Source organism: uncultured Mucilaginibacter sp. (assembly GCF_937859865.1).
Taxonomy (GTDB): domain Bacteria; phylum Bacteroidota; class Bacteroidia; order Sphingobacteriales; family Sphingobacteriaceae; genus Mucilaginibacter_A.
Genome location: NZ_CALMAT010000118.1, coordinates 71,557 through 118,277, shown reverse-complemented (window position 1 = coordinate 118,277; position 46,721 = coordinate 71,557). Strand labels below are relative to the sequence as shown.

Genomic DNA, 46,721 nt, shown 5'->3' with positions numbered 1-46,721 from the left:
AAAGGAAAAGCCACCGAAACCGACGTTAAGTTTATGATCAACGATACGCGGATGCAGGTTTTTCTTCCGCAAAACTTAAATGCCAATGGCGGCCAGGTAAAGTTAAAAATCGAATACAGTTTTATCGAACCCAATTATGGCTCGGACAGAACAGGTTATCTCGATACCAAAAACGGAAAAATTTATACGATTGGACAATGGTATCCGCGGATGTATGTGTATGACGATGTTTCCGGCTGGAACATGTTGCCTTACACTGGCCCGGGCGAGTTTTATTTAGAATACGGCGATTTTGATATTAACATTACCGCGCCTGCAAATCATATCGTGGTTTCCTCCGGCGAGTTGCAAAACCCGCAGGAAGTTTACACGGCCGAGCAGTTAAAACGCTGGACAGCAGCAGCAAAAAGCGATAAAACGGTGATGATCCGCACGGCGGACGAAGTAACCAACAAAGCTTCGCGCCCAGCTGGAAAACAAACCTTGACCTGGCATTTTAAACTCAAAAATGCACGCGATGCTTCCTGGGCTTCTTCCGCAGCTTTTATAGTGGATGCGGCCAAAATGAACTTGCCAAGCGGCCGTAAAGCAATGTCTATTTCTGCTTATCCGGTAGAAAGCGTGGGCGATGATGCCTGGGGAAGGTCAACCGAATACACTAAAAAATCCATCGAGTTTAACTCGGCCAAATGGTACGAGTTTACTTATCCTTCGGCCACAACCGTTGCCGGTATTGTTGGTGGCATGGAATATCCGGGTATTGTTTTCTGCGGGTACAAAGCAAAAGGCCGTTCGCTTTGGGGCGTAAACGACCATGAGTTTGGCCACAATTGGTTCCCGATGATTGTTGGCTCAAACGAACGTTTGTACGGTTGGATGGACGAAGGTTTTAATACGTTTATCAACACACTTTCTACCGCTAACTTTAACAACGGCGAATACAAGCCAGCCAACCCACCAGATATGCACCGCATTGGCGCTATTTTTACAGCTCCTGCTTTAGAGCCGATTTTAAGCCCGGTTGATGGCGTAAAAGAAAGAAACAACGGGATTTTATTGTATTCTAAACCAAGTGCCGGTTTGGTTTTGCTGCGCGAACAGATTTTAGGCCCGGAACGTTTTGACCGCGCTTTTCAAACCTACATCAATCGCTGGGCTTTTAAACATCCGCAGCCTGATGATTTTTTCAGGACGATGGAAAATGTTTCGGGCGAAAGCTTAAATTGGTTTTGGCGGAGCTGGTTTCAGTATAACTGGCGTTTAGACCAGGCCGTGCGCGATGTAAAATATGTAGATAACGACCCGGCAAAAGGTGCATTGATTACGGTAGATAATTTAGAAAAAATGCCGATGCCAATGATTTTGGAAGTTAAAACCGAAAGCGGCAAAACCGACCGTATTAAATTGCCGGTTGAGATTTGGATGCGCAACACCACCTGGACTTTCCGCTATCCATCCACCGAAAAAATAGAATCGGTAACTTCTGACCCTGATAAAGTTTTGCCTGATTTTAACCCGGACAACAACGTTTGGAAAAAATAATCTTATCAATCCAAAAAATATACCGGTAAAAGAAGCATTGGGAAACCAGTGCTTTTTTTGATGCAGTTGATGCTTCTTTTACCGGCAAAAAATTTAACACAACTTTTAATAAAAATCTGGGTTACTTAAACATGAGCAGCCGCCTATTTTTAATCCTGTTTTTGGTGATCACCGGAAGCGTACAAGCCCAAACTATTTTGAAGGGAACAGTTTACGAAGGGAAATCTTCGCGAAAACTGTCGAATGTTTTTGTGCGCGACATCAATTCAAAAGAAGTTTCGCTGACCGATAATTCCGGCAACTTTAGCATTCGGACCGTAATCAACCATACGCTGATTTTTTCTTCGCCAGGTTATGTTTCTGATACCTTGTATTTGGTTGATCTGAACCCAAAACACATTGAACTTTCTTTCCGTAACATCACTTTAAATACGGTCAATGTTACTTCCACGCGTTCCTTTAACCCGCGCGAGGAATATCCGGATGTGTACGAAAAAAGCAAATTTGCCCTGTCGCCTTCGCGTATCTTTGGAAAAGAAGCCAAAAATGCACGTCGTTTAAAACATTATTTTGACCGCGAAACAGATGAACGGCAAATAGATTCCATTTTTAATGCAGCCTACGTAAGCAGTGTGGTGCCGCTAAAAGGCCAGGATTTGGAAAATTTTATGACGCTGTACCGCCCAACACTTGCCTTTTTGAAAAAAACACCTCGTTCTTCGCTTACTTTATACCTTAACGACTCGTATAAAAAGTTTATGGCCTTACCGCCCGAAAAGCGTGGCCTGCAAAAATTATCTGCCCAATAAAAATAACGGATAAGGTAACACGCTGTACGTCGTTATAGTGCGAAACACAAAATTTTATATGATAAAAGAAGCATTGCAAATTTTGATCCGGCCAGTTATTTTTTACTGTTTTATGTTGCTCTTTAATTTTGGCACGGCAAACCAGTCTTCGGCACAAATATTAACTACCGGCGTTGCTGTACAAGACAGGATTTTGGGCAAATGGTTGTCTGAAGAAAAAAACGTAATGGTGCAGGTTTATAAAAATGGCGATAAGTATGCGGCCAAGCTGGTTTGGTTTGATGATTCGGACGATAAAACCAAACCGATGAACACGAGACTGGATTACAAAAACCCGGATCCAACATTGCGGAACCGGAAACTAGTTGGAATGGAAGTGGTGGACAACTTATCGTACAACCCGCAAACCAATTCCTGGGAAAACGGCATGATCTATGATGCCAAAAACGGCCGCACCTGGAGTTCGGCAGCCAGCATCACCAACGAAGGCGTTTTGAAAGTTACCGGCTACTGGCATTTTAAATTCATTGGTAAAACCATGACTTTTAAAAGGGCATAAGCATAATGCTTCTTTTATCGGCATAAAATTGACATTCCATGATTAAAGCTTACCAGATGATAACAGGTGCCGATGGGCATTCGCATATTGTTATCGGCAATGTACCAGAACACTTTATTACAAAAGCTGTTTCTGTTCATTTTAAAGAAACCCCGGCCGGTACTTTTGATAGCTGGCACACAGCACCCACTACCCAATTCGTACTTACCTTAACCGGCACCTTAGAATTTACTGTTTTTAGCGGTGAAAAATTTGTGTTAAAAGCAGGCGAAGTTTTGATCGCGATGGACACCACCGGCAGCGGCCACACCTGGCAAATGCTGGGCGATGAACCCTGGAAACGTGCTTATGTGGTTTTTGAAGAAGGGGAAAATATTGGTTTTGTAGCAGATGTTTAAACTCCAATAAATTCCTTTTTTACGGATATTTTGATTGTTAGACCTGTATCAGATTTTAAGTCATAAAAAAAGCTGCCTCTAAATAAAAGGCAGCTTTTTATGCAAAAACGATTTGCTTTTATTTCGTTTTCTCTGGCGCCTTGCCAATCAAATCCATAAACTGGTCCAACTTTGGCGTAATGATAATTTGGGTGCGCCTGTTTTTAATTTTACCGGCTTCGGTGCTGTTGTCTGCAATTGGGTTGTATTCGCCACGGCCACCGGCAGTTAAGCGTTTTGGGTCAACATGATAAATGTTTTGTAAAGCTTGTACAACAGATGATGCCCTCAAGGTACTTAAATCCCAATTGTTACGGATATTCTTTGACGTAATTGGAACATTGTCGGTATTGCCTTCAATCAGCACATCGTAGTTGTTATAATCCATAATGATCTTAGCAATCTTACTTAGCGTTTCGCCTGATTTATCCGAAATTTCGTAACTGCCGGATTTGTACAACATGTTATCCGAAAGCGAAATGTAAACAACACCTTTTAACACCTGCACGTCAACATCTTTCATTTCCTGCTGACTTAAAGAGCGTGTTAAATTGTTGGTCAAAACCAAATTCAGCGAGTCGCTTTTGTTTTTAGTGTTGATTAATTGCTGAATATATTTGTTCGAACTGTTGATCTCATCAACCAGTTTTGAAACGTTTACGTTGCCCTGGCTGCTGGCGTTTAAGGCTTTGTTTAGCGCATCTTGTAATGATTTTGAATTGGCTCTTTCAGAAGCCAACTGCTCTTCCAAACTTGCAACCCGGTTGGTTAAAACGGCAACATTGCGTTCGCTTAATAAATATTTACCGTTCAGGTTGCGCGTGTTGCTGTCCAATTGATTATAACTGGTTTGCAATTGCTGGTACTTTTTGGTGCTGACACAGCTTTGGGCCAATACGGCAACCAAAAGCAGTGCCGGTATTGATCGTTTAAATTTCATGGGCTAATAATTTAAGTTTTTAAAATGGTGTTTCAACTTGCTAAACTACAAAAATGTTTTGTTGCACAGGATAGCTGCCATTTGTACGGTTGTTTATCAATAATTGTTAGTAGAATTATAGGTATCCCAATTAGCAAATGTTTTTTTAAGCTTGTTAAATACTTTCGCTTAAATTTAACCGGTAAAAGAAGTATGGCAAAGGCTTAGCCAGTTTGTTGATCAACCAAACTTTGTCCGGTTGGGCAAAGATCCAACAATACGCAATCTTTGCAATTCGGTTTAAAATGAAAGCAAACTTTTTGCCCATGCCGCATCATTACCTGGTGGTTATCATACATTTCCTGGGCGGTAAAATCTGGCGGCAACAGGTTTTCCAATACCCGGTTTGCTTTTGCTTCCCCAATTTTAGCATCAATAATACCCAAGCGTACGGCAACACGAAAATGGTGCGAATCAACTGGCAAAGCTTTCGCACGCAAATTACTGAAAGATAATACTGCAGCGCTGGTTTTCGGGCCGACGCCGGGCAGTTCTTCCAACCATTTCCGTGCAGCGGTAACGTCCATTTCAATTAAAAAATCTAAAGATAGCGTGCCGAGACGTTCGGTTATTAAACCCAAAATTTGTTGTAACCGTGGTGCCTTTTGCTCTGGCCAGGTGCAAGGTTTTATGGCTGTTTGTATCTCGTCTGTTGCTGCATCACGTACATTTTCCCAAGTGCCAAAGAGGTTGCGTAAATTAGAAAAGGCTAATCCCGAATCGCGGTTTTTAGTCCGGTGTGATAATAATGCTGAAACCAGTTCACTTAACGGATCCAGATCATGAAAGTATTTGATTTGGCTGCCATAAACTTCTGATAAGCGGCGGTGGATTTCTAATACAAATTCTTCTTTGTTGGGGATGATGGTTAGCATGAGGTTTAGCAAAAATTGTATGGTAAAAGAAGCATTCTGGAAAAAGGCTTCTTTTGTATAATCGCTAAATTAACAAGGTGATGCTCGATCCTGTTTTGAGTATTTGCCAACTCTTTTAACTTATACTTTAATTGGTTGTTGTAGCAGCGATGACGTATAAAAGACTTCAATAATTAAATATACTTCTTTTACCACCCAAAAATTCTTTTTCCGCCAACCGCTTGATTATCAAAAATAAACTCACTACTTTTGCAGTCCTTTTGATATAAGGAAAAAACTGTAAACATTTAAAAACAAAAATGCCTACTATTCAGCAATTAGTTAGAAAAGGTAGAGTAGCTATGGTTGACAAGAGTAAGTCGCCAGCGTTGGACAGTTGTCCACAGCGAAGAGGTGTGTGCACACGTGTGTATACCACTACCCCTAAAAAACCAAACTCAGCCATGCGTAAAGTTGCCCGTGTCCGTTTAACCAACGGCAAAGAGGTGAACGCATACATCCCCGGCGAAGGCCACAATTTACAGGAACACTCGATTGTATTGATTCGTGGTGGCCGGGTAAAAGATTTACCAGGTGTTCGTTATCACATCATCCGTGGTGCATTGGATACTTCAGGTGTTGCAGGTCGTAACCAGCGTCGTTCTAAATACGGAACAAAACGGCCTAAACCAGGACAACCGGCTGTAGCGGCAAAAGGTGCACCAGCTAAGAAAAAGAAATAATTCAAGGAGGATAGCAAGCAATGAGAAAGTCAAAACCAAAAAAGAGAATTATCCTTCCTGATCCAAAGTTCAATGATACTTTGGTTACCAGGTTTGTAAATAACATGATGTATGACGGTAAAAAATCTACCGCTTATACTATTTTTTATGATGCCGTTGAATTGGTAGAAAAACGCACAAGCGAAAGCGGTTTGGATACCTGGAAAAAAGCATTGAACAATGTAATGCCAGCTGTAGAAGTGAAATCGCGCCGTGTTGGTGGAGCCAACTTCCAGGTGCCTACAGAAGTTCGGCCGGAGCGTAAAATTGCTTTGGGCATGAAATGGCTGATTAGCTACTCTCGCCGTCGCGGAGAAAAAACCATGATGGAGAAATTAGCCGGCGAAATCATTTCGGCCGCAAAAGGCGAAGGCGCAGCCGTGAAAAAGAAAGAAGATACGCACAAAATGGCCGAAGCCAACAAAGCGTTCTCCCATTTCCGTTTCTAATTAAAGAAGATTACACAGATTATTAGAGGATTACACCGATTGTTTGATTTAGAATAATCGGTGTAATCATTTATAAAATCAGAGAAATCAAACAAAAAAATAATGTCAAGAGATCTTAAATATACAAGAAACATTGGTATTGCCGCCCACATTGATGCCGGTAAAACCACTACTACCGAGCGTATCCTGTACTACTCGGGCGTAAGCCACAAAATCGGAGAAGTGCATGAAGGTGCGGCAACGATGGACTGGATGGCACAAGAGCAGGAGCGTGGTATCACCATTACTTCGGCTGCTACTACGGTAGATTGGAAATACAGAGGACAAACTTATCATATCAATATTATTGATACACCAGGACACGTAGATTTTACGGTTGAAGTAAATCGTTCATTACGGGTATTAGATGGTTTGGTTTTCTTGTTTTCTGCTGTTGATGGTGTTGAGCCACAATCAGAAACCAACTGGAGATTAGCTAATAATTACAACGTTGCTCGTATCGGTTTCGTTAATAAAATGGACCGTTCTGGTGCAGACTTTTTAAAAGTTGTTAAACAGGTAAAAACAATGTTAGGCAGTAATGCTGTGCCATTGCAGTTACCAATTGGCGCTGAAGAAGGTTTTAAAGGAGTAATTGATTTAATCAACTTCCGCGGTATTGTTTGGAATGAGCATGATAAAGGGATGACCTTTACCGAAGTGCCTATTCCGGAAGATATGGTTGAAGAAGCAACTGAGTGGAGAGAAAAATTATTGGAATCAGTAGCTGACTATGATGAAAGCCTGATGGAGAAGTTTTTTGATGCCCCGGATACCATTACAGAACGCGAAGTTTTAGATGCTTTGCGTAAAGCTGTTTTAGATGCCAAAATTGTTCCGATGATTTGTGGTTCATCTTTCAAAAATAAAGGTGTACAAACCATGTTGGATTATGTGATGGAATTATTGCCATCGCCAATGGACGTAGAAGGTATTATCGGTACAAACCCAGACACTGGCGAAGAAGTAATGCGTAAACCGGATGTTAAAGAACCATTTGCGGCATTAGCGTTTAAAATTGCAACTGACCCATTTGTTGGTCGTTTGTGTTTTATACGTGTGTATTCTGGTAATTTAGAAGCTGGTTCTTATGTGCATAATATGCGTTCTGATAATAAAGAACGTATTTCCCGTATTTTCCAAATGCACGCAAACAAGCAAAACCCTATTCCTAATGTTGGAGCAGGAGATATTGCTGCGGTAGTTGGTTTTAAGGATATTAAAACTGGTGATACACTTTGTGATGAGAAATTTCCGATTATTCTGGAGTCTATGAATTTCCCTGAGCCGGTTATCGGTTTAGCTATCGAGCCTAAAACTCAAGCTGACGTAGATAAACTAGGTATGGCTTTAGGTAAATTGACTGAAGAAGATCCAACTTTCCGTGTAAATACAGATGAAGAAACCGGCCAAACTGTGATCTCAGGTATGGGCGAGCTTCACTTAGATATTATCATGGATCGTTTGAAACGTGAATTCAAAGTTGAAGTTAACCAGGGCGCGCCACAAGTTTCTTACAAAGAAGCAATTACCGGTACAACACAACACCGCGAAACTTACAAGAAACAAACGGGTGGTCGTGGTAAATTTGCTGATATTCAAATCATCATTTCTCCAAATGACGAAGACAAAACAGGTTTACAGTTTGTCAATGAAATTTCTGGTGGTTCTATCCCACGGGAATTTATTCCATCTATAGAAAAAGGTTTTGCTGCAGCAATGGCAAACGGTGTATTGGCCGGTTATCCATTACAAAACATGAAAGTTCGTTTAATTGACGGCTCTTTCCACGCAGTCGATTCGGATGCTTTATCTTTTGAGATTTGCGCACGTTCTGCTTACCGCGAAGCATTACCAAAATGTAAACCAGTATTGTTAGAGCCAATCATGAAGATTGAAATCCTGACTCCTGAAGAAAACATGGGCGATGTAATCGGTGATATGAACCGTCGTCGTGGCCAGCTTTTAGGTATGGATTCTCGTGCAGGTGCACAAGTAATCAAAGCTACTGTGCCATTGTCAGAAATGTTTGGTTACGTAACACAATTGCGTACCATCACTTCCGGCCGTGCAACTTCTACCATGGAGTTTGATCACTACGAACCAGCCCCACGTAACGTACAAGAAGAAGTAGTAGCCAAATCAAAAGGAAAAGCACACGCTTAAATTTAGGTGCTAAAAGAAGCATCGGTATAATTAAACTAATTGTATAACCGTAACTAATAGCTCTTACGGTTATACTTTACAAAAAAACAAAATGAGCCAAAGAATCAGAATCAAATTAAAATCTTACGATTACAATTTGGTAGATAAATCTGCCGAGAAAATCGTTAAAACTGTAAAGCCAACCGGCGCTGTAGTTAGCGGACCGCTTCCTTTACCAACTGAAAAAAGAATTTTTACCGTTTTGCGTTCACCGCACGTAAACAAAAAAGCAAGAGAGCAATTTCAATTGTGTTCTTACAAACGCTTGCTTGACATTTACAGCTCCAACTCAAAAACTGTAGATGCTTTGATGAAGTTAGAATTGCCAAGCGGCGTTGAAGTAGAAATCAAAGTGTAAGTACTTCTTTTATCCATAAATAAAAAAGATCGTTTTGAAAAAGAACGATCTTTTTTGTTTTAACACCAATTTTTACGTGATAAAAGAAGTATTTACTTTGTATCGTGATTTTGATATATTTGTTTAAATGGAAACTTACCTTGTACATCCAACAGCAGAACAAGAAAAAATCGTGTTGGATTTTTTCAAATCGTTAAATATTGCCTACGAAAAAAAGAAGATGTTTTACCTATCCATGTTTTAAAAGGAATTAAAAGAGGCCAGGAAGACATCAAAGCAGGTCGAACGGTTTCGTTGAAAGAATTCAAGAAAAGTTTATCTATTTCGAAATGAAGGAATATACAATTGTCTTTTCTCAGGAAGCAATTGTTTCTTTCGAAGCTCTTAAAAACAAATAAGAGGATAGGTTTGGACAAAGAGAAGTTCAAAAATTTGAAAAACGCGTTCTTAAAACCCTAACTTTAATTTCAAAGTTTTGAAGCCGTAATTAATAATTCTGATGTGCGTAAAGGCTTCGTACCCAAAAACTGTTCTTTGTTTTATCAGGTTAAAGAATCGTCAATAGAGGTTCTATTTTTCTGGGACAACCGGTAGGAATCATCTTTTTAACACCAATTTTTACCCGATAAAAGAAGCATCCCTAATATTCAGGGTTGCCGGTAATTTCTTCCAATTTATTTCTAACAGTCTGCAAATCGCGCGATAGTTTTTTCTCCTTGTCGTTGGCTTTGGTTTTGTAGCCTTTGTATTCTTCCTCCAGTTCGTTGTACAATTTAGTGCGGTAATGTGCTTCGCGCCTCGCACTGGCCGACAAGAAAATTACCGTTGCTGCGATTAAACCCAACGCAATCACCAAACCCCACATCATGGTGTTGTAAGTGGTTTTGGCAACAGGCATCCCCAAAAAACTGATGTTGTTTACCTGCGCATTGGTTTCATTCAAGCTTTGTTCTTTGCTGTTTACATCAGTTTGCAAAGCTGCCAGGGTTTTGGTTTGTGTTGCTAATTTGGTTTTAATAGCAGTTAAACTACTGTGTAAAGTACGTAAACTATCTTGCATACTTTTATAAAAAGCATCAATCATTGGATGCTGGTAACTGTAAGTTTTGCCCAAAATAAACTGATACTGTCCGCCTAAACTTTTATCCGGGCTAACTGCAATTGGCGCAGCAACAGTTGGCCGTGGTTGCGCAGTTTGACCGGTATTTACCGGATAAGTTTTTGTAGGATTGGTTTTTGGCGGAAGCGTTTTCCCTACAACCGGTTTTGCTGCCGTTGTTGCGCGAGGTTTCGTTTTTACAGAATCCTGCGCGTAACCAGTTGAAATTATAGTAGATAATAGAATTACCTGCAATAAACAGAATGCTGTTTTTAGGTGCATAAAAGAAGCTTTGGTTTGGGTAAACATTTTCAAATTAAACAATGCCATTATAACAAAAATATAGTATTCGATGCAAACGAATATGAACATCAGCATTAAAATAACTTAAACGTAATTAACTTAGCCGCATGGTTATTGGATTTATAGGTTTAGGCGATATGGGCAGGCTTTATGCAAAAGCTTTTGCGCAGCAAGGCTTGGAAGTTTGCGGAAGCGATTTGCCACACAATTTCGAACGTTTGTGCGAAGAACTGAACCCATACCAAATTGAAGTGCTTGCAGATGGAAGAGAAACCGCACAAAAAAGTGATTTGCTGATCTTTTCGGTTGAAGCAGAAAAAATCAAAGAAGTGGTGGCGCGTTACGCGCCTTATGCAAAACCAGGTGCAATTGTGGCCGGCCAAACTTCGGTAAAGCATCCGGAAATTGCTGCTTTTGAAGAGTTTTTGCCTTCCGATGCCCAAATCATTACCATTCACGCTTTGCATGGGCCAGGTTTTATGCCGAAGGGACAAAAGCTGGTCGTGATCCCACACCGCTGTGATCAAAAAGCATATCAAACGTTGGTAGATGTGCTGCTGCTTTTGGAAGTAAACTTGGTAGAAATGGAGGACTATCATCAGCATGATAAAATTGTTGCTGATACACAAGCTGTTACACATGTTGGTTTTGAAAGTATGGGAACAGCTTGTGCCACGGCAGGTTTTTATCCCTGGGAAAACGCAGCTTACATTGGCGGGATTGACAATGTAAAAATCCTAATTATGCTGCGAATTTTCAGTTACAAAGCGCACGTATATGCCGGTGCGGCCATTTTAAACCCTTACGCCAAGCAGCAGGTAAAGCAATATGCAGTTTCTGAATCCGAATTGTTTAAGCTGATGATTCAGGAAGATGAAAAGGAGTTGCGCCGACGATTGTACGAAGCACGGGATTTTGTTTTCCACGAAAGCCGGACACCCATTTTACTAGACGACAGCATTATGAAAGAATTTTCGTTGTCGGTCAATTCCCATCTTCGGAAACCCAACTCCCATTTAAGTTTGTTAAGCATGGTAGATGCTTGGAACAAGCTAAAGGTAAACCCTTACGATAATTTGATCTGCCAAACTCCGCCTTTCCGTTTGCGTTTAGGCATAGCCGAATATTTATTCAAAAACGAAGCATTGCTGGAAGAATCTATCGAAACGGCTTTGTACGATAAAAGCATCCGCGGCGATGACCTGGAGTTTCATTCTGCTGTCCGTGATTGGTCGGCTATAGTAAACTACAGCGATATGGATGGTTATAAGTTGCATTTCAACCATACCCAAAATTTTTTTAAAGACCGGTTGGAGCATGGCCGCCAGCAAAGTTCTGAATTGATAAAAAGATTAATGGGCGATTGATATTATTCCTTATTTTTGTACTTAAATAAGTACGTGTATGGATGTTTTAAATTTTACAGATTTCCGTCAGAATCTGGCCAAAAACTTAGATAAAGTAAATGATAATGCCGAAATCGTAATTGTATCGCGAAGCAAAGGGAAGAATGTGGTCGTGATGTCTTTAGAAGAATACAATTCGTTGTTAGAAACGATGCATTTAATTAAAAGTGAACCAAATAGAAAACGTTTGCAACAAGCTATTGATGAAATGAATAAAGGAGAATTTCAGCAGCACAAATTGATAGAAGATTGAAATGGAATTGGTTTGGCAAACACAATCGTGGGAAGATTATTTGTACTGGCAACAAACCGATAAAAAGGTACTGCAACGAATTAATGAACTGATAAAAGATACTTTACGAAATGCTTTTAAAGGAATAGGAAAACCTGAACCATTAAAAGGAAATTACAGTGGTTGCTGGAGCCGGCGGATTACCGGAGAACACCGGTTGATTTATCAGGTAAAGGAACACCGGTTGCATATATTGCAATGCCGTTATCATTATCAATAACAAAAGGTTGGGTTTTCTTAATAAAAGCTGTAAAATTTAAGCTGATGCTTCTTTTACCATGCAAAATTTGGTGTCCGTTTAACAGAAATTGAAATTTACAGTCACTAAATTTATACTGATAAAAGAAGCATTGAACTTATCTTAATTTCAGTAAAAATTAGCTTTAAAAGCAGTCAAAAAGATGAGCAATTAATTACTGCTTTTTTAAAAAAAATATTTTCCCGTAACTATTTGATAATTAATCAAACATTCCTATCTTTGCCGTCCCGAAAAGGGGAAGAATGTCTTGAACGAAGCCCTACTGCTTCGATGGACAGTTACAAATTAATTAAGAAAATGTCAGGAATTATTGGTAAAAAAGTAGGAATGACCAGCATTTTCGATGAAACAGGGAAAAATATTCCTTGTACCGTAATCGAAGCTGGCCCCTGTGTAGTTACACAGGTTAAGTCTGTAGAAACAGACGGATATGCTGCTGTTCAGTTGGCATATGACGAAAAGAAGGAAAAAAATACTTCCGGCCCGTTAAAAGGCCACTTTGCTAAGGCAGGAACCACGCCAAAGAAAAAATTGGTTGAATTTACAACTTTCCAAGATCAAAAATCATTAGGCGACACCGTTACTGTTGAGCTTTTTGCAGCCGGAGACTTTGTAGATGTTGTAGGAACATCCAAAGGTAAAGGTTTTCAAGGGGTTGTAAAGCGTCATGGTTTCGGTGGTGTAGGTATGGCAACACACGGCCAGCACAACCGTTTAAGGGCGCCTGGTTCTTTGGGTGCGTCTTCATGGCCGTCACGTGTATTTAAAGGCATGCGTATGGCCGGCCAAACCGGTAACAGCCGGGTAAAAGTTCAAAATCTGGAAGTATTAAAGGTTTATAACGAGCAGAATTTATTGGTGGTAAAAGGTTCTATACCTGGCGCTAAGGGTTCATTTGTAATTATCGACAAATAATGGAAGTAGTTGTATTAAATGTTTCAGGACAAGAAACTGGTGCCCGGGTGCAGCTTCCTGATTCGGTATTTGGCGTTGAACCTAACGATCATGCCATCTATTTAGATGTAAAACAATACTTGGCCAACCAACGCCAGGGAACACATAAATCTAAACAGCGTAACGAAATTGCTGGTTCTACCCGCAAATTGCACAAACAAAAAGGAACTGGCGGCGCCCGTGCCGGTAGTGTTAAGTCCCCTTTGTTTAATGGTGGTGGCCGTGTTTTTGGTCCGCAACCTCGTGATTACAGTTTTAAGCTGAATAAGAAATTGAAATCACTGGCCCGTAAATCAGCTTTGTCATACAAAGCACAAGACAACCACATCGTGGTGTTGGAAGATTTCAGCTTTGATTCAATCAAAACCAAAAACTACATCAATTTAGTAGCTGGTTTAAATTTTACCAATGAGAAAACCTTATTGGTTCTTCCGGCAGCAAATAACAACATTTATTTATCAAGCAGAAATATCAAAAAAGCAAAAGTAATCACGGCCGATCAGTTAAACACTTATGATGTGTTGAACGCAGGTAGGCTTTTGTTGACTGCAAGTTCTGTTAAAACTTTGGAGGAAGCATTAGCTAAGTAATATGGAAATCCTAAAGAAACCCTTGCTTACAGAAAAAGTAACCAAGTTAACAGAAAAGTTAAACCGTTATGCTTTCATTGTTGACCCTAAAGCCAATAAAATACAGATAAAAGGAGCAATTGAAGCTATGTATGGCGTTAATGTAGAGGCTGTAAATACCATGCGGTATGAAGGTAAATTGAAAAGTCGGAATACTAAAGCTGGTTCTGTTTCCGGCAGACCTTCAAAATACAAGAAAGCTGTTATTACCTTGAAAGACGGTGAAACAATTGATTTTTACAGTAATAATATCTAATTAAGAAAATGGCAGTTAAAAGATTTAAACCGGTTACCCCTGGTACCCGTTTCAGAGTTGGAGGCGATTTTTCGGATGTTACTACTAATGTTCCTGAAAAATCATTGGTTGTTTCTCACAAAAGATCAGGTGGTCGTAACCACGATGGTAAAATGACCATCAGAAATGTTGGTGGAGGACACAAAAAGTCTTATAGATTAATCGATTTCAAACGTAATAAATTTGATATTCCGGCTATAGTAGCTACTATCGAATACGATCCAAACAGATCGGCGCGCATTGTATTGTTGAATTATGTTGACGGTGAGAAAAGATATATGCTTGCACCGGAAGGCATCAAAGTTGGACAAACTGTTCTTTCAGGAGATGCGGTTCCGCCAGAAGTTGGCAATACTTTACCTTTAAAGAGTATCCCTTTAGGTTCTATCATCCATAATATTGAAATGAACCCTGGACAAGGTGGCATCATTGCAAGATCAGCCGGAACGTATGCACAATTATCTGCACGTGATGGTAAATATGCAATTATTAAATTACCTTCAGGAGAAACTAGGATGATTTTGGCTACTTGCTTAGCTACCATTGGAACGGTTTCCAATTCTGAAAAGGCAAACGAAGTATTGGGAAAAGCCGGCCGTAAACGTTGGTTAGGCCGCAGGCCAAGAGTTCGTGGTGTTGCCATGAACCCGGTGGATCACCCGATGGGTGGTGGTGAAGGCCGGGCTTCCGGTGGTCATCCGCGCTCTCGTAAAGGTTTATTGGCTAAAGGCTTTAAAACCCGTGATAAAAAGAAATCGTCTGATCGTTACATCATCGAAAGAAAGAAAAAATAATGGCACGTTCAATTAAAAAAGGACCTTATATTGATCATAATTTGGAAAGAAAAGTTCTTACCTTGAATGATTCAAACAAAAAATCAGTAGTTAAAACCTGGTCACGTCGTTCCATGATTTCTCCGGATTTCGTTGGTCACACGTTCGCAGTTCATAACGGTAATAAATTTATACCGGTTTATGTAACAGAAAATATGGTTGGACACAAGTTAGGGGAATTTTCTCCGACACGTACCTTCAGAGGTCACTCTGAAAAGAAAAAATAACCGGTAATGGAAGCAACAACAAAAATTAAAAAGTCTGTATTAGTCAGACAACGCAAAGAGCAAGAGAAAGCTCAACAAGGCGGAGCTTCTGCTGCTAAGTTACAAAACTGTCCAACCTCACCGCGTAAAATGCGTTTGGTAGTTGATCTGATTAGAGGAGAAAATGTGGAAAAAGCTTTGTACATTTTAAAATATACCAATAAGGAAGCAGCGATTAGAGTTGAGAAACTATTATTATCTGCTATTAAAAACTGGGAGTTAAAAAACGAAGGCAAACGTGTTGAGGAAAGTACTCTTTTTATAAAGGAAATTTCAGTGGGTGGCGGTCGCCAGTTAAAAAGGTTACGCCCGGCTCCGCAAGGCAGAGGTTACCGGATTAGAAAACGTTCTAACCATGTAACGTTAATAGTAGATTCAAAAAATGATAACATATAATTTGTAATGGGACAAAAAGCACATCCAATAGGCAACAGGTTAGGGATCATCAGAGGATGGGATTCTAACTGGTTCGGTGGCAATAATTACTCCGACAAATTAGTGGAAGATGAAAAAATCCGTAAATATCTTTCTGTACGTATTGCGAAAGGCGGCGTTGCCAAAGTAGTAATTGAACGTACTTTAAAACGGATCACAGTTACTATTCACACTGCCCGTCCGGGTATCGTAATTGGTAAAGGCGGACAGGAAGTTGACAAAATCAAAGAAGAGCTTAAAAAGCTGACTAAAAAGGACATTCAAATCAATATTTTTGAGATTAAACGTCCTGAGCTGGATGCACAATTAGTGGCAGAAGGTGTAGCCAAGCAATTAGAAGCACGTATCTCTTTCCGTCGGGCCATGAAAACGACCATTGCTTCTACCATGCGAATGGGAGCAGAAGGTATCAAAATTATGTGTTCCGGTCGTTTAGGTGGTGCTGAAATGGCACGTACCGAACAATATAAAGAAGGAAGAATCCCGTTGCACACTTTCCGTGCTGATATTGATTATGCACTGGCAGAAGCTTTAACTACTTATGGTAAAATAGGCGTCAAAGTTTGGATTTGCAAAGGCGAGGTTTACGGCAAACGTGATCTTTCTCCCAACATCGGTGCCAACACCAACACGAACAGCAAAGGCGGACGTCCGGAAGGTGCTGCTGCTTATGGTGACCGTGAGCGTGGTGGTGACAGAAGGAATGCAGGAGGCGGCGATCGCAGAAACAACAATAACAACGACAGAAGATCTGGCGGAGGAAACAGCAACGGCCCAAGAGGCGGTGGTAATAACTCCAATCAAAGAGGCGGCGCTGGTGCACCTGGCGCAAAAAGAAGATAATTATATTCAAAACGAAATAAGTTTTGTATCACAGTAAAAGTTTAAAGTAATGCTACAGCCCAAAAGAACGAAATTTAGGAAAATGCAAAAAGGCAGAATGAAAGGTGTTGCCACCCGTGGCGCCGAACTTTCATTCGGTTCATTCGGAATCAAGTCTTTGGAGCCTGCCTGGATCACCAGTCGTCAAATAGAATCTGCCCGTATCGCTGTTACCCGTTTTATGAAACGTGAAGGACAGGTTTGGATCCGGATTTTTCCTGATAAGCCCGTAACCAAAAAACCAGCCGAAGTGCGTATGGGTAAAGGTAAAGGTGCACCGGAGTATTGGGTGGCTGTTGTTAACCCCGGAAGGATCATTTTCGAAGCAGAAGGTGTATCCCTGGAAACAGCTAAAGAAGCCATGCGCCTTGCAGCCCAAAAATTACCGATACAAACCAAGTTTGTGGTAAGACGGGATTACGTAGAAGCAGAATAATTAGTTAACAAATCGAATCCTGAAAGCACAGGCTCTTCGAGCGAAATAAAAACAAGATGAAGAATTCAGAAATTTTAGAACTGTCAACAGAAGAACTTACTGCCCGCTTGGCAGAAGAAAGATCTACCCTGACTAAATTAAAATTTGCGCACACCGTTTCTGCTATTGAAAATCCTTCCCGTATTACAAAAATCAAGAAAGATATAGCTCGTTTAAATACTGAAATTACCAAACGCAAAGCGGTTCCAACTTCTGAAACAATTTAATCACTCGAATTAAAATGGAAAGAAATTTAAGAAAAACAAGAACAGGATTGGTGGTATCCAATAAGATGGATAAATCAATTGTGGTTTCAGTTGAGCGTAAGGTGAAACACCCGATTTATGGTAAGTTCGTAAAAAAAACGACAAAGTTCATGGCTCATGATGAAGCAAACACTTGCGGTATAGGAGATACAGTTACCATTATGGAAACCCGCCCTCTTAGCAAGAACAAGAATTGGAGATTAGTTCAAATTGTAGAAAAAGCTAAGTAATGGTACAGCAGGAATCAAGATTAAACGTCGCTGATAACAGCGGGGCCAAAGAGGTACTTGTAATTCGGGTATTAGGTGGCACGGGCAAAAGGTATGCTTCTTTAGGCGATAAAATTGTGGTAACTGTAAAAAGCGCTTTGCCATCTGGCAATGTGAAAAAAGGTACAGTTTCTAAAGCAGTTGTAGTGAGGACCAGTAAAGAAGTTAGAAGAAAAGACGGTTCTTATATTCGTTTCGATGATAATGCTGCTGTTCTTTTGAATAATCAGGATGAGCCAAGAGGTACCCGTATATTTGGTCCGGTGGCCAGGGAACTTCGGGAAAAACAATTTATGAAGATTGTATCATTAGCACCAGAAGTATTATAACATGGAAAAGAAGAGTAATTCTCAGATCAAATTTAAACTCCGTAAAGGTGATCTGGTAAAAGTAATAGCAGGTGATTCAAAAGGATCTCAGGGTAAAATAACTGAGGTAATATTGAGTGAAAGCAGGGCTTTGGTTGAAGGTGTAAATATGGTTACAAAACACACTAAACCAAATGCAGCTAACCCTAACGGAGGAATAGTTAAAAAAGAAGCACCTATCCATATTTCAAACTTAGCTTTAATTGATCCTAAAACTGGTAACACTACCCGTACAGGAAGAAAAAGAGACGAGCAGGGTAAATTGGTAAGGGTGTCTAAAAAATCTGGGGAGGAAATTAAATAATGGCTTACGTACCAAGATTAAAATCACAATATAAAGACGATATCCGCACTTCGTTAAAGGATAAATTCCAATACAAAAGCGTTATGCAGGTTCCGAAGCTGGAAAAAATTGCGATTAACCAAGGCGTTGGCGCTGCTACTACAGATAAGAAGTTGATTGACACTGCAATTGCAGAATTAACCACGATTACCGGTCAGCAAGCGGTTTCATCCAAATCAAAAAAGGATATCTCTAATTTTAAATTGCGTAAAGGTATGCCAGTTGGTGTACGTGTTACTTTACGTGATAATCACATGTATGAATTTTTAGATCGTTTAATTTCCGTAGCTTTACCACGTATCCGAGATTTTAAAGGAATTAACGATAAAGGTTTTGATGGAAAAGGTAATTACACTTTGGGTATTACCGAGCAAATTATCTTCCCTGAAATCAATATTGACAAAATCAATAAGATCATGGGTATGGATATTACCTTTGTTACTTCTGCAAAAAATGATGTGGAAGCGTTAGAACTTTTAAAATCATTTGGGTTACCATTTAAAAACCAAAATACCAACAACAATAATGGCTAAAGAAGGTGTAAAAGCACGGGATGTAAAACGTGCAAAGGCTGTTGCTAAATATGCTGAAAAAAGGGCTGCCTTAAAAGCTGCCGGGGATTATGTAGGTTTAGATAAACTTCCACGTAATGCTTCTCCGGTACGTCAGCACAACCGGGATAAGTTAACTGGCCGCCCGCGTGGTTATATGCGCCAGTTTGGTATTTCCAGGGTTTCTTTCCGGGAAATGGCCTTGGCCGGTAAAATTCCGGGGGTAAAAAAAGCAAGTTGGTAGTTAACAAAAGTTCTTTGGAACAGGGTTAGTTGACACCATGCTTCTTTTACCACATAAAATTTTGAATTGATAACAGGTCGGCAGGAAAGCCCTGACCGATACCACTATCAGAACTATAACAGTAAATGAATACAGACCCAATTGCAGATTATCTTACACGAGTAAGAAACGCGATCAAAGCAAACCACCGTGTTGTTGAGATCCCAGCATCAAATATCAAAAAAGAAATTACCAAAGTACTTTTTGATAAAGGCTACATTGCCAACTACAAATTTGATGATACCACTACACAAGGCATCATTAAAGTAGCTTTAAAATACAATCCCGTTACCAAAATCTCTGCGATCCGTAATTTGTCACGTATAAGCAGACCAGGGCTACGTAGATACGCAGGCGTAGAAAACATGCCGCGTGTATTAAATGGTTTAGGTATCGCGATATTGTCAACTTCTAAAGGCGTAATGACCGATAAAGAAGCAAAGCAGCAAAATATTGGTGGCGAAGTTTTATGTTACATTTATTAATCGGAGAAATTAAAAATGTCGAGAATAGGAAAAGCGCCCGTTGCATTACCAGGTAGTGTTACCGTTTCTGTATCACCAGATAATTTAGTTACCGTTAAAGGACCGAAGGGATCTTTAACCCAACAAGTTGACAGCGATATTACGATTGAGCAAGAAGAAGGTAAGTTAGTTGTGAAAAGGCCTTCTGAACAAAAACGTCATAAAGCTTTACACGGTTTGTACCGTTCTTTGGTTAACAATATGGTGATTGGTGTTACCGAAGGATACAAGTTAGAGCAAGAGTTGGTTGGTGTTGGTTACAGAGCCACCAATACCGGTAATACTTTAGATTTGGTTTTGGGTTTCTCTCACCATTATGTGTTTGAATTGCCGAAAGAAATTAAAGTTACTACTACTGCTGAAAAAGGAAAAAACCCTACAATTATTCTTGAATCTATAGACAAGCAGTTATTGGGTCAGGTTGCAGCGAAAATACGTTCATTAAGAGCACCGGAGCCATATAAAGGTAAAGGTATCAAGTTTGTTGGTGAGCAATTAAGAAGAAAAGCGGGTAAATCTGCATCAAAAAAATAATTGTTATGTTAGGTAAATTATCAAGAAGAGAAAGAATAAAAAAGGGCATCAGAAAACGTTTGACAGGTTCTTCAGAACGTCCGCGTTTATCTGTTTTCAGAAGCAATAAAGGAATCTATGCACAAGTTATTGATGACCTGGCCGGAAAAACCTTAGTTTCTGCTTCCTCTTTGTCCAAAGAATTTACAGCTGAAGGATCAAAATCAGATCAGTCAGTTGCTGTAGGAAAATTGGTTGCAGAAAAAGCAATTGCTGCCGGTATCAAAGAAGTAGTTTTTGATCGTAACGGTTATTTATACCATGGAAGGATCAAATCTTTGGCAGAAGGTGCACGTGAAGGCGGTTTAATATTTTAATTCAATTAGCAAAATGTCAACTATCAATATAAAAAGAGTTAAATCAAGCGAGATTGAATTAAAAGATCGTTTGGTAAGTATCCAACGTGTGGCCAAAGTAACCAAAGGTGGACGTACTTTCAGTTTTTCGGCCATTGTTGTGGTTGGAGATGAAAACGGCGTAGTTGGTTATGGCTTAGGTAAGGCAAAAGAAGTAACCGAAGCAATTGCCAAAGGCATTGACGACGCTAAAAAGAATTTGGTAAAAGTTCCAATCATCAACAGTACCATTCCGCATGAGCAAATTGGTAAATTTTCCGGTGGCTTTGTGTTTATTAAACCTGCTGCTGTTGGTACGGGTGTAATTGCTGGTGGTGCAATGCGTGCCGTGTTAGAATCAGCAGGTGTACACAACGTTTTGGCAAAATCAAAAGGGTCATCAAACCCGCATAATGTGGTGAAGGCTACTGTTTCGGCATTATCACAATTGCGTGATGCGCATACCGTGGCACAACAACGCGGAATTAATTTAGGAAAAGTTTTTAACGGTTAATACAACATGGCTAAGATAAAAATAACACAGGTAAAAAGCGTTATCGATAGAAGCGAACGCCAAAAACTAACCATGAAAGCTTTAGGTCTAAGAAAAATCAGCCAAAGCGTTGAGGTAGAAGCCAACAGTGCCATTATTGGCATGGTTCGCACAGTAAATCATTTGGTAGCCGTAGAAAATATTTAATATTATGAATTTAAGTAACTTAAAACCAGCAGTAGGCTCTACGAAAACAAGAAAACGTATTGGTAGAGGTACGGGTTCCGGACGTGGCGGAACTTCGACCCGCGGACATAAAGGTGCAGGTTCACGTTCCGGTACTTCATCAAAAGTAGGTTTCGAAGGCGGACAAATGCCTTTGCAACGTCGGGTTCCGAAGGTAGGATTTAAAAACCCTAACCGTAAAGAATACATCGGGATTAACTTAGACGTTTTGCAGGAACTAGTAGAAAAATTTAATTTATCTGCAATAGATTTCGATGCTTTAAAAACGCATGGTTTGGTATCCCGGAACGACCTGGTAAAAATATTAGGACGTGGCGAATTAAAAGCTAAGTTAGAAGTGAAAGCACATGCTTTTACAGCTATAGCACAAAAAGCAATAGAATCTGCGGGTGGATCTACCGTTAAGTTATAAATTTCAATGAAGAAATTCTTCAACACGCTTTCCAACATTTGGAAAATTGACGATTTAAGAGTGCGTATCATCAACACACTCTTATTTCTTTTAATATACCGTATTGGTTCTTTTATCACTATCCCAGGGGTTGATGCTAATGCAATTGATTCACAAAAGGCAAGAGAAGGGGTTTTAGGTTTATTAAATATGTTTGCTGGAGGCTCTTTTTCAAGGTCTTCTATTTTTGCCTTAGGCGTAATGCCTTATATTTCTGCATCAATCGTAATGCAACTGTTGGGTATAGCTGTTCCTTATTTCCAAAAATTGCAAAAGGAGGGGGAAAGCGGCCGAAACAAGATTAACCAGTGGACACGTTATTTAACTATATTTATTACTGCACTTCAGGCAATCGGTTATGTTAAATCACAGATCCCGTCTGAAGCTAAATTATTTGGAGAGCCTTTGTTTACCATTTCTTCAGTTTTTGTATTGACTGCCGGTACGTTGTTTGTAATGTGGTTAGGCGAAAAAATTACAGATAAAGGAATTGGAAACGGAATTTCACTAATCATTATGGTTGGTATTATTGCACAGCTTCCTTTTGGTATCCTGTCAGAATTTACTTCCCGCATTAGCGGAAACGGCGGTCCAATAGCGTTTTTAATTGAAATTGTGGCTTTGGTTGCCGTAGTGATGTTTACAATTTTAATCGTTCAGGGAACACGAAAAATTGCTGTTCAATATGCTAAGCGAATTGTGGGCAACAAACAATATGGTGGTGTTCGACAATATATCCCGCTTAAAGTTACTGCGGCAGGTGTTATGCCAATTATTTTTGCGCAGGCTTTGATGTTTATTCCGGCTACCGTTGCTTCGTTTTTTCCAAACGCTGCATCTAATGGTTTTTTAATGGCAGTTTCTGACTATACTTCTTTTACGCACAATATTATTTTTGCCATTCTGATTATCCTTTTTACTTATTTCTACACAGCAATTACGGTTAACCCTAACCAAATGGCTGACGATATGAAAAAGAACCAGGGCTTTATTCCGGGTGTAAAACCAGGTATTACAACTTCAGAGTACATTGACGCAGTAATTTCCAGAATAACTTTACCTGGGTCAATTTTTCTTGCCATCGTAGCAATCATACCTGCAATAGCATCAAAATTAGGTGTAAATAGCCAGTTTTCCAGGTTTTTCGGTGGAACTTCCTTAATCATCTTAGTTGGTGTGGTTTTAGATACTTTGCAACAAATTGAAAGTCATTTATTGATGCGTCATTATGATGGCTTGATGAAAACAGGCCGGATCAAAGGACGTACTGCTATTCCTGTTGCTGCTGGGACAACACCTCCTGCAATTTAATTTTTGGTAGGAAAGAATGCCCAAGATTAATTATAGAACACCAGAAGAAATTGAACTAATACGGTTAAGCTGTCAACTGGTTTCTAAAACCCTTGGAGAAATTGCAAAATTAATCAGACCGGGAATTAAGACAATAGAACTGAATAAAGCGGCTGAAACTTTCATTCGTGATCATGGCGGTGTTCCTGCTTTTTTGAATTACAATGGTTTCCCTTTTTCTTTATGTATTTCTCCAAACAACCAAGTGGTGCATGGTTTTCCTGGGAAATATGAGTTGGTTCCAGGCGATATTATTTCTGTTGATTGTGGTGTTGTTATGAATAAATATTATGGTGATTCCGCTTATACTTTTTCAGTTGGTGAACCGAGTGAAGAGATCAGGAAATTGATGCAGGTTACGATGGAATGTTTGGAATTGGGCATATCAAAAGCAGTACCCGGAATGCGGATCGGTGATGTTAGTTATGCAGTTCAGGAACATGCTGAGAAATTTCATTTTGGTGTGGTAAAAGAATTAGTTGGCCATGGTGTTGGTACTAAATTGCATGAAAAGCCGGATGTTCCTAATTATGGCAAAAGAGGTTCGGGAATCAAACTGGAAGAAGGAATGGTGATTGCCATTGAACCTATGATAAACGCCGGACGTGCCAGTGTAAGATTTTGGGATGATGGCTGGACAATTTCTACTTCTGACGGTAAACCTTCTGCCCATTATGAGCATACGGTTGCTGTAAAAAAGGGGAAAGCAGATATTTTAACCTCCTTCGATTACATTGAAAAAGTTTTAAAAGAAAAAAATAATACTTAACAAAAAATTGTTAATTTTGCATCCCGCTTCAAAAATAGACAACGAAGTAGAAATCAATAAAATATGGCTAAACAAGCCTCAATTGAACAAGACGGTGTAATAAAAGAGGCATTATCTAATGCTATGTTTCGTGTAGAATTAGAGAATGGGCATGAAATAATTGCTCACATATCTGGTAAAATGCGGATGCATTATATCAAAATTTTGCCTGGAGACCGGGTGAAATTAGAGATGAGTCCTTATGATTTAACAAAAGGTAGGATCACTTATAGATACAAATAAAATGAAAGTTAGGGCATCTATTAAAAAGAGAAGCGCAGATTGTAAGATCATACGCCGTAAAGGAAAGCTTTACGTAATCAACAAGAAAAACCCAAAGTTTAAACAACGTCAGGGATAAATTAGGTTTCCTGTAAAGAATAGTCAAGATACTTCTTTTAACAGGCTAAATATTAAATAAAATATGGCAAGGATTGCAGGTATTGATTTACCAAGAAACAAAAGAGGCGAGATTGGTTTAACTTATATTTTTGGAATCGGCAGATCTACCGCTCAAAATATTTTGACCCAGGCTGGCATTGATTTTAGTGTGAAAGTTCAGGATTGGTCTGACGAACAGCTAACAGCTATCCGAGGGATTATCAATGACCAAATCAAGGTCGAAGGATCATTGCGTTCTGAAGTTCAATTAAACATTAAGCGTTTAATGGACATCGGCTGCTACAGAGGAACTCGTCATCGTAAAGGTTTACCTTTAAGGGGACAACGTACCAAAAACAATTCACGTACACGAAAAGGAAAACGTAAGACTGTAGCTAACAAGAAAAAAGTTACTAAGTAATCATTAATTGTTAACAGCTTTTTGGTTTAGTAAATAAGCTGTTAATTTTCAATCAATAAAATGGCTAAAGCTAAAAAAGTTACCAAAAAGCGCATTGTTGTGATCGAGCCAGTTGGCCAAGCACATATCAATGCTACTTTCAACAATATTATTGTTACGTTAACCAACAATAACGGACAAGCTATTTCTTGGTCTTCGGCAGGAAAGATGGGTTTTAAAGGCTCTAAAAAGAACACTCCTTACGCAGCCGGACAAGCTGCCGCTGACTGTGCCAAAACAGCGCATGATTTAGGTTTACGCAAAGTTGAAGTTTTTGTAAAAGGGCCGGGCGCAGGGCGTGAGTCTGCTATTCGTACTTTGCAAACTTCAGGTATTGAAGTAACTACCATCCGCGATATTACGCCTATGCCGCACAATGGATGCCGCCCATCTAAAAGAAGAAGAGTTTAATTAACCGATTTTAAAGCTAAGATTCAGTACTGTTTTTATACTGATACTTTAAAAAAACAAAAATGGCCAGATACACCGGACCCAAGTCCAAAATTGCAAGAAGATTTAGAGAACCAATTTTTGGTCCTGACAAAGCATTAGAAAAAAAGAATTATCCTCCTGGCATGCATGGAACCTCTAAAAGAAGAGGTAAGCAATCCGAGTATGCAGTACAGTTGATGGAAAAGCAAAAAGTTAAATACACTTATGGTGTATTAGAGCGCCAGTTTGAAAATTTATTTCATAAAGCCTCTAGTAGCGTAGGCGTTACGGGAGAAATGCTTTTGAAATTATTAGAAGCTCGTTTGGACAATGCGGTGTATCGTTTAGGCATGGCACCAACACGTTCAGCAGCACGCCAATTAGTTAGCCACAAACATATCAATGTTAATAATATGGTGGTTAACATTCCGTCTTACTCTTTAAAAGCTGGCGACGTTATTTCTGTCCGCGAAAAATCTAAATCTTTAGAGGCTATTACCAATACGGTATCCGGAAGAAGGATCAATAAGTTTAGCTGGTTGGAATGGGACCCGAATAACTTGTCGGGTAAATTTCTGAACTATCCGCAGCGCGATGAAATTCCTGAAAATATCAAGGAAAACCTCATCGTCGAGCTTTACTCTAAATAATATTATGATGATGTAATATAACCGGCAAACAGCCGGTTTTTACGTTTTCAATTTAATCATTCAAACATAACTAATAGTATATAAATGGCCATATTAGCATTTCAAAAACCAGATAAGGTGATCATGCAGAAATCAAATGATTCTGACGGCACGTTTGAATTTCGTCCTTTAGAACCAGGTTTCGGTATCACTATCGGTAATGCTTTACGTCGTATTTTGCTTTCTTCGTTAGAAGGTTATGCAATTACCTCCGTTCGTTTTTCCGGGGTTACCCACGAGTTTTCAACAATGAAAGGCGTTGTTGAAGATGTTACCGAAATCATCCTAAACTTAAAGCAGGTTCGTTTCAAAAAAACAGGTGATTCTGGTGATAATGAAAAGATATTTGTCATCATCAATGGTCAGGATAGTTTTAAAGCCGGTGATATTACCAAGTTTTCCAATAACTTCAGTGTTTTAAACCCAGAGTTGGTGATCTGCAACATGGATTCTTCTGTAACTTTAGAAATTGAATTTACAGTTGCCAAAGGTAGAGGTTACGTTCCAAGTGAAGAGAATAAAAATGCAGATGCTGTTGTAGGTGTTATCGCAGTAGATTCTATTTTTACCCCGATAAAAAACGTAAAATACGTGATCGAAAACTACCGTGTTGAACAAAAAACCGATTACGAAAAATTGGTTTTGGATATTGCAACTGATGGTTCGATCCATCCGGAGGATGCTTTAAAAGAAGCTGCAAAAATTTTGATCCAACATTTTATGTTGTTCTCGGATGAAAACATGATGCTGGAAGCGCAAACCAAAGAAGAAACCAAAGAAGTTGACGAGGAAATTCTGCATATGCGCAAAATTCTGAAAACGGAATTGGTTGATCTTGACCTTTCTGTAAGGGCTTTAAATTGCTTAAAAGCAGCCGACATCCGCACTTTGGCAGAATTGGTTTCTTATGATGTTGCCGATATGTTGAAATTTAGAAACTTCGGTAAAAAATCGTTGACCGAAATTCAGGATCTGGTGAAATCAAAAGGCTTATCTTTTGGCATGAACCTTTCAAAATACAAATTAGACGAAGAATAAAACCGGTGCCTGAAAAGGAACGGATTAAATTAATCCATTGGCATAATTCCGAGGGTTTGAACCATCACCCAACGGTATGCACGTGCAAAAACAAATAAACAATGAGACACGGAAAAAAAGTAAACCATTTAGGCCGCACCGACAGCCATCGCAAAGCGATGCTGGCAAACATGGCTTCTTCGCTTATTTTGCATAAGCGCATCACTACAACATTGGCTAAAGCAAAAGCTTTGCGTATGTATGTTGAGCCTTTATTGACCAAATCTAAAAATGATACTACACATTCCCGTCGTACTGTTTTTAGTTACTTAAAAGATAAAGAAACGTTAACCATTTTATTTCGCGAAGTAGCCGAAAAAATTGCTACGCGCCCAGGCGGTTACACGCGTATCGTAAAAATGGAAAACCGTTTAGGCGATAATGCTGAAATGGCTATCATCGAATTGGTAGATTACAATACCGTTTATACCAAAGGAAATGCAGCAGCAACAGAAAAGAAATCAACCCGTCGTCGTGGTTCTGGCCGTGGCAACAAAGCTGATGGCAATGTAAATTCGCCGGAAGGCGGCATTGATTCTCCAGTAGATCAAAGCACGCCGGCTACACCAATTCCTGATCCTTCATCAGCAGGTGAACCCTTAGCGCCAGACGAAGAATTGTAAATAAAATTTGTCCTGATTAAAGGATAAAAAAGCCCTGGTTTTAATCAGGGCTTTTTTTATGGGGGTAAAAGAAGCATCAACGATGCTTCTTTTACCCCCATAAAATTGATGTTATAGTATGTATTTAACCAAAGGTTGTAATAAATATGACAGGATGTCATTCTAAAAATCCTTCTTATGTGTTAAATCCAGGTAAAAACCTGTCAGCAAATACTTAATAAGAATAATTGTGCTGCTTGGCACATAGCTTGTTCAATAAGATTAGAATTATTAAGCGAAAATTAAAATAAAAATCAATCATATTATGGCTAAAATTATTGGAATTGACTTAGGAACAACAAATTCCTGCGTGGCAGTAATGGAAGGTAACGAACCTGTTGTTATTGCTAATAGCGAAGGTAAACGCACCACTCCTTCCGTTGTGGCATTTGTAGATAATGGCGAACGCAAAGTAGGCGATCCTGCTAAACGCCAGGCAATTACAAACCCTACAAAAACCATTTCTTCGATTAAACGCTTTATGGGAAACCAGTTTAACGAAGTTACCAAAGAAATTGAACGCGTTCCGTATAAAGTGGTTAAAGGTGATGGCAACACACCAAGGATCGTTATCGGAGACCGTAATTATACCCCACAGGAAATTTCAGCAATGATCCTTCAGAAAATGAAGAAAACGGCTGAAGATTTTTTAGGGACCGAAGTAACAGAAGCGGTTATTACCGTTCCTGCATATTTTAATGATGCACAACGCCAAGCTACGAAAGAAGCAGGCGAAATTGCCGGTTTAAAAGTTCGTCGTATCATCAACGAGCCAACTGCTGCTGCTTTGGCTTATGGTTTGGACAAAGCGCACAAAGACATGAAAATCGTGGTGTTTGACTGCGGTGGCGGTACACATGACGTTTCTGTGTTAGAGTTAGGCGATGGCGTATTCGAAGTAAAATCAACCGATGGCGATACACATTTGGGCGGAGATGACTTTGACCAGGTAATCATAGACTGGCTTGCCGATGAATTTAAAAGCGACGAAGGCATAGATCTGCGTAAAGACCCGATGGCTTTGCAACGCTTAAAAGAAGCAGCCGAAAAAGCCAAAGTTGAGTTATCAAGCACTGCGCAAACCGAAATCAACTTGCCTTATATTACCGCTGCTGATGGTATGCCAAAGCACCTGGTAAAAACTTTGACTCGTGCAAAATTTGAGCAATTGGCTGATAGTTTGATTAAACGTACTATCGAACCTTGCCGTACTGCATTAAAAAATGCCGGTTACAGTACTTCAGATATTGACGAAATTATCCTGGTTGGTGGTTCAACCCGTATCCCTGCAATCCAGGAAGCTGTTGAAAAGTTTTTTGGAAAAGCACCTTCAAAAGGTGTAAACCCGGATGAAGTGGTGGCTATTGGCGCTGCAATCCAAGGTGGTGTGTTAACCGGAGAAGTAAAAGATGTGTTGTTGCTGGATGTTACTCCGCTTTCTTTAGGTATCGAAACAATGGGTGGCGTGATGACGAAGCTGATTGATGCAAACACAACAATCCCGTCTAAAAAATCAGAAACTTTTTCTACGGCTTCTGATAACCAGCCTTCGGTAGAAATCCATATTTTGCAAGGCGAACGCCCAATGGCTGCCCAAAACCGCACCATCGGCCGTTTTCACTTAGACGGAATTCCTGCTGCACCTCGCGGCATTCCGCAAGTTGAAGTTACTTTTGATATTGATGCAAACGGTATCCTAAATGTATCTGCAAAAGATAAAGCAACCGGCAAAGAGCAAAAAATCCGTATCGAAGCTTCTTCCGGCTTAACTGATGCTGATATTAAGAAAATGAAAGACGAAGCCGAAGCCAATGCCGAAGCCGATAAAAAAGCAAAAGAAGAAGTTGAAAAATTGAACGCTGCCGATGCTTTGATCTTCTCGACAGAAAAACAATTGAAGGAATACGGCGATAAAATTTCTGCTGATAAAAAAGCACCGATTGAAGCTGGTTTGGCCAAGCTAAAAACAGCTTATGCCGCTAAAAACGTAGCTGATATGGACGCAGCCCAAACAGAACTGCAAACCGCATGGAATGCAGCATCAGAAGAAATGTATAAAGCTACGCAAGATGGCGGCGCAGGTACACAAGGCGGGCCAACTGCTGATGGTAGCGCAAACGCCGGCCAAGCAGCAGGAAGCGAAGCCGATTCTGTAACTGATGTTGACTTTGAAGAAGTAAAATAAGTTTAAACTGATATAAATTGAAAAGCGCTTTTGGGAGAAAATCCCGAAAGCGCTTTTTTTATGCCGGTAAAAGAAGCATTGGGTTTTATTGTTGTTGCAGAAACGCAATCAGTTGCACCATGGCTTTTCCGCGATGGCTGATTTTGTTTTTTTCTTCCAAAGGCATTTCAGCAAAAGAGATCGGATAACCATCAGGCTGAAAAATCGGATCATAACCAAAACCACCATTCCCGGAGATTTTTGTACGAATGGTGCCGGTAACTACGCCTTCAAACCAGTGTTCCTGTCCTTTCCAAATCAAAGAAACAACGGTTTTAAATTGTGCTTTACGGTTTTTCTCATCTTCCAATTGCTCCAAAACACGCTCAATATTGGCCTGATGGTTTCCATGTTCGCCGGCATATCGTGCAGAAAAAACGCCGGGATCGCCATTTAAAGCTGCAATTTCCAAACCGCTGTCATCTGCGAAGCAATCCAGGTTGTATTGCTGATAAATCCGTTGTGTTTTGATCGAAGCATTTTCTTTAAAAGTGGTTCCGGTTTCTTCAATTTCTTCTTCAAAACCCAAATCTTTCAGGCTTAATATTTTAAACCGATTGCCAACCGCGTGTGCAACTTCTTCAACTTTATGCGCATTGTTGGTTACAAAAACAAGTTCTTTCATCATGGTTACAAAGTTTTCATCGCATCCCAAAAAGCTTTGGTTTTATCTTTATTGCCCAGCATTTCGGTAAAACTGTAGGTATATAAAATCTGATAATTTGGTTCTTGATGGATCTCGTTCAACATTGCTTCCGGCAAACTTAAATCTTTCGGCTTCAACCCAAAACACACCAATTTTAGTGGCATAAAAGAAGCATGCAATTCTTTGAAACTAATGTTTTGATAGGCCGAGAAATCAACAATAGCCACATCATCAAAATCCATTTGCTTTCGTGCCAACGTATTTTCTAAAGCTTTTAACTGGTTGTCATTCAGTTTCTGATCGGTCAAAATCAAAAAGTGTTTCAAGTTTTTTCCGATTGAAATAAATTCTGTTTTTGTCTTTTTTGGTAATTCTGCAACCGGTTTTTCAGAAAAAATAAATTTCACGGGCTTTTCTTCCCACAATAAATCATTTTTGGTAAGGTATAAATCTTCGTTCATTAAAATCTGCAATGCGGCTGCTTCTTCGGTTAACATAATCAATTTTGGTTAAAATTAGTTAAACTGTTTCCGGCTTCCATATAATTTCGAGAATATTGCCGTTAAGTTATGTTGTGTAATTTGTGCAGGTACGGATAATTTTTCCGAAATTTAACCAAATTATACACGATAAAAACAGCATGTGTATTTTTAAAAGAATAATTTTTATATGAGAAAATTTACCGTTTTGATCCTGTGTTTTGTGATGAGTGTTTTTACAGCTTTGGGTCAAAAAAAATCATTAGATAAAGTTGCGGCCGTAGTTGGAAACAGCATTATTTTAAATTCTGATATTGAACACGAATACGATAATTATTTACTTCAGGGCAATCAACCAAACCCGACAATAAAATGTCAGGTTTTGCAGCAATTGTTAACTCAAAAGTTGCTGACGCAGCAAGCCGTTATAGATAGTGTGATTGTAAAAGACGATGAAGTGGACAACGAGGTGGACCGGCGGATGCGAAGGTTTATCCAAAATGCAGGCGGGCAGGACAAGCTGGAAGCATTCCTTGGAAAATCTATAATTCAATACAAAGATGAAATCCGGCCGGACATCCGGGAGTTGCTGACTGCGCAACGGATGCAGCAAAAAATTACTGAGAAAGTTAGTGTTACGCCGCAGGATGTAAAAAACTATTTCAACTCAATCCCGAAAGACAGTTTACCTTCCATCAACAAAGAGGTAGAAATTGCACAAATTGTTTTTAACCCAAAACTGACGAAAGAAGAAAAACAACTTTCGCGCGAAAAAGCAGAAGCGCTGCGTACACGGGTTAAAAACGGAGAAGATTTTGGCACGCTGGCCACTTTATATTCCCAAGATCCGGGATCGGCACCGGCAGGCGGCGATTTGGGCTTTTTTGATCGGAATATGATGGCTAAAGAATTTACGGCTATGTCTTTCAAACTAAAAGCAGGAGAAATTTCGTCGGTTTTTGAAACAGAGTTTGGTTTTCACTTTTTGCAAGTGATTGAACGCCGCGGCGAACAAGTGCATGCGAGACATATTTTGATTATACCGGAAATAACACAAGCCAGTTTGGACCGCGCCAAAATTAAAGCTGATAGTATTTACAAAGTAATCAAAACCAATAAAATTGACTTTTCAGCGGCTGCTTCTGCGTTTTCTGATGATAATGAAACCAAGTATAATGGCGGCATGCTGCTGAACGCAGAAGATGTACAAAACCGTTCAACTTTTATCCCGACAGATAAATTAGACCCGCAAGTTGCCTTGGTGGTAGATACTATGAAAGTTGGAAGCATGGCGCCGCCTGCTTTGTTTACCACTCAAAAAAATGCCAAGGTTTATAAGATATTGTACCTGAAATCAAAAACAGATGCACACAAAGCGAATTTGGCGCAGGATTTTCCGAAGTTAAAGGATGCTGCCTCTGAAACTAAAATCAATAAAACAGTAAGCGACTGGTTTGAAAAACGCCGCAAAGAAACTTACATCAATATTGATCCGGAGTATCAAACCTGCGACCAGCTTAAATCTTGGGTTGTTAACATAGCACAGGCAAAATAATATGCAACATACTTCGGAAGTAGAAGCTGCTGATGCCTTGTTTGCATCGTACCGTGAAGTTAAAGCAGAGATTGGCAAAACCATCATCGGCCAGGATGAGGTAGTAAAATCCGTTTTGATCGCTATTTTTAGCAACGGCCATTGCTTGCTGGTTGGCGTTCCCGGACTGGCTAAAACTTTACTGGTTCAAACAGTGGCGCGGGTTTTGGATTTAAGCTTCAACCGCATCCAGTTTACGCCGGATTTAATGCCTTCTGATATTATTGGTTCTGAGATTTTAGGCGAAGACCGAAACTTTAAATTTATTAAAGGGCCGGTTTTTTCTAACATTATTTTGGCAGATGAAATTAATCGCACACCGCCAAAAACGCAAGCTGCTTTACTGGAAGCCATGCAGGAAAAAGCGGTTACGGCTGCCGGTGTAACACACCAATTGGATAAACCTTTTTTTGTATTAGCAACGCAAAACCCAATTGAGCAGGAGGGAACCTATCCGCTGCCGGAAGCGCAGTTGGACAGGTTTATGTTTAACATTTCTTTGGATTATCCTTCCTGGCAGGAAGAATTGAACATTGTTAAAAATACAACGGGCAACCAAATCAATACCATTAAAAAACTATTGAACGCCGAACAGATACGCTACTTTCAGCAATTGGTACGGAACATCCCGATTACAGACCATGTGCTGGAATATGCGGTAAAATTGGCAGCGAAAACACGTCCAAACACAGCTTTGGCCACGCCGAAAGTAAACCAGTTGTTAAGCTGGGGCGCAGGGCCAAGGGCATCGCAGTTTTTGGTTTTAGGGGCGAAATGCCATGCCGTTATCTCTGGAAAATATTCGCCGGATATAGAAGATGTACAAGCCGTGGCCAAAGCCATTTTACGGCACCGCATTGTGCGCAATTATCGTGCAGAAGCAGAAGGTTTGTCTGCCGACCAGATTATCGAACAGTTGTTTTAAGGAAATTGCATTTTTAAACAAGAAAGGCCGCTCATTTGAGCGGCCTTTCTTGTTGATACTGTTTTTACCACCTATTTTTCAATGGGCGAAAATATCTCTACCAAAATATTCCATTTGTGGGATTTGTCCGGCTCCCAAATGCGGATGTAGTTGTAATTGTTGGTGATGGTGCCTTTCTTAATTTTTGCTTTGCCATAACTGTAGGCTAAATCCCCGCTAACGGCACGGCCAGAACCGGTATTTAAGGCTTCGATTGAAATGGCCTGGTTATTAATAAACTGTAAGATTTTGTCCTGGCCAACCATTGGTTCAAACCCTGGGAAATAATAGCGGCCATCCAAAGCTAAAAACTCTTTGTAGGCAGAAAGGGCCGAAAAACCCAGCGAAGTATTAAACAGTTTATCGGTAGTGGTAATGATAGTACGGCCGTTAAAAGGGTCTTTGCTTTGGATGCGGGGCGAAGTGGCAGCATCTTTAAAATCAACAGTTTGCTCCTGTTTCGGTTCCGGGTGTTCCATATTGATGTTGAAAAGCAGCTTCAACTTACCCGATAAATCTGTACGCCAGATGGAAAGGTATTCGCCAAAACTGGCATCGTCTGTACCATTTTTAATGGTATAAGGACCGGCCGTAAATGCGAGGTCGCCGTTGGCAGAGATACGTGCAATTTTTGGGGCCGAAGTTAATTTGCCTGCTATTTTTCCGCTTTCGGCATAATACGTTTTAGCCAAAACAGGCTCTGGTTTAAAAACCATTGCTTCCGGGTCTGCAACTGCCAGCATGCCATCGCGTATCCCTTTTTGGGCAGTTACACGGTTGTATTCTTTTTCTGCATCCAATACTTCTTTTACCTGTGTAATTTTTTGTGCCGAAGCCAAACCGTTAAAGCATAAAAAAGCTACAAAAGCAGTACATATTTTTTTCATTGGTATTCTTGGTTTTATTATGAATTTAGAATAAGGTTTTGTTGAGTTAAAGTTTAACTTTTATGATTTTTGATCAAAGAAAAATCTGGCTGCAAGTTATTGTTTTTTCTGCTGATACAACTAATCACAAAGCAGCAGCAAAAAATGCTTCTGCTCAAGCTTAACTGTATTCGTTCAGCTTTATTATCCAAATGAAGGATGAAGTTGCAGTATTAAGGTTTTAAACAATACTTCTTTTAGCACCTAAATTTTTGTCCAGCTTGTGCCTTCCTTGCTGTCTTTAAGCTGATAACCAATCTTTTGCAAACCATGCCTGATTTTGTCCGATGTGGCATAATCCTGGTTCGTTTTCGCCTCGCTGCGTAGGTTGATTACAAAATCCAGCACTTTTGGCAGTTCATCTGATGCAGCGGATTCATCTTTTAAACCCAGTACATCAATGATAAAATGCTGTAACAATTGCTGTAAAAGTTCCAGGTTTGGCTTATCAATTTTCAACTTTTGATTTTGGATAGAATTGACTAAACGGCAAACTTCAAACAATTCGGCTATCAAAACCGGGCTGTTAAAATCGTCGTTCATCGCCTCATAACACCGTTGCTGCAAAGGTTCGATTTCTATTTCTCCTGTTGCATTTACTTTTAAGTTTGGTGCCAAAGCAAAAGCGTTCATCATCCTTTTAAAGCCTTTTTCTGATGCATCCAAAGCTTCGTTCGAAAAATCCAATGTGCTGCGGTAATGGGCCTGCAACATAAAAAAACGGACAGTCATCGGACTAAAACCTTTGTTCAACAAAGAATGGTTGCCGCTAAACAATTCCTGAGGTAAAAAACTGTTGCCTAAAGATTTTGACATTTTTTGTCCGTTAACCGTCAACATGTTGGTATGGATCCAATAATTGGCAGGCATCTTTCCGCAAGCAGCTTCGTTTTGTGCAATTTCGTTGGTGTGATGCGTTGGCGCCAAATCCATTCCGCCGCCGTGGATATCAAACTGTTCGCCCAGATATTTATGGCTCATGGCCGAGCATTCTAAATGCCAGCCCGGAAAACCAATGCTCCAGGGCGAAGGCCATTTCATCAGATGTTCTGGTTTTGCTTTGATCCACAGCGCAAAATCCAGCTTGCCGCGTTTTTCTTCCTGGCCGCCTAAATTGCGTGTATTGTTCAGCATGTCTTCCAAATTGCGGTTGCTTAAAATGCCGTAATTGTGGTGCTGGTTGTATTTCTCCACATCAAAATAAACCGAACCGTTTACTTCGTAAGCAAAACCTTTTTCCAATACTGTTTTTACCAGTTCAATTTGTTCGATGATGTGGCCAGTTGCCGTTGGTTCAATGCTGGGTGGTTTTACATTGAAAATCTGCATTACGTCGTGAAAATCAACCGAATATTTTTGCACGATTTCCATCGGCTCCAACTGCGCCAGTTTTGCTTTTTTGGAGATTTTATCTTCGCCTTCATCGGTATCACCTTCTAAATGGCCGGCATCGGTAATATTTCGTACGTAGCGGACTTTATAACCCAAATGCGTAAGGTATCGAAAAATAAGATCGAAAGAAATAAACGTGCGGCAGTTGCCCAAATGCACATCGCTGTAAACGGTTGGGCCGCAAACATATATGCCCACAAACGGTGGGTTAATGGCTTTAAATTCTTCTTTTTTGCGCGATAAAGTGTTGTAAATAAAAAGCTTTTGCTGCATCGGGCAAATTTAGACAAAAAGGCGGTTTTTTGTTACTTCAAACGCAAATCGGCACGGATGCCGTAATGGTCGGAAAGCTTTTTCTTGAGCACCAGGTAATTGATCACCTCAAATTTGGGCTGTGCCAGGATATAATCAATCTGATAATTGGGGAAATCACCGTTATAAGTGGCGCCAAAACCGTTCCCTTTTTCGCGGAAAGCATTGACCAATCCTTCTGACATTTTGTTTAAGGCAAAAGAAGCAGGCGTATCGTTAAAATCGCCGGCAATAATAAAAGGATAAGGCGAGGTGGCGGCATGGTTTTTTACTAAATAAACCTGCTCGCTGCGTTTTAAAAATGCTTTTTTTAGCTTGCTTAAAATGCGTTTGTAAGAATGCACGTTGGTTTCTTCTACTTTTTTAACGCTGTCAATCGTTTGGTAATCTTCGGGCATAAATTGGATAGACTGCAAATGCACGGCATAAACGCGGATAATTTTATCTGCTTTTTTTATATCAATATAAATACACTGGTTGGTACTGTTGTTATCTGCAAGCGGGATCAAACCTTTATTGATGATTGGGAATTTTGAAAAAGCTGCAATGCCGTTGCCTTCGTAATCAATATTGTTCACCACAAAACGGTAGAAATAAGGCGTGTGCAAAGCTTTTTTGATCGAATCAACCATGGCGGCTTCCCCTTTTTTGCGGCTGTAAAATTCCTGGATGCAAAGTACGTCGGGCTGTTCGGTTTTGATTAGCTGCAAAATTTCTGTGCGCGTTGGTTTTGAAGCATTGGCGCCAACACCTTGAAAACTGTGCACATTGTAAGTCATTAACCTTAAATAATTGGCGGATTTTTTTGGCCCGTCAGCAGTAGTGGAACTAAAATTAAAACTCTTGGCAAAAATGCTCCAGCCAATTAAAATACTCAGCAGTGAAATGAAAATAAACCTGCTGAAACGGAGCAGCCAATACAAAGCCAGAATGATGTTGGCAATTAAAAGCGGCGGATAAGCCAGGCCAAAAAAAACAAGCGGCCAACAGGTACGCGGGTCAATTAAACTGGCCAGCAGGCTTAACAGAATAGAAACGGAAGCTATAATGGTAAAAACTAAAACCACATAATCAAAAAAGTGAAGCTTCTTCTTTTTAACTGGTCTCGTCTTTACTGGCATTGAACAGGATTTCTTTTTCTTTTTTGCTGAGGCTTGCATAGCCGGATTGCGAAATTTTGTCTAATATAGAATCTATTTCTTCTTCTTTTGGCCTGACCGTACTGTTTTTAGCATAGTTCTTTGATACGACATGCAGCGTTTTAGGTTTTGAAAAACGTTCGAAAGCGCGGCCAAGTGCAGTATTTCCCTGCAAATGTTTGATATAAAAGAAGCCTGCAATAGCACCGCCGATATGCGAAATTTCGCCGCCGGCATTTGGCCCGGTGATGCTGATGAGGTCAAACAAAACATAAAACAAGGCTATCCACTTTAATTTTACCGAACCGAGAAACAGCAGTTGGATGGTATAATCGGGCAGTAAAGTTGCCGTTGCCACGATGATGGCCATGACTGCAGCCGAAGCGCCAACGGTTGTAGATACTGTTTTTACATCAGCAAAAAGCGGGAAGACGTTATAAAATAGCACGTACAAAAATGCGCCCGCCAAGCCGCCGATAATGTACAGATCAACCAGCTTTTTTCCGCCCAAATATTCCTGAAAAATTCCGCCCATCCAGTAAAACCACAACATGTTGAACAGGATATGGAAAAACCCGCTGTGTAAAAACATGTAGGTTAAAGGTGTCCAAAAACGGATCAATAATTTTGGCAGATACGAGGGAACTGCCAAATAATCATTTATCGTTGCCGAAATGATTGCGTTCCGCGTCGTCAGCATTTCTACCACGCCAAGCAGGCTCAGAAATAAAAAAACAATAACGTTAATACCGATCAGCATATTTAACCGGTTTCCTGAACGAAACACTTGTGTACGAATTTCTTCCCACATAAAAATTATCAGTTTAAAAGATTTTCATTGAACTTGTTCAAACTTATTCTTTTGTGCTTTATACCATGCTTCTTTTACCGCCCAAAAATCAGTAGGCTATTTGTTTTGATTTGTTTAGGTTGATACAAACACCAATTTTTATAGGGTAAAAGAAGCATCAGCCGAAAAAAAGTTTAAACAATTTCATTGTAATAACGGCACATTAATAAAAATCGTTTGTTTTGTGCATGCCCCAAATTTTTAATAAAATATAACCAAAAAGCGCACCGCCCAAATGAGCAAAATGCGCAACCGAATCGCCCTGGTGCTGGCTCAAACCCAAATATAATTCTACCACAATATAACCAATTACGGCATATTTTGCTTTTACCGGGATCGGAATTAGCATAATATATAGACTGGTTTCGGCGTATAAAACACCAAAGGCAACTAAAATTCCAAACAAAGCCCCGGATGCGCCAACCATCGGTTCAGCATAAATGGCCCGAAGCCTTCCTACATCTTCTGGCGAGATATTATAATTCATAGCCGGGTCAAAAGTAAAGCTGCCCAAAATGCCATGCACTTCAATTGCCTGCACCAGCATTTGCAAAGCTAAAGCGCCTAAACCTGTAATGAAATAATAGTTAAAAAAACGCTTTGAACCCATGTAATTTTCAATAGCGGGACCAAACATGTACAAAGCAAACATATTGAAAAAGATATGCGCCCAACCGCCATGCATAAACATGTATGTAATAATTTGCCAAACCCGAAAATGAGGCGAATTAAAGTAAAAAGCACCAAGGTGAAAGGCCAGTTCGATGCCCATACTTTGAAAAACCAAAGTGGCGATAAAGAAAATAATATTGATGATCAGCAGGTTTTTTACAACGGGCGTAAGGTTGGCTAAAGGCGATTGTCCGAATAAATTCATGGTTTTGGCAGAAGCGGTTCGATGCTTCTTTTATCGATCAAATTTTTGTAAAAGCTCTTCTAAAGTATAAGTAATGATTACGGGTTTGCTGCTTAAAGAAACATTGGGCAGCTGGCAGGCAAACAGTTGGTCAATCAATTGGTTCATTTCCTCCAGCGAAAAACGGGTTCCTGGTTTTACGGCTGCATTTCGCGCCAGCGTTCGGGCCAAATTGTCGTGCTTGCTCAGTTTTAAAGCAGATTGGTTGTTTTTGAAACCTTCCAGCAATTTTTCCAGCATTTCGCTTTCGATGGCATTAGTCAATTCTGCCGGAACACCTTCTACAATCACCGTGTTTTTTCCAAATTCTCTAATATCAAAACCTAAAGCACGAACATCGTTAAACAAGCTTTTTAACAGCTCAAAATCCGGCGTGCTTAATGTGATGCTTTGCGGAAATAAAGTTTGCTGACTAACACCGGTATGGTTTTCTAACTGCACCAAAAAACGCTCGTACAAAATCCGTTCGTGTGCGGCCTGCTGGTCAATCAGCATAAAACCGGATTTTATTTGCGATAAAATAAAACGGTTATGGATCTGGAACAATTGCCGTTCGCTTGATTTTGTTAGCTGTTGGTTATCCACCGCAATTTCGCGCTGCTGCATCTCGATTTGGTGCTGCTGCGCGATTTTTTCCTGTGTTATTTCGTACAATGTGTCCCAGTTTTGCACAAAATCGGGTTTGCGCCTTTCAGCCGATTGTCGCAAAACTGAAGTATCGGATGCTGTTTTTACCTCATTAAAAAAAGGATTGAAATCCGGGTTAAAATTGATTCCCGGCGGAACAATCTGATCTAATGGTTTATGGGTGATCATCTGGTCAAAACCAGTTTCCTGGTTAAAATCCAATGAAGGCGTAATGTTGTATTGGCCTAAAGACCGTTTTACAGCCGAACGGATAATGGCATAAATTGCTTTTTCGTCCTGGTATTTTATTTCGGTTTTTGTTGGATGGACGTTGATGTCAATTTTGGCCGGATCAATCGAAATAAAAAGAACATAAAGCGGAAAACTGTCGTCCTGCAACAATTCTTCAAAAGCCGAAGAAACGGCGTGGTTTAAATAATTATCGCGGATAAAACGGTTGTTCACAAAAAAAAACTGCTCGCCGCGTGTTTTGCGTGCAAATTCTGGTTTGCCTACAAAACCGTCCAACTTAATAATTGAGGTGTCTTCTTTTACCGGCACTAATTTCTGGTTGTAATTATTGCCGAAAAGATGCACAATGCGCTGTTTTAAAGAAGCCGAAGGCAGATGAAAAACTTCCTGCCCATCATGGTGCAGCGTAAAAAATACCTGCGGATAAGCCAGCGCCACGCGTTGAAATTCGTCAATAATGTGGCGCATTTCTATCGAATTCCCTTTCAAAAAATTTCGGCGCGCAGGTGTGTTGTAAAAAAGGTTTTTAATGCAAACCGAAGTTCCGGCAGCGGTGGCGCAAGCTTCCTGGCTTACAACGGTTGAGGCTTCAATGCAAATCTTGGTTCCTAATTCGTCTTCGTGCCGCCTCGTCTTCAATTCCACCTGGGCAATAGCAGCGATGGAAGCCATGGCTTCGCCGCGAAAACCCATCGTGCGGATGGCAAAAAGGTCATCGGCTTTTCGGATTTTGGAAGTGGCATGGCGTTCAAAACACATCCGCGCATCGGTAAAACTCATGCCGCAACCATTGTCAATCACCTGGATCAAAGCTTTACCAGCCTCTTTTACAATCAGTTGGATTTTATCGGCGCCCGAATCAATCGCGTTCTCCAACAATTCTTTTACGGCCGATGCAGGGCGTTGTACCACTTCTCCTGCGGCAATCTGGTTGGCAACAGCATCAGGCAAAAGGTGGATAATATCAGACATTAATCTTCCTCAGTTCTATTTCGATGCTAAATTAAAAAATTGATCGCATAACTTCGCAGTTTTACCGGGCCGATGTAGCTTTGCGAAATTTAAAATGATTGTTTACTGATAATATTTTTGCAGATTCGGATGAAAGAACAACAATTTGAACTAAACAACACGATAAAATTTTGATGGCTATTTCTGCAAAACCTTTTACCAAATTTATAGGCATAAAAACAGTATGCTGCCTGATGCTTCTTTTATCGGTGTTTTCTTGTCAGCAAAAAAAAGAAAACAACGCCGATCTGCTGGTCAAAAACGCCCGTGTTTATACCATTGATAACCGTTTTGCCATTGCCGAAGCTTTTGCGGTGCGAGACGGAAAAATCCTGGAAGTTGGAAAAACGGCCGACCTGGAAAAAAAATATACGGTAAAAGAAGTAGTAGATGCGCACGGAAAAGCTGTTTTTCCGGGTTTTATTGATGCACATACGCACTTTTACGAATATGGAATGGGTTTGCAAACCGTGAATTTAAAGGATTTGCCCAGTTGGAATGTCGCCGTTGATTCGGTTAAAAGTTACGCTAAAAACAATACCGAAGGCTGGATCATCGGCAATGGCTGGGACCAAAACCGCTGGAAAACGAAGCAATTTCCAAACAAGCTGAAGTTGGACAGCTTGTTCCCCGAAAGGCCGGTTGTTTTAACGCGTGTTGACGGCCATGCGGCCATCGCAAACCAGGCGGCATTAAACATCGCCGGCATCAAACCAAACCAAAAAGTGGCCGGCGGAGCAATTGAAACGGTGAAAGGAAAACTGACCGGGATTTTGCTGGACAACGCCGTGAATCTGGTTACACATAAAATCCCGGAACCAACCGAAGAACAAACTCAAAATGCCTTATTACAGGCGCAGCGTAATTGTTTTGCGGTTGGCCTGACTACGGTTGATGATTGCGGTTTGGATTATCCTTTGGTCAACACCATCCGGCAGTTGCAAAACCGCGGCGATTTAAAGATGCGAATGTTTGTGATGCTGTCCGATAATCAGAAGAATTTGGATTTATTGTTTCGAAACGGTGCCGTCAAAACGCCGCGTTTAAATGTAAGTTCGGTTAAAGTTTATGCAGATGGCGCTTTGGGTTCGAGAGGCGCTTGTTTGCTGAAACCGTATTCCGACCAGCCTAAATGGAACGGGTTTTTACGAAGCCCGCAAAAGCATTTTCAGGAAATAGCAGCGCTTCTGGCAAAAAAAGGTTTCCAAATGTGTACGCACGCCATCGGCGATTCGGCCAACCGCGTGATGCTGAAGATTTATGCTTCGGTTTTAAAAGGAAAAAATGACCGCCGCTGGCGGATTGAACACAGTCAGATTATTGATCCGGCTGATTTTAAATATTTTGGGGAGAACAACATCGTGCCTTCCGTCCAGCCAACCCACGCAACTTCGGATATGAACTGGGCCGTTCAGCGCTTAGGAAAAATACGGCTAAAAACAGCATACGCTTACCAGCAATTGCTGCAGCAAAACGGCTGGCTGCCGTTGGGGACGGATTTTCCGGTAGAAAACATCAGTCCGTTTTACACGTTTTATGCCGCTGTAGAACGGAAGGATTTAAAAGGATTGCCCGAAGGCGGTTTTCAAAAAGAAAATGCGTTAACAAGAGAGCAAGCAATTAAAGGAATGACGATTTGGGCCGCAAAAGCCAATTTCCAGGAAAATGAAAAAGGAAGTTTAGAACCAGGCAAATTTGCCGATTTTGTGATTTTAGACCAGGACCTGATGCGCGTAAAAGGCAGCGAACTGCCAAAAGTGAAAGTATTGCAAACTTATATCAACGGAGAAAATGTATATAAAAAGCCTTAACCGTAAATGTTTAGCCGGATTTTTTTGGATGATAATGGTACTAAGTTCGGCGTGTGCACAAGATCAGCACCAGCAAAACCAACAATTTTTAGCCGCTAAAAGAAGCATTGAAGCTTCTACCGTTTTGCTGAACAACCCGAACCAGTTGGTGCCAATCAAAAATTTGGATCAGCAAAAATTCGCCAGCGTTCATTTTGGTTTTGAAAACGCTTCGGTTTTTGATAGTTTGTTGAATAAATATACCAAAGTACAAACTTTCAATTCGGCCATTTACGATGCGGACAAAACGCTGAACAACCTGTTGTTTGATTTAAAATTTTTTCAAACCGTCATCGTTCCGCTAAACAGAAACGACTTGAGCAATCCGGCTTTGATGCCTTTTTTAACCAACTTAGATCAGCATAAAAACCTTATCGTGGTTTGTTTTGGCATGCCAACTTTGCCCGCACAATTTGATGTGCTAAAAGGAGTATTAATCTGGTCGGCAACCAATTCGCCCATTGCAGCCAACTTTGCAGCGCAATTGATTTTTGGCGGCGTGGCAGCAAATCAAAAACTAACAGGAGATGTTTCGGCAAAATTTAAAAAAGGGGCAGGGTTTACCACAACACAAACTCGCTTGGCTTATTCGGTTCCCGAAGAAGCGGGCATCAACGCCAATAACTTAAACAGTGCGATTGATGCAATTGTTGCCGAAGCGATCCGCGCACAGGCAACGCCTGGCGCTGTGGTTTTGGTGGCCAGAAACGGAAAAGTGATTTTTAACAAAGCTTACGGCAGCCATAATTACAATGATACTTTAAAGGACAAAATCACGGATATTTTTGATTTGGCATCGGTAACCAAAGTTTCGGCCACAACGATGGAAACAATGCGTTTGTACGATCAGGGAAAGCTGAATTTGGATTCTACTGCGGGTACGTATTTGGTTTCAGCTCGTGGCACCAACAAAGATGATCTGAAAATCCGCGAGTTTTTAACGCACCAAACAGGCATGGTTCCGGATATCATCACCTGGGAAAAACTGAAAGCCGTGGACCGAAGTACAGATTCTTCAGCTACTTTTCCAACCAAAGTTGCCGACCATTTTTATTTAAGAAAAGATTATTTTAAAAATGTGATCTGGCCGGATATGCTGAAATCCCCAATTAGAACACGCGGCAAATATGTGTACAGCGATTTGAGCATGTATTTTATGAAGGAAATTGTAGAAACCATTTCCGGCACGCCCTTAAATGTTTATGTGCAGCAAAACTTCTATTCGCCGTTGGGGATGCAAACGGCCGGTTTTTTGCCGTTAAACCGTTTTCCAAAAAATCAGATCGTGCCTACAGAAAACGATATTGGTTTCCGCCATCAATTGCTGATCGGTTATGTGCACGATCAGGGAGCTGGTTTGCTTGGCGGCGTTTCCGGTCATGCCGGTTTGTTTGCAAGCGCCAATGATTTGGCAATTTTGTACCAGATGATCTTAAACCGCGGCACTTATGGCGGCATGCAGTATTTTAAGCCCGAAACGATTGATCTTTTTACTTCCAAACAATCAGATGTGAGCCGGCGCGGTTTAGGTTTTGACCGTTGGGACCCAAACCGCGAAACTAAATATCCTTCGGTTTTGGCTTCCGATCAAACTTATGGCCACACAGGTTATACCGGAACTTGTTTTTGGGTTGACCCGAAATATAATTTGGTTTATATCTTCCTTTCTAACCGCGTTAACCCAAAAGTTACTGAAAAGTTATCCTCGTTGGGCATCCGCAGAAGGGTACAGGATGCTGTTTATGAAGCCATACAAAAAGGCGTACAATAACAAAAAAGCTGTTTAAATTTTATCCGATTTATTTTCTATGCTTCTTTTACCACCTAAAAATCATTGTCTTTTTGTGGTTTCTGTACCGGAAAAATATCCAAGCACAAATTTATGGGCATAAAAGAAGTACTATAAATTTCATTATAAAACTTTAAATAGGTTCTAAAAGGCATGGTTTTTGTAATTCAAGGGAAAAAATTAATCTTAAACATGAAAAAAATTATTTTAGTGTTAGTAATTGCGGTATTAGGTTTTAGTACGCAAGCTTTTTGTCAAACAGACACCGTTAAATTGAGTAAGCAATACGCAGATGTAACCAAAGATATTGCTGATTTGCAGGTGAAACTGCAGGATGCGCAAGGCAAACTGCCAACTCAACAGGCAAAAGCACAAAGCGCATACCAGGATGCACAACAGGCCGCACAGCAAAGCAGCAGTCAGGCACAAAATGCTACCGATGCGGATTATAGCAAAACCAAAAAAGCACAAAAGGCAGCTAAGCGTGCAGCAAGCAAATCATCAGATGCAAAAAGCGAAAACGCTGATGTAAAGGATTTGAACAATAAAATTAAAGACCTGAACAAAGAAATCGCTAAAAAGCAAAAGACGCAACAGGAACTACAGGCTAAACTTACGGCTGCACGGTCAGCTTCCGGCCAATCTGCCCAAAGTACAAGTGCTACAACTACACCTTAATTATTACATAAAAATCAGATTCTGCAATTTATAAACATATAGATTTGTGTATAAATCAGATTAATGAAAATAGGTATTGTATGCTATCCAACGTTCGGTGGCAGCGGTGTTGTTGCCACCGAATTAGGAAAAGCTTTAGCAGATCATGGCCATCAGGTACACTTTATTACCTATAACCAGCCGGCGCGGTTAGATTTTTTTTCAGAAAACCTGTATTACCACGAAGTTGCCGTTTCCAAATATCCTTTGTTTGATTACGCACCTTACGAAATTGCTTTAACAAGTAAAATTGTTGACGTAGCGCGTTTTGAAAAGCTGGATTTGCTACATGTTCATTATGCAATCCCGCATGCTTCGGCGGCTTATCTGGCCAAGCAAATCTTAAAAACTTACGGCATCCATATTCCCTTTGTAACTACTTTGCACGGAACGGACATTACGCTGGTTGGCAAAGACCGGACGTTTAAACCGGTTGTTACTTTTTCTATCAACATGTCTGACGGGGTTACGGCTGTTTCTCATCACTTAAAGCAAGACACGTTGGATTTTTTTGATATTGAAAACGAAATCCGCGTTATCCCCAATTTTATTGATTTAAAACGTTTCAGCAAAAAAGCCAAAGACCATTTTAAAAAAGCCATTGCGCCTTCGGGCGAAAAAATATTGGTGCACACTTCTAATTTCCGTAAAGTAAAACGGACAGAAGATGTGATCAAGCTGTTTGCAATCGTGAATAAAAAACTGCCTTCTAAATTGTTGATGGTTGGCGATGGGCCGGAACGTTCGATGTGCGAACAGCTTTGCCGGGATTTAAAGGTATGCGACAATGTGCGATTTTTGGGCAAGCAAGAAGCAGTGGAAGAAATTTTATCCGTTGCCGATCTTTTTTTGATGCCTTCCGAATCTGAAAGTTTTGGTTTAGCTGCGCTGGAAGCCATGGCCTGCAAAGTGCCGGTGGTAAGTTCTAATACGGGCGGAATACCAGAATTGAACGTAGAAGGCGTAACCGGGTTTATGACAGCCGTTGGCGATGTGGAAGCTTTGGCCGAAAGGTGTGTTTATATTTTGGAGGATGAGGAACGCTTGAAACAATTTAAAGAGAACGCTTTGGAACGCGCCAAAGAGTTCGACCTGAGCCTGATCTTGCCTTTGTATGAAGACTATTACCGCGAAGTCATCGAACGCTCAAAGGTAACAGCCTGATTTTTAGGCGATAAAAGAAGCATTTGGTTTTATGCTTGATGCTTCTTTTACCACATAAAAATTGGTATCACTTATTTAAACCTAAAAGTAAATCAACCTAACATTTTGTAATTTGTATTTTTAAGTTACTTTTGCAAAAAATAATTCTATAAAAGCGGAAGTGGCGT

58 protein-coding genes and 1 tRNA gene (1 of these 59 running past the window's edge) are annotated in these 46,721 nt (G+C 40.3%); 48 read left to right on the top strand and 11 right to left on the bottom strand.

What is annotated here, in order from left to right:
* The 4 genes from Q0192_RS12685 to Q0192_RS12670 all read left to right on the top strand — a co-directional run.
* The coding region (locus Q0192_RS12685) for a M1 family metallopeptidase (protein ID WP_299289847.1) at window positions 1-1,542 on the top strand (1,542 nt) is incomplete at its 5' end.
* 131 nt (window positions 1,543-1,673) lie between these two features.
* Entirely contained in the window at window positions 1,674-2,351 is a 678-nt protein-coding gene (locus tag Q0192_RS12680) for a hypothetical protein (protein WP_299289846.1), read from the top strand.
* A gap of 58 nt (window positions 2,352-2,409) precedes the next feature.
* On the top strand, window positions 2,410-2,910 hold the full coding sequence (locus Q0192_RS12675) for a DUF2147 domain-containing protein (RefSeq protein WP_299289845.1): 501 nt from the start codon (window positions 2,410-2,412) through the stop codon (window positions 2,908-2,910).
* A gap of 38 nt (window positions 2,911-2,948) precedes the next feature.
* Window positions 2,949-3,308: a hypothetical protein gene (locus tag Q0192_RS12670; RefSeq protein ID WP_299289844.1), complete on the top strand. Its 360-nt coding sequence runs from the start codon at window positions 2,949-2,951 to the stop codon at window positions 3,306-3,308.
* A gap of 118 nt (window positions 3,309-3,426) precedes the next feature.
* Here Q0192_RS12670 and Q0192_RS12665 read toward each other — a convergent pair whose 3' ends face one another.
* Together Q0192_RS12665 and Q0192_RS12660 are read right to left on the bottom strand one after the other, a co-directional pair.
* A complete protein-coding gene (locus Q0192_RS12665) occupies window positions 3,427-4,287 on the bottom strand; it encodes a flagellar motor protein MotB (protein ID WP_299289843.1) in 861 nt (286 codons plus the stop codon).
* Window positions 4,288-4,490: 203 nt separating this feature from the next.
* Window positions 4,491-5,201, bottom strand: coding sequence for a hypothetical protein (locus tag Q0192_RS12660; RefSeq protein ID WP_299289842.1), 711 nt, complete (start codon window positions 5,199-5,201; stop codon window positions 4,491-4,493).
* A gap of 299 nt (window positions 5,202-5,500) precedes the next feature.
* Between Q0192_RS12660 and rpsL the strand changes: the two genes are divergently transcribed.
* The 4 genes from rpsL to rpsJ all read left to right on the top strand — a co-directional run bounded on the left by rpsL (window position 5,501) and on the right by rpsJ (window position 9,013).
* On the top strand, window positions 5,501-5,923 hold the full coding sequence (gene rpsL, locus Q0192_RS12655) for a 30S ribosomal protein S12 (protein ID WP_299289841.1): 423 nt from the start codon (window positions 5,501-5,503) through the stop codon (window positions 5,921-5,923).
* 20 nt (window positions 5,924-5,943) lie between these two features.
* Window positions 5,944-6,411 (top strand): 30S ribosomal protein S7, encoded by a 468-nt coding sequence (gene rpsG / locus Q0192_RS12650; RefSeq protein ID WP_299289840.1) that lies wholly within the window; start codon window positions 5,944-5,946, stop codon window positions 6,409-6,411.
* A 102-nt stretch (window positions 6,412-6,513) separates the two neighbouring features.
* Window positions 6,514-8,616 (top strand): elongation factor G, encoded by a 2,103-nt coding sequence (gene fusA / locus Q0192_RS12645; RefSeq protein ID WP_299289839.1) that lies wholly within the window; start codon window positions 6,514-6,516, stop codon window positions 8,614-8,616.
* A 91-nt stretch (window positions 8,617-8,707) separates the two neighbouring features.
* A complete protein-coding gene (rpsJ, locus tag Q0192_RS12640; RefSeq protein WP_157566118.1) occupies window positions 8,708-9,013 on the top strand; it encodes a 30S ribosomal protein S10 in 306 nt (101 codons plus the stop codon).
* Window positions 9,014-9,653: 640 nt separating this feature from the next.
* Here rpsJ and Q0192_RS12635 read toward each other — a convergent pair.
* Window positions 9,654-10,442 carry a hypothetical protein gene (locus Q0192_RS12635; RefSeq protein WP_299289838.1) on the bottom strand — a complete coding sequence of 263 codons (789 nt, stop codon included), beginning with the start codon at window positions 10,440-10,442 and terminating at the stop codon, window positions 9,654-9,656.
* 80 nt (window positions 10,443-10,522) lie between these two features.
* Between Q0192_RS12635 and Q0192_RS12630 the strand changes: the two genes are divergently transcribed.
* From Q0192_RS12630 to dnaK, 33 genes are all read left to right on the top strand, one after another.
* Complete coding sequence (locus tag Q0192_RS12630; RefSeq protein WP_299289837.1) at window positions 10,523-11,782, top strand: prephenate dehydrogenase; 1,260 nt, start codon at window positions 10,523-10,525, stop codon at window positions 11,780-11,782.
* 37 nt (window positions 11,783-11,819) lie between these two features.
* On the top strand, window positions 11,820-12,074 hold the full coding sequence (locus Q0192_RS12625) for a type II toxin-antitoxin system prevent-host-death family antitoxin (RefSeq protein ID WP_299289836.1): 255 nt from the start codon (window positions 11,820-11,822) through the stop codon (window positions 12,072-12,074).
* 1 nt (window position 12,075) lies between these two features.
* Window positions 12,076-12,333, top strand: coding sequence for a Txe/YoeB family addiction module toxin (locus tag Q0192_RS12620; RefSeq protein ID WP_299289835.1), 258 nt, complete (start codon window positions 12,076-12,078; stop codon window positions 12,331-12,333).
* Window positions 12,334-12,669: 336 nt separating this feature from the next.
* Window positions 12,670-13,287 (top strand): 50S ribosomal protein L3, encoded by a 618-nt coding sequence (gene rplC, locus Q0192_RS12615; protein ID WP_299289834.1) that lies wholly within the window; start codon window positions 12,670-12,672, stop codon window positions 13,285-13,287.
* A complete protein-coding gene (rplD, locus tag Q0192_RS12610; RefSeq protein ID WP_299289833.1) occupies window positions 13,287-13,916 on the top strand; it encodes a 50S ribosomal protein L4 in 630 nt (209 codons plus the stop codon). Before rplC ends, rplD begins: the two co-directional genes overlap by 1 nt.
* 1 nt (window position 13,917) lies before the next feature.
* Window positions 13,918-14,211: a 50S ribosomal protein L23 gene (rplW, locus tag Q0192_RS12605; RefSeq protein ID WP_299289832.1), complete on the top strand. Its 294-nt coding sequence runs from the start codon at window positions 13,918-13,920 to the stop codon at window positions 14,209-14,211.
* An 8-nt stretch (window positions 14,212-14,219) separates the two neighbouring features.
* Window positions 14,220-15,044: a 50S ribosomal protein L2 gene (gene rplB, locus Q0192_RS12600; RefSeq protein WP_299289831.1), complete on the top strand. Its 825-nt coding sequence runs from the start codon at window positions 14,220-14,222 to the stop codon at window positions 15,042-15,044.
* On the top strand, window positions 15,044-15,310 hold the full coding sequence (gene rpsS, locus Q0192_RS12595) for a 30S ribosomal protein S19 (RefSeq protein ID WP_174290448.1): 267 nt from the start codon (window positions 15,044-15,046) through the stop codon (window positions 15,308-15,310). Before rplB ends, rpsS begins: the two co-directional genes overlap by 1 nt.
* 6 nt (window positions 15,311-15,316) lie before the next feature.
* Entirely contained in the window at window positions 15,317-15,745 is a 429-nt protein-coding gene (gene rplV / locus Q0192_RS12590) for a 50S ribosomal protein L22 (RefSeq protein ID WP_299289829.1), read from the top strand.
* Between the two features lie 6 nt (window positions 15,746-15,751).
* The gene (gene rpsC, locus Q0192_RS12585) at window positions 15,752-16,627 is read left to right on the top strand and encodes a 30S ribosomal protein S3 (RefSeq protein ID WP_299289828.1); all 876 of its coding nucleotides are present in this window, start codon (window positions 15,752-15,754) and stop codon (window positions 16,625-16,627) included.
* A 49-nt stretch (window positions 16,628-16,676) separates the two neighbouring features.
* A complete protein-coding gene (gene rplP / locus Q0192_RS12580) occupies window positions 16,677-17,102 on the top strand; it encodes a 50S ribosomal protein L16 (protein WP_299289827.1) in 426 nt (141 codons plus the stop codon).
* A 56-nt stretch (window positions 17,103-17,158) separates the two neighbouring features.
* Window positions 17,159-17,368: a 50S ribosomal protein L29 gene (gene rpmC / locus Q0192_RS12575; RefSeq protein ID WP_299289826.1), complete on the top strand. Its 210-nt coding sequence runs from the start codon at window positions 17,159-17,161 to the stop codon at window positions 17,366-17,368.
* Window positions 17,369-17,382: 14 nt separating this feature from the next.
* A complete protein-coding gene (gene rpsQ, locus Q0192_RS12570) occupies window positions 17,383-17,637 on the top strand; it encodes a 30S ribosomal protein S17 (RefSeq protein WP_157566166.1) in 255 nt (84 codons plus the stop codon).
* On the top strand, window positions 17,637-18,005 hold the full coding sequence (gene rplN, locus Q0192_RS12565) for a 50S ribosomal protein L14 (RefSeq protein WP_157566169.1): 369 nt from the start codon (window positions 17,637-17,639) through the stop codon (window positions 18,003-18,005). The genes rpsQ and rplN overlap by 1 nt, the downstream gene beginning before the upstream one ends.
* A gap of 1 nt (window position 18,006) precedes the next feature.
* On the top strand, window positions 18,007-18,348 hold the full coding sequence (gene rplX / locus Q0192_RS12560) for a 50S ribosomal protein L24 (RefSeq protein WP_299289825.1): 342 nt from the start codon (window positions 18,007-18,009) through the stop codon (window positions 18,346-18,348).
* Window positions 18,348-18,920, top strand: coding sequence for a 50S ribosomal protein L5 (gene rplE / locus Q0192_RS12555; RefSeq protein WP_299289824.1), 573 nt, complete (start codon window positions 18,348-18,350; stop codon window positions 18,918-18,920). Before rplX ends, rplE begins: the two co-directional genes overlap by 1 nt.
* A complete protein-coding gene (gene rpsN / locus Q0192_RS12550) occupies window positions 18,913-19,182 on the top strand; it encodes a 30S ribosomal protein S14 (RefSeq protein WP_299289823.1) in 270 nt (89 codons plus the stop codon). Before rplE ends, rpsN begins: the two co-directional genes overlap by 8 nt.
* A 125-nt stretch (window positions 19,183-19,307) precedes the next feature.
* Window positions 19,308-19,706, top strand: a complete 399-nt coding sequence (gene rpsH / locus Q0192_RS12545) for a 30S ribosomal protein S8 (protein ID WP_299289822.1) — start codon at window positions 19,308-19,310, stop codon at window positions 19,704-19,706.
* 15 nt (window positions 19,707-19,721) lie between these two features.
* Window positions 19,722-20,279: a 50S ribosomal protein L6 gene (gene rplF, locus Q0192_RS12540; protein WP_299289821.1), complete on the top strand. Its 558-nt coding sequence runs from the start codon at window positions 19,722-19,724 to the stop codon at window positions 20,277-20,279.
* 5 nt (window positions 20,280-20,284) lie between these two features.
* Entirely contained in the window at window positions 20,285-20,635 is a 351-nt protein-coding gene (gene rplR / locus Q0192_RS12535) for a 50S ribosomal protein L18 (protein WP_299289820.1), read from the top strand.
* 13 nt (window positions 20,636-20,648) lie between these two features.
* Window positions 20,649-21,167 carry a 30S ribosomal protein S5 gene (gene rpsE / locus Q0192_RS12530; protein ID WP_366518187.1) on the top strand — a complete coding sequence of 173 codons (519 nt, stop codon included), beginning with the start codon at window positions 20,649-20,651 and terminating at the stop codon, window positions 21,165-21,167.
* A gap of 6 nt (window positions 21,168-21,173) precedes the next feature.
* Complete coding sequence (gene rpmD / locus Q0192_RS12525) at window positions 21,174-21,353, top strand: 50S ribosomal protein L30 (RefSeq protein WP_299289819.1); 180 nt, start codon at window positions 21,174-21,176, stop codon at window positions 21,351-21,353.
* Window positions 21,354-21,357: 4 nt separating this feature from the next.
* On the top strand, window positions 21,358-21,804 hold the full coding sequence (gene rplO, locus Q0192_RS12520) for a 50S ribosomal protein L15 (RefSeq protein WP_299289818.1): 447 nt from the start codon (window positions 21,358-21,360) through the stop codon (window positions 21,802-21,804).
* Window positions 21,805-21,810: 6 nt separating this feature from the next.
* On the top strand, window positions 21,811-23,154 hold the full coding sequence (secY, locus tag Q0192_RS12515) for a preprotein translocase subunit SecY (protein WP_299289817.1): 1,344 nt from the start codon (window positions 21,811-21,813) through the stop codon (window positions 23,152-23,154).
* Between the two features lie 16 nt (window positions 23,155-23,170).
* Complete coding sequence (map, locus tag Q0192_RS12510) at window positions 23,171-23,962, top strand: type I methionyl aminopeptidase (RefSeq protein ID WP_299289816.1); 792 nt, start codon at window positions 23,171-23,173, stop codon at window positions 23,960-23,962.
* A gap of 63 nt (window positions 23,963-24,025) precedes the next feature.
* Entirely contained in the window at window positions 24,026-24,244 is a 219-nt protein-coding gene (gene infA / locus Q0192_RS12505) for a translation initiation factor IF-1 (RefSeq protein ID WP_013665023.1), read from the top strand.
* 1 nt (window position 24,245) lies between these two features.
* A complete protein-coding gene (gene ykgO, locus Q0192_RS12500; RefSeq protein ID WP_120181030.1) occupies window positions 24,246-24,362 on the top strand; it encodes a type B 50S ribosomal protein L36 in 117 nt (38 codons plus the stop codon).
* 63 nt (window positions 24,363-24,425) lie between these two features.
* Window positions 24,426-24,803 carry a 30S ribosomal protein S13 gene (rpsM, locus tag Q0192_RS12495; protein ID WP_299289815.1) on the top strand — a complete coding sequence of 126 codons (378 nt, stop codon included), beginning with the start codon at window positions 24,426-24,428 and terminating at the stop codon, window positions 24,801-24,803.
* Between the two features lie 60 nt (window positions 24,804-24,863).
* Window positions 24,864-25,253, top strand: a complete 390-nt coding sequence (gene rpsK / locus Q0192_RS12490; protein ID WP_299289814.1) for a 30S ribosomal protein S11 — start codon at window positions 24,864-24,866, stop codon at window positions 25,251-25,253.
* A 62-nt stretch (window positions 25,254-25,315) separates the two neighbouring features.
* The gene (gene rpsD / locus Q0192_RS12485; RefSeq protein ID WP_299289813.1) at window positions 25,316-25,924 is read left to right on the top strand and encodes a 30S ribosomal protein S4; all 609 of its coding nucleotides are present in this window, start codon (window positions 25,316-25,318) and stop codon (window positions 25,922-25,924) included.
* 84 nt (window positions 25,925-26,008) lie between these two features.
* Complete coding sequence (locus Q0192_RS12480) at window positions 26,009-27,001, top strand: DNA-directed RNA polymerase subunit alpha (RefSeq protein WP_299289812.1); 993 nt, start codon at window positions 26,009-26,011, stop codon at window positions 26,999-27,001.
* 101 nt (window positions 27,002-27,102) lie between these two features.
* On the top strand, window positions 27,103-27,663 hold the full coding sequence (gene rplQ / locus Q0192_RS12475) for a 50S ribosomal protein L17 (protein WP_299289811.1): 561 nt from the start codon (window positions 27,103-27,105) through the stop codon (window positions 27,661-27,663).
* Window positions 27,664-27,967: 304 nt separating this feature from the next.
* Window positions 27,968-29,887, top strand: coding sequence for a molecular chaperone DnaK (dnaK, locus tag Q0192_RS12470; protein ID WP_299289810.1), 1,920 nt, complete (start codon window positions 27,968-27,970; stop codon window positions 29,885-29,887).
* Window positions 29,888-29,972: 85 nt separating this feature from the next.
* Here dnaK and rdgB read toward each other — a convergent pair whose 3' ends face one another.
* Window positions 29,973-30,554 (bottom strand): RdgB/HAM1 family non-canonical purine NTP pyrophosphatase, encoded by a 582-nt coding sequence (gene rdgB / locus Q0192_RS12465; protein ID WP_366518186.1) that lies wholly within the window; start codon window positions 30,552-30,554, stop codon window positions 29,973-29,975.
* Between the two features lie 2 nt (window positions 30,555-30,556).
* Entirely contained in the window at window positions 30,557-31,069 is a 513-nt protein-coding gene (locus Q0192_RS12460; protein ID WP_299289809.1) for a hypothetical protein, read from the bottom strand.
* A 172-nt stretch (window positions 31,070-31,241) separates the two neighbouring features.
* Here Q0192_RS12460 and Q0192_RS12455 point away from each other — a divergent pair, with 172 nt between their 5' ends.
* Both Q0192_RS12455 and Q0192_RS12450 read left to right on the top strand, forming a co-directional pair.
* A complete protein-coding gene (locus Q0192_RS12455; protein ID WP_299289808.1) occupies window positions 31,242-32,606 on the top strand; it encodes a peptidylprolyl isomerase in 1,365 nt (454 codons plus the stop codon).
* Between the two features lies 1 nt (window position 32,607).
* Entirely contained in the window at window positions 32,608-33,570 is a 963-nt protein-coding gene (locus Q0192_RS12450) for a MoxR family ATPase (protein ID WP_299289807.1), read from the top strand.
* 71 nt (window positions 33,571-33,641) lie between these two features.
* Here Q0192_RS12450 and Q0192_RS12445 read toward each other — a convergent pair whose 3' ends face one another.
* The 6 genes from Q0192_RS12445 to mutL all read right to left on the bottom strand — a co-directional run bounded on the left by Q0192_RS12445 (window position 33,642) and on the right by mutL (window position 40,995).
* The gene (locus Q0192_RS12445) at window positions 33,642-34,496 is read right to left on the bottom strand and encodes a hypothetical protein (protein ID WP_299289806.1); all 855 of its coding nucleotides are present in this window, start codon (window positions 34,494-34,496) and stop codon (window positions 33,642-33,644) included.
* Between the two features lie 243 nt (window positions 34,497-34,739).
* Window positions 34,740-36,200, bottom strand: a complete 1,461-nt coding sequence (cysS, locus tag Q0192_RS12440) for a cysteine--tRNA ligase (protein ID WP_299289805.1) — start codon at window positions 36,198-36,200, stop codon at window positions 34,740-34,742.
* A gap of 32 nt (window positions 36,201-36,232) precedes the next feature.
* The gene (locus tag Q0192_RS12435; RefSeq protein ID WP_299289804.1) at window positions 36,233-37,360 is read right to left on the bottom strand and encodes an endonuclease/exonuclease/phosphatase family protein; all 1,128 of its coding nucleotides are present in this window, start codon (window positions 37,358-37,360) and stop codon (window positions 36,233-36,235) included.
* Complete coding sequence (locus Q0192_RS12430) at window positions 37,335-38,189, bottom strand: rhomboid family intramembrane serine protease (protein WP_366518185.1); 855 nt, start codon at window positions 38,187-38,189, stop codon at window positions 37,335-37,337. Before Q0192_RS12430 ends, Q0192_RS12435 begins: the two co-directional genes overlap by 26 nt.
* Before the next feature lie 202 nt (window positions 38,190-38,391).
* The gene (locus Q0192_RS12425; protein ID WP_299289803.1) at window positions 38,392-39,105 is read right to left on the bottom strand and encodes a rhomboid family intramembrane serine protease; all 714 of its coding nucleotides are present in this window, start codon (window positions 39,103-39,105) and stop codon (window positions 38,392-38,394) included.
* A 30-nt stretch (window positions 39,106-39,135) separates the two neighbouring features.
* Window positions 39,136-40,995 carry a DNA mismatch repair endonuclease MutL gene (gene mutL, locus Q0192_RS12420; RefSeq protein ID WP_299289801.1) on the bottom strand — a complete coding sequence of 620 codons (1,860 nt, stop codon included), beginning with the start codon at window positions 40,993-40,995 and terminating at the stop codon, window positions 39,136-39,138.
* A 173-nt stretch (window positions 40,996-41,168) separates the two neighbouring features.
* On the opposite strand from mutL, the gene Q0192_RS12415 reads away from it, so the two are divergent.
* From Q0192_RS12415 to Q0192_RS12395, 5 genes are all read left to right on the top strand, one after another.
* Entirely contained in the window at window positions 41,169-42,845 is a 1,677-nt protein-coding gene (locus tag Q0192_RS12415; protein WP_299289800.1) for an amidohydrolase, read from the top strand.
* Between the two features lie 28 nt (window positions 42,846-42,873).
* On the top strand, window positions 42,874-44,655 hold the full coding sequence (locus Q0192_RS12410; protein ID WP_299289799.1) for a serine hydrolase: 1,782 nt from the start codon (window positions 42,874-42,876) through the stop codon (window positions 44,653-44,655).
* 210 nt (window positions 44,656-44,865) lie between these two features.
* Window positions 44,866-45,351, top strand: a complete 486-nt coding sequence (locus tag Q0192_RS12405) for a hypothetical protein (RefSeq protein WP_299289798.1) — start codon at window positions 44,866-44,868, stop codon at window positions 45,349-45,351.
* Between the two features lie 63 nt (window positions 45,352-45,414).
* Window positions 45,415-46,554 (top strand): N-acetyl-alpha-D-glucosaminyl L-malate synthase BshA, encoded by a 1,140-nt coding sequence (gene bshA, locus Q0192_RS12400; protein WP_299289797.1) that lies wholly within the window; start codon window positions 45,415-45,417, stop codon window positions 46,552-46,554.
* Between the two features lie 154 nt (window positions 46,555-46,708).
* Window positions 46,709-46,721 (top strand) — tRNA-Leu (locus tag Q0192_RS12395) (it continues 78 nt past the right edge of the window).

What these genes read in the sequence shown, in the direction of transcription:
- Q0192_RS12680 (WP_299289846.1), top strand. Translation starts at nt 1,674, where the DNA reads ATGAGCAGCCGCCTATTTTTAATCCTGTTTTTGGTGATCACCGGAAGC.
- Q0192_RS12675 (WP_299289845.1), top strand. Translation starts at nt 2,410, where the DNA reads ATGATAAAAGAAGCATTGCAAATTTTGATCCGGCCAGTTATTTTTTAC.
- Q0192_RS12670 (WP_299289844.1), top strand. Translation starts at nt 2,949, where the DNA reads ATGATTAAAGCTTACCAGATGATAACAGGTGCCGATGGGCATTCGCAT.
- Q0192_RS12665 (WP_299289843.1), bottom strand. Translation starts at nt 4,287, where the DNA reads ATGAAATTTAAACGATCAATACCGGCACTGCTTTTGGTTGCCGTATTG.
- Q0192_RS12660 (WP_299289842.1), bottom strand. Translation starts at nt 5,201, where the DNA reads ATGCTAACCATCATCCCCAACAAAGAAGAATTTGTATTAGAAATCCAC.
- rpsL (WP_299289841.1), top strand. Translation starts at nt 5,501, where the DNA reads ATGCCTACTATTCAGCAATTAGTTAGAAAAGGTAGAGTAGCTATGGTT.
- rpsG (WP_299289840.1), top strand. Translation starts at nt 5,944, where the DNA reads ATGAGAAAGTCAAAACCAAAAAAGAGAATTATCCTTCCTGATCCAAAG.
- fusA (WP_299289839.1), top strand. Translation starts at nt 6,514, where the DNA reads ATGTCAAGAGATCTTAAATATACAAGAAACATTGGTATTGCCGCCCAC.
- rpsJ (WP_157566118.1), top strand. Translation starts at nt 8,708, where the DNA reads ATGAGCCAAAGAATCAGAATCAAATTAAAATCTTACGATTACAATTTG.
- Q0192_RS12635 (WP_299289838.1), bottom strand. Translation starts at nt 10,442, where the DNA reads ATGGCATTGTTTAATTTGAAAATGTTTACCCAAACCAAAGCTTCTTTT.
- Q0192_RS12630 (WP_299289837.1), top strand. Translation starts at nt 10,523, where the DNA reads ATGGTTATTGGATTTATAGGTTTAGGCGATATGGGCAGGCTTTATGCA.
- Q0192_RS12625 (WP_299289836.1), top strand. Translation starts at nt 11,820, where the DNA reads ATGGATGTTTTAAATTTTACAGATTTCCGTCAGAATCTGGCCAAAAAC.
- Q0192_RS12620 (WP_299289835.1), top strand. Translation starts at nt 12,076, where the DNA reads ATGGAATTGGTTTGGCAAACACAATCGTGGGAAGATTATTTGTACTGG.
- rplC (WP_299289834.1), top strand. Translation starts at nt 12,670, where the DNA reads ATGTCAGGAATTATTGGTAAAAAAGTAGGAATGACCAGCATTTTCGAT.
- rplD (WP_299289833.1), top strand. Translation starts at nt 13,287, where the DNA reads ATGGAAGTAGTTGTATTAAATGTTTCAGGACAAGAAACTGGTGCCCGG.
- rplW (WP_299289832.1), top strand. Translation starts at nt 13,918, where the DNA reads ATGGAAATCCTAAAGAAACCCTTGCTTACAGAAAAAGTAACCAAGTTA.
- rplB (WP_299289831.1), top strand. Translation starts at nt 14,220, where the DNA reads ATGGCAGTTAAAAGATTTAAACCGGTTACCCCTGGTACCCGTTTCAGA.
- rpsS (WP_174290448.1), top strand. Translation starts at nt 15,044, where the DNA reads ATGGCACGTTCAATTAAAAAAGGACCTTATATTGATCATAATTTGGAA.
- rplV (WP_299289829.1), top strand. Translation starts at nt 15,317, where the DNA reads ATGGAAGCAACAACAAAAATTAAAAAGTCTGTATTAGTCAGACAACGC.
- rpsC (WP_299289828.1), top strand. Translation starts at nt 15,752, where the DNA reads ATGGGACAAAAAGCACATCCAATAGGCAACAGGTTAGGGATCATCAGA.
- rplP (WP_299289827.1), top strand. Translation starts at nt 16,677, where the DNA reads ATGCTACAGCCCAAAAGAACGAAATTTAGGAAAATGCAAAAAGGCAGA.
- rpmC (WP_299289826.1), top strand. Translation starts at nt 17,159, where the DNA reads ATGAAGAATTCAGAAATTTTAGAACTGTCAACAGAAGAACTTACTGCC.
- rpsQ (WP_157566166.1), top strand. Translation starts at nt 17,383, where the DNA reads ATGGAAAGAAATTTAAGAAAAACAAGAACAGGATTGGTGGTATCCAAT.
- rplN (WP_157566169.1), top strand. Translation starts at nt 17,637, where the DNA reads ATGGTACAGCAGGAATCAAGATTAAACGTCGCTGATAACAGCGGGGCC.
- rplX (WP_299289825.1), top strand. Translation starts at nt 18,007, where the DNA reads ATGGAAAAGAAGAGTAATTCTCAGATCAAATTTAAACTCCGTAAAGGT.
- rplE (WP_299289824.1), top strand. Translation starts at nt 18,348, where the DNA reads ATGGCTTACGTACCAAGATTAAAATCACAATATAAAGACGATATCCGC.
- rpsN (WP_299289823.1), top strand. Translation starts at nt 18,913, where the DNA reads ATGGCTAAAGAAGGTGTAAAAGCACGGGATGTAAAACGTGCAAAGGCT.
- rpsH (WP_299289822.1), top strand. Translation starts at nt 19,308, where the DNA reads ATGAATACAGACCCAATTGCAGATTATCTTACACGAGTAAGAAACGCG.
- rplF (WP_299289821.1), top strand. Translation starts at nt 19,722, where the DNA reads ATGTCGAGAATAGGAAAAGCGCCCGTTGCATTACCAGGTAGTGTTACC.
- rplR (WP_299289820.1), top strand. Translation starts at nt 20,285, where the DNA reads ATGTTAGGTAAATTATCAAGAAGAGAAAGAATAAAAAAGGGCATCAGA.
- rpsE (WP_366518187.1), top strand. Translation starts at nt 20,649, where the DNA reads ATGTCAACTATCAATATAAAAAGAGTTAAATCAAGCGAGATTGAATTA.
- rpmD (WP_299289819.1), top strand. Translation starts at nt 21,174, where the DNA reads ATGGCTAAGATAAAAATAACACAGGTAAAAAGCGTTATCGATAGAAGC.
- rplO (WP_299289818.1), top strand. Translation starts at nt 21,358, where the DNA reads ATGAATTTAAGTAACTTAAAACCAGCAGTAGGCTCTACGAAAACAAGA.
- secY (WP_299289817.1), top strand. Translation starts at nt 21,811, where the DNA reads ATGAAGAAATTCTTCAACACGCTTTCCAACATTTGGAAAATTGACGAT.
- map (WP_299289816.1), top strand. Translation starts at nt 23,171, where the DNA reads ATGCCCAAGATTAATTATAGAACACCAGAAGAAATTGAACTAATACGG.
- infA (WP_013665023.1), top strand. Translation starts at nt 24,026, where the DNA reads ATGGCTAAACAAGCCTCAATTGAACAAGACGGTGTAATAAAAGAGGCA.
- ykgO (WP_120181030.1), top strand. Translation starts at nt 24,246, where the DNA reads ATGAAAGTTAGGGCATCTATTAAAAAGAGAAGCGCAGATTGTAAGATC.
- rpsM (WP_299289815.1), top strand. Translation starts at nt 24,426, where the DNA reads ATGGCAAGGATTGCAGGTATTGATTTACCAAGAAACAAAAGAGGCGAG.
- rpsK (WP_299289814.1), top strand. Translation starts at nt 24,864, where the DNA reads ATGGCTAAAGCTAAAAAAGTTACCAAAAAGCGCATTGTTGTGATCGAG.
- rpsD (WP_299289813.1), top strand. Translation starts at nt 25,316, where the DNA reads ATGGCCAGATACACCGGACCCAAGTCCAAAATTGCAAGAAGATTTAGA.
- Q0192_RS12480 (WP_299289812.1), top strand. Translation starts at nt 26,009, where the DNA reads ATGGCCATATTAGCATTTCAAAAACCAGATAAGGTGATCATGCAGAAA.
- rplQ (WP_299289811.1), top strand. Translation starts at nt 27,103, where the DNA reads ATGAGACACGGAAAAAAAGTAAACCATTTAGGCCGCACCGACAGCCAT.
- dnaK (WP_299289810.1), top strand. Translation starts at nt 27,968, where the DNA reads ATGGCTAAAATTATTGGAATTGACTTAGGAACAACAAATTCCTGCGTG.
- rdgB (WP_366518186.1), bottom strand. Translation starts at nt 30,554, where the DNA reads ATGATGAAAGAACTTGTTTTTGTAACCAACAATGCGCATAAAGTTGAA.
- Q0192_RS12460 (WP_299289809.1), bottom strand. Translation starts at nt 31,069, where the DNA reads ATGTTAACCGAAGAAGCAGCCGCATTGCAGATTTTAATGAACGAAGAT.
- Q0192_RS12455 (WP_299289808.1), top strand. Translation starts at nt 31,242, where the DNA reads ATGAGAAAATTTACCGTTTTGATCCTGTGTTTTGTGATGAGTGTTTTT.
- Q0192_RS12450 (WP_299289807.1), top strand. Translation starts at nt 32,608, where the DNA reads ATGCAACATACTTCGGAAGTAGAAGCTGCTGATGCCTTGTTTGCATCG.
- Q0192_RS12445 (WP_299289806.1), bottom strand. Translation starts at nt 34,496, where the DNA reads ATGAAAAAAATATGTACTGCTTTTGTAGCTTTTTTATGCTTTAACGGT.
- cysS (WP_299289805.1), bottom strand. Translation starts at nt 36,200, where the DNA reads ATGCAGCAAAAGCTTTTTATTTACAACACTTTATCGCGCAAAAAAGAA.
- Q0192_RS12435 (WP_299289804.1), bottom strand. Translation starts at nt 37,360, where the DNA reads ATGCCAGTAAAGACGAGACCAGTTAAAAAGAAGAAGCTTCACTTTTTT.
- Q0192_RS12430 (WP_366518185.1), bottom strand. Translation starts at nt 38,189, where the DNA reads ATGTGGGAAGAAATTCGTACACAAGTGTTTCGTTCAGGAAACCGGTTA.
- Q0192_RS12425 (WP_299289803.1), bottom strand. Translation starts at nt 39,105, where the DNA reads ATGAATTTATTCGGACAATCGCCTTTAGCCAACCTTACGCCCGTTGTA.
- mutL (WP_299289801.1), bottom strand. Translation starts at nt 40,995, where the DNA reads ATGTCTGATATTATCCACCTTTTGCCTGATGCTGTTGCCAACCAGATT.
- Q0192_RS12415 (WP_299289800.1), top strand. Translation starts at nt 41,169, where the DNA reads ATGGCTATTTCTGCAAAACCTTTTACCAAATTTATAGGCATAAAAACA.
- Q0192_RS12410 (WP_299289799.1), top strand. Translation starts at nt 42,874, where the DNA reads ATGATAATGGTACTAAGTTCGGCGTGTGCACAAGATCAGCACCAGCAA.
- Q0192_RS12405 (WP_299289798.1), top strand. Translation starts at nt 44,866, where the DNA reads ATGAAAAAAATTATTTTAGTGTTAGTAATTGCGGTATTAGGTTTTAGT.
- bshA (WP_299289797.1), top strand. Translation starts at nt 45,415, where the DNA reads ATGAAAATAGGTATTGTATGCTATCCAACGTTCGGTGGCAGCGGTGTT.